The organism is Streptomyces blastmyceticus (genome assembly GCF_039521185.1).
Classification (GTDB): Bacteria; Actinomycetota; Actinomycetes; order Streptomycetales; family Streptomycetaceae; genus Streptomyces; species Streptomyces blastmyceticus.
Genome location: NZ_BAAABW010000001.1, coordinates 97,868 through 155,538 on the forward strand (window position 1 = coordinate 97,868; position 57,671 = coordinate 155,538).

At 71.0% G+C, this 57,671-nt stretch carries 53 protein-coding genes and 1 tRNA gene; 13 read left to right on the forward strand and 41 right to left on the reverse strand.

Features of this window, described 5'->3' with window-relative positions; translation table 11 throughout:
- Positions 1-207: 207 nt before the first annotated feature.
- From phsA to ABD269_RS00485, 9 genes are all read right to left on the reverse strand, one after another.
- Positions 208-2,001, reverse strand: a complete 1,794-nt coding sequence (phsA, locus tag ABD269_RS00445) for an O-aminophenol oxidase PhsA (protein WP_344114892.1) — start codon at positions 1,999-2,001, stop codon at positions 208-210.
- 151 nt (positions 2,002-2,152) lie between these two features.
- Positions 2,153-2,386, reverse strand: coding sequence for a hypothetical protein (locus tag ABD269_RS00450; protein ID WP_116211774.1), 234 nt, complete (start codon positions 2,384-2,386; stop codon positions 2,153-2,155).
- Between the two features lie 123 nt (positions 2,387-2,509).
- Positions 2,510-2,582, reverse strand: a tRNA-Ala gene (locus ABD269_RS00455).
- Positions 2,583-2,696: 114 nt separating this feature from the next.
- Positions 2,697-3,371 carry a histidine phosphatase family protein gene (locus ABD269_RS00460; RefSeq protein WP_301894484.1) on the reverse strand — a complete coding sequence of 225 codons (675 nt, stop codon included), beginning with the start codon at positions 3,369-3,371 and terminating at the stop codon, positions 2,697-2,699.
- Positions 3,368-3,808: a ribosome silencing factor gene (gene rsfS / locus ABD269_RS00465; protein WP_116211776.1), complete on the reverse strand. Its 441-nt coding sequence runs from the start codon at positions 3,806-3,808 to the stop codon at positions 3,368-3,370. Before rsfS ends, ABD269_RS00460 begins: the two co-directional genes overlap by 4 nt.
- A 124-nt stretch (positions 3,809-3,932) precedes the next feature.
- Positions 3,933-5,561, reverse strand: coding sequence for an LCP family protein (locus ABD269_RS00470; protein ID WP_301887474.1), 1,629 nt, complete (start codon positions 5,559-5,561; stop codon positions 3,933-3,935).
- Positions 5,562-5,580: 19 nt separating this feature from the next.
- Positions 5,581-6,186: a nicotinate-nucleotide adenylyltransferase gene (nadD, locus tag ABD269_RS00475; RefSeq protein ID WP_116211778.1), complete on the reverse strand. Its 606-nt coding sequence runs from the start codon at positions 6,184-6,186 to the stop codon at positions 5,581-5,583.
- A gap of 56 nt (positions 6,187-6,242) precedes the next feature.
- Entirely contained in the window at positions 6,243-6,407 is a 165-nt protein-coding gene (locus ABD269_RS00480) for a hypothetical protein (RefSeq protein WP_301887473.1), read from the reverse strand.
- 92 nt (positions 6,408-6,499) lie between these two features.
- Complete coding sequence (locus ABD269_RS00485) at positions 6,500-6,667, reverse strand: hypothetical protein (protein ID WP_162889881.1); 168 nt, start codon at positions 6,665-6,667, stop codon at positions 6,500-6,502.
- A 101-nt stretch (positions 6,668-6,768) separates the two neighbouring features.
- On the opposite strand from ABD269_RS00485, the gene ABD269_RS00490 reads away from it, so the two are divergent.
- Positions 6,769-7,932, forward strand: coding sequence for a M48 family metallopeptidase (locus ABD269_RS00490; protein WP_344114899.1), 1,164 nt, complete (start codon positions 6,769-6,771; stop codon positions 7,930-7,932).
- 378 nt (positions 7,933-8,310) lie between these two features.
- Here the strand turns inward: ABD269_RS00490 and ABD269_RS00495 are convergent, their stop codons facing one another.
- From ABD269_RS00495 to proB, 5 genes are all read right to left on the reverse strand, one after another.
- Positions 8,311-9,396 carry an SCO2583 family membrane protein gene (locus ABD269_RS00495; RefSeq protein WP_301887471.1) on the reverse strand — a complete coding sequence of 362 codons (1,086 nt, stop codon included), beginning with the start codon at positions 9,394-9,396 and terminating at the stop codon, positions 8,311-8,313.
- A 109-nt stretch (positions 9,397-9,505) separates the two neighbouring features.
- Positions 9,506-10,138, reverse strand: coding sequence for an SCO2584 family spore wall biosynthesis protein (locus ABD269_RS00500; RefSeq protein WP_301887469.1), 633 nt, complete (start codon positions 10,136-10,138; stop codon positions 9,506-9,508).
- A 50-nt stretch (positions 10,139-10,188) separates the two neighbouring features.
- Positions 10,189-11,508, reverse strand: coding sequence for a glutamate-5-semialdehyde dehydrogenase (locus ABD269_RS00505; protein ID WP_301887467.1), 1,320 nt, complete (start codon positions 11,506-11,508; stop codon positions 10,189-10,191).
- Between the two features lie 78 nt (positions 11,509-11,586).
- Entirely contained in the window at positions 11,587-12,069 is a 483-nt protein-coding gene (locus ABD269_RS00510; protein ID WP_116211783.1) for a hypothetical protein, read from the reverse strand.
- 217 nt (positions 12,070-12,286) lie between these two features.
- Positions 12,287-13,387: a glutamate 5-kinase gene (gene proB, locus ABD269_RS00515; protein WP_301894483.1), complete on the reverse strand. Its 1,101-nt coding sequence runs from the start codon at positions 13,385-13,387 to the stop codon at positions 12,287-12,289.
- A gap of 298 nt (positions 13,388-13,685) precedes the next feature.
- Here proB and ABD269_RS00520 point away from each other — a divergent pair, with 298 nt between their 5' ends.
- Positions 13,686-15,719 (forward strand): hypothetical protein, encoded by a 2,034-nt coding sequence (locus tag ABD269_RS00520; protein ID WP_344114903.1) that lies wholly within the window; start codon positions 13,686-13,688, stop codon positions 15,717-15,719.
- Positions 15,720-16,029: 310 nt separating this feature from the next.
- On the opposite strand, the gene obgE is transcribed toward ABD269_RS00520, so the two are convergent.
- From obgE to ABD269_RS00605, 17 genes are all read right to left on the reverse strand, one after another.
- On the reverse strand, positions 16,030-17,466 hold the full coding sequence (gene obgE, locus ABD269_RS00525; protein WP_301887464.1) for a GTPase ObgE: 1,437 nt from the start codon (positions 17,464-17,466) through the stop codon (positions 16,030-16,032).
- Positions 17,467-17,589: 123 nt separating this feature from the next.
- Positions 17,590-17,847, reverse strand: a complete 258-nt coding sequence (rpmA, locus tag ABD269_RS00530) for a 50S ribosomal protein L27 (RefSeq protein WP_301887463.1) — start codon at positions 17,845-17,847, stop codon at positions 17,590-17,592.
- 14 nt (positions 17,848-17,861) lie between these two features.
- On the reverse strand, positions 17,862-18,182 hold the full coding sequence (rplU, locus tag ABD269_RS00535) for a 50S ribosomal protein L21 (RefSeq protein WP_087928145.1): 321 nt from the start codon (positions 18,180-18,182) through the stop codon (positions 17,862-17,864).
- A gap of 309 nt (positions 18,183-18,491) precedes the next feature.
- Positions 18,492-22,382 carry an Rne/Rng family ribonuclease gene (locus ABD269_RS00540; protein ID WP_344114907.1) on the reverse strand — a complete coding sequence of 1,297 codons (3,891 nt, stop codon included), beginning with the start codon at positions 22,380-22,382 and terminating at the stop codon, positions 18,492-18,494.
- A gap of 222 nt (positions 22,383-22,604) precedes the next feature.
- A complete protein-coding gene (locus ABD269_RS00545; protein WP_301887461.1) occupies positions 22,605-23,387 on the reverse strand; it encodes a TIGR03936 family radical SAM-associated protein in 783 nt (260 codons plus the stop codon).
- 116 nt (positions 23,388-23,503) lie between these two features.
- Positions 23,504-23,782, reverse strand: a complete 279-nt coding sequence (locus ABD269_RS00550) for a hypothetical protein (protein WP_301887460.1) — start codon at positions 23,780-23,782, stop codon at positions 23,504-23,506.
- Between the two features lie 65 nt (positions 23,783-23,847).
- Positions 23,848-25,773 (reverse strand): TIGR03960 family B12-binding radical SAM protein, encoded by a 1,926-nt coding sequence (locus tag ABD269_RS00555; protein ID WP_344114910.1) that lies wholly within the window; start codon positions 25,771-25,773, stop codon positions 23,848-23,850.
- A gap of 102 nt (positions 25,774-25,875) precedes the next feature.
- Positions 25,876-27,414 carry a CYTH and CHAD domain-containing protein gene (locus ABD269_RS00560; RefSeq protein ID WP_344114912.1) on the reverse strand — a complete coding sequence of 513 codons (1,539 nt, stop codon included), beginning with the start codon at positions 27,412-27,414 and terminating at the stop codon, positions 25,876-25,878.
- Positions 27,415-27,497: 83 nt separating this feature from the next.
- The gene (gene rodA, locus ABD269_RS00565; RefSeq protein ID WP_301887457.1) at positions 27,498-28,697 is read right to left on the reverse strand and encodes a rod shape-determining protein RodA; all 1,200 of its coding nucleotides are present in this window, start codon (positions 28,695-28,697) and stop codon (positions 27,498-27,500) included.
- Positions 28,694-30,829, reverse strand: a complete 2,136-nt coding sequence (gene mrdA / locus ABD269_RS00570) for a penicillin-binding protein 2 (protein WP_344114914.1) — start codon at positions 30,827-30,829, stop codon at positions 28,694-28,696. Before mrdA ends, rodA begins: the two co-directional genes overlap by 4 nt.
- Before the next feature lie 52 nt (positions 30,830-30,881).
- Positions 30,882-31,523: a rod shape-determining protein MreD gene (gene mreD / locus ABD269_RS00575; RefSeq protein ID WP_301887455.1), complete on the reverse strand. Its 642-nt coding sequence runs from the start codon at positions 31,521-31,523 to the stop codon at positions 30,882-30,884.
- 4 nt (positions 31,524-31,527) lie between these two features.
- A complete protein-coding gene (gene mreC, locus ABD269_RS00580; RefSeq protein WP_344114917.1) occupies positions 31,528-32,460 on the reverse strand; it encodes a rod shape-determining protein MreC in 933 nt (310 codons plus the stop codon).
- A 191-nt stretch (positions 32,461-32,651) separates the two neighbouring features.
- Positions 32,652-33,671 (reverse strand): rod shape-determining protein, encoded by a 1,020-nt coding sequence (locus tag ABD269_RS00585; RefSeq protein ID WP_004950903.1) that lies wholly within the window; start codon positions 33,669-33,671, stop codon positions 32,652-32,654.
- 287 nt (positions 33,672-33,958) lie between these two features.
- Entirely contained in the window at positions 33,959-34,372 is a 414-nt protein-coding gene (gene ndk, locus ABD269_RS00590) for a nucleoside-diphosphate kinase (protein ID WP_116211795.1), read from the reverse strand.
- A gap of 109 nt (positions 34,373-34,481) precedes the next feature.
- Complete coding sequence (locus ABD269_RS00595) at positions 34,482-34,835, reverse strand: DUF4233 domain-containing protein (protein WP_301887450.1); 354 nt, start codon at positions 34,833-34,835, stop codon at positions 34,482-34,484.
- Position 34,836: 1 nt separating this feature from the next.
- A complete protein-coding gene (folC, locus tag ABD269_RS00600; RefSeq protein WP_344114922.1) occupies positions 34,837-36,366 on the reverse strand; it encodes a bifunctional tetrahydrofolate synthase/dihydrofolate synthase in 1,530 nt (509 codons plus the stop codon).
- Positions 36,367-36,404: 38 nt separating this feature from the next.
- A complete protein-coding gene (locus tag ABD269_RS00605) occupies positions 36,405-37,862 on the reverse strand; it encodes a peptidoglycan D,D-transpeptidase FtsI family protein (RefSeq protein ID WP_344114924.1) in 1,458 nt (485 codons plus the stop codon).
- 97 nt (positions 37,863-37,959) lie between these two features.
- On the opposite strand from ABD269_RS00605, the gene ABD269_RS00610 reads away from it, so the two are divergent.
- From ABD269_RS00610 to ABD269_RS00630, 5 genes are all read left to right on the forward strand, one after another.
- On the forward strand, positions 37,960-39,111 hold the full coding sequence (locus ABD269_RS00610; protein WP_344114926.1) for a PAS domain-containing sensor histidine kinase: 1,152 nt from the start codon (positions 37,960-37,962) through the stop codon (positions 39,109-39,111).
- Entirely contained in the window at positions 39,108-39,794 is a 687-nt protein-coding gene (locus ABD269_RS00615; RefSeq protein WP_344114928.1) for a response regulator transcription factor, read from the forward strand. Before ABD269_RS00610 ends, ABD269_RS00615 begins: the two co-directional genes overlap by 4 nt.
- 153 nt (positions 39,795-39,947) lie before the next feature.
- Positions 39,948-41,075, forward strand: coding sequence for a non-hydrolyzing UDP-N-acetylglucosamine 2-epimerase (wecB, locus tag ABD269_RS00620; RefSeq protein WP_344114930.1), 1,128 nt, complete (start codon positions 39,948-39,950; stop codon positions 41,073-41,075).
- A 58-nt stretch (positions 41,076-41,133) separates the two neighbouring features.
- Entirely contained in the window at positions 41,134-42,498 is a 1,365-nt protein-coding gene (locus ABD269_RS00625; RefSeq protein ID WP_344114932.1) for an XrtP-associated glycosyltransferase, read from the forward strand.
- A 185-nt stretch (positions 42,499-42,683) separates the two neighbouring features.
- On the forward strand, positions 42,684-43,898 hold the full coding sequence (locus ABD269_RS00630; protein ID WP_344115396.1) for a hypothetical protein: 1,215 nt from the start codon (positions 42,684-42,686) through the stop codon (positions 43,896-43,898).
- Between the two features lie 207 nt (positions 43,899-44,105).
- Here the strand turns inward: ABD269_RS00630 and ABD269_RS00635 are convergent, their stop codons facing one another.
- The gene (locus ABD269_RS00635) at positions 44,106-46,739 is read right to left on the reverse strand and encodes a valine--tRNA ligase (RefSeq protein WP_344114934.1); all 2,634 of its coding nucleotides are present in this window, start codon (positions 46,737-46,739) and stop codon (positions 44,106-44,108) included.
- 123 nt (positions 46,740-46,862) lie between these two features.
- On the opposite strand from ABD269_RS00635, the gene ABD269_RS00640 reads away from it, so the two are divergent.
- The 3 genes from ABD269_RS00640 to ABD269_RS00650 all read left to right on the forward strand — a co-directional run bounded on the left by ABD269_RS00640 (position 46,863) and on the right by ABD269_RS00650 (position 50,734).
- The gene (locus tag ABD269_RS00640; protein ID WP_344114936.1) at positions 46,863-47,861 is read left to right on the forward strand and encodes a hypothetical protein; all 999 of its coding nucleotides are present in this window, start codon (positions 46,863-46,865) and stop codon (positions 47,859-47,861) included.
- Between the two features lie 104 nt (positions 47,862-47,965).
- Positions 47,966-48,946 (forward strand): hypothetical protein, encoded by a 981-nt coding sequence (locus ABD269_RS00645; RefSeq protein ID WP_344114938.1) that lies wholly within the window; start codon positions 47,966-47,968, stop codon positions 48,944-48,946.
- Between the two features lie 927 nt (positions 48,947-49,873).
- On the forward strand, positions 49,874-50,734 hold the full coding sequence (locus tag ABD269_RS00650; RefSeq protein WP_344114940.1) for a hypothetical protein: 861 nt from the start codon (positions 49,874-49,876) through the stop codon (positions 50,732-50,734).
- A 15-nt stretch (positions 50,735-50,749) separates the two neighbouring features.
- On the opposite strand, the gene ABD269_RS00655 is transcribed toward ABD269_RS00650, so the two are convergent.
- Positions 50,750-51,070 carry a hypothetical protein gene (locus ABD269_RS00655; RefSeq protein ID WP_344114942.1) on the reverse strand — a complete coding sequence of 107 codons (321 nt, stop codon included), beginning with the start codon at positions 51,068-51,070 and terminating at the stop codon, positions 50,750-50,752.
- Between the two features lie 259 nt (positions 51,071-51,329).
- Between ABD269_RS00655 and ABD269_RS00660 the strand changes: the two genes are divergently transcribed.
- Together ABD269_RS00660 and ABD269_RS00665 are read left to right on the forward strand one after the other, a co-directional pair.
- Positions 51,330-51,596, forward strand: coding sequence for a GntR family transcriptional regulator (locus ABD269_RS00660; RefSeq protein ID WP_344114944.1), 267 nt, complete (start codon positions 51,330-51,332; stop codon positions 51,594-51,596).
- Positions 51,597-51,611: 15 nt separating this feature from the next.
- The gene (locus tag ABD269_RS00665) at positions 51,612-52,202 is read left to right on the forward strand and encodes a hypothetical protein (protein WP_344114946.1); all 591 of its coding nucleotides are present in this window, start codon (positions 51,612-51,614) and stop codon (positions 52,200-52,202) included.
- Between the two features lie 64 nt (positions 52,203-52,266).
- Here the strand turns inward: ABD269_RS00665 and ABD269_RS00670 are convergent, their stop codons facing one another.
- From ABD269_RS00670 to ABD269_RS00690, 5 genes are all read right to left on the reverse strand, one after another.
- The gene (locus ABD269_RS00670) at positions 52,267-52,617 is read right to left on the reverse strand and encodes a hypothetical protein (protein WP_344114948.1); all 351 of its coding nucleotides are present in this window, start codon (positions 52,615-52,617) and stop codon (positions 52,267-52,269) included.
- Between the two features lie 88 nt (positions 52,618-52,705).
- Complete coding sequence (locus ABD269_RS35280; protein WP_425572809.1) at positions 52,706-52,927, reverse strand: hypothetical protein; 222 nt, start codon at positions 52,925-52,927, stop codon at positions 52,706-52,708.
- 99 nt (positions 52,928-53,026) lie between these two features.
- A complete protein-coding gene (locus ABD269_RS00680) occupies positions 53,027-53,404 on the reverse strand; it encodes a hypothetical protein (RefSeq protein ID WP_344114950.1) in 378 nt (125 codons plus the stop codon).
- A gap of 209 nt (positions 53,405-53,613) precedes the next feature.
- Complete coding sequence (locus ABD269_RS00685) at positions 53,614-54,012, reverse strand: PIN domain-containing protein (protein ID WP_344114952.1); 399 nt, start codon at positions 54,010-54,012, stop codon at positions 53,614-53,616.
- On the reverse strand, positions 54,009-54,272 hold the full coding sequence (locus ABD269_RS00690; protein WP_344114954.1) for a hypothetical protein: 264 nt from the start codon (positions 54,270-54,272) through the stop codon (positions 54,009-54,011). Before ABD269_RS00690 ends, ABD269_RS00685 begins: the two co-directional genes overlap by 4 nt.
- Positions 54,273-54,348: 76 nt before the next feature.
- On the opposite strand from ABD269_RS00690, the gene ABD269_RS00695 reads away from it, so the two are divergent.
- Positions 54,349-54,681, forward strand: a complete 333-nt coding sequence (locus ABD269_RS00695; RefSeq protein ID WP_344114957.1) for a helix-turn-helix domain-containing protein — start codon at positions 54,349-54,351, stop codon at positions 54,679-54,681.
- A gap of 49 nt (positions 54,682-54,730) precedes the next feature.
- Here the strand turns inward: ABD269_RS00695 and clpX are convergent, their stop codons facing one another.
- The 3 genes from clpX to ABD269_RS00710 form a co-directional block, all read right to left on the reverse strand.
- A complete protein-coding gene (gene clpX / locus ABD269_RS00700; protein WP_301887392.1) occupies positions 54,731-56,020 on the reverse strand; it encodes an ATP-dependent Clp protease ATP-binding subunit ClpX in 1,290 nt (429 codons plus the stop codon).
- A 153-nt stretch (positions 56,021-56,173) separates the two neighbouring features.
- Positions 56,174-56,842, reverse strand: coding sequence for an ATP-dependent Clp protease proteolytic subunit (locus ABD269_RS00705; RefSeq protein WP_116211811.1), 669 nt, complete (start codon positions 56,840-56,842; stop codon positions 56,174-56,176).
- 57 nt (positions 56,843-56,899) lie between these two features.
- Positions 56,900-57,505, reverse strand: a complete 606-nt coding sequence (locus tag ABD269_RS00710; RefSeq protein ID WP_116215665.1) for an ATP-dependent Clp protease proteolytic subunit — start codon at positions 57,503-57,505, stop codon at positions 56,900-56,902.
- Positions 57,506-57,671 lie beyond the last annotated feature (166 nt).

Here is a 57,671-nt window from a genome sequence, read left to right on the forward strand (position 1 = left end):
TCCCGACCGCCTGGTGGGCGGTGACGGCGGCGGCCGGCGCGCTCTTCTGCTCGTACGCGCTGTGGCGGGTCCCCCATGTGTCACAGGCGCGGCTCGAACTCCACCAGAGCGGCGGCCAGATGCTGCTCTCGGCCGGCTATCCGGCGGCCGGGGCGGCCTTCCTGCTGCTGGCCGCCGCCAGGACACCGCGCCCCGAGCCGGCGAGGCTCAGTGACCGCCGTGATGGTCACCGCCGCCCCCGTGGTGGAACGCCATTACCTCGTCCGGCATCACCACGAAGGGGCGCATCATCCCCATGTCCTCGTGCTCCAGCAGGTGGCAGTGGTACATGAAGCGGCCCTTCGCGCCGTGGAACCGGCCGATCACATTGACCATCTGCCCGGCGGGCACCTGGATCACGTCCTTCCAGCCCGCGTCGCCGTCCGACACCGGCGCCTGCCCGGTGCGCTCCAGCGGGGCGCGGGTGCCGCCCAGGTCCTGGTCGAAGGGGCCGCCCGCGGGCGCCGGGTAGAGGTCGCGGCCGAGGACCTGAAAGTCGATCAGGTGGATGTGCATCGGGTGGGTGGGGCCGCCCAGGTTGAGGAAGCTCCACTGCTCCCAGGAGTCGTGCCCGACCATGAAGCCGAGCGCGTCGTCGAAGGCGCGGGCGCCCCTGCGGTACGTGCGCACCGTGCCGTCGGCGGCCTTGAGCTGGATCACTCCCTCGCTGGGGATCTGCACCTCGCCCGCGTCGACCTGGTGCATCTCCCACAGCGCCGGGTGGCCGTTCCCTGCGGTGCCCGGCGGGGTGATGGCGATCAGCCGGTGCCCGTGCTCGGGCGCGGTCTCGTGGGTGATGCGGCGGAACGAGGTGGAGATGACCTCCGGCAGCACGAACGACTCGCGCACCGGATCCCGCCCGACCCGGAACTGCATCACCTGCGGATAGCGCACCCCGGGCGCCGCGTTGACCAGCCGGAGGCGGCGCCCGCGCAGCCTGCCGAAGTCGACGAGGACGTCCATCCGCTCGGCGGGCGCCACGGACAGCGGGGCGTCCAGCGGCACTGGACGCGGCAGCAGCCCGCCGTCCGTGCCGATCTGCCAGGCCGCGCCGCGCACCGGCGCGCCGGTGTCCTCGTCGACCAGCCGGAACTGGAAGATCCGGGCGTTGGCGGCGTTGAGCAGCCGGAAGCGGTACCACCGCGCCTCGACGTCCAGGTGCGGCCAGATGACGCCGTTGACGAGGGTGTACGGGCCGGTGAACGCCTTGGTGACGTTCTTGCCCTGCGCGTCCTGGGCGACGATCTCGGTCTTGTGGAGCAGCCTGCCGGTGAGGCGCCCGTCGGCGTCCTGGTCGAGGTTGCGGTCCTGGACGATCAGCGGGATCTCGTGCTCACCGTGCGGCAGGCGGAGGGCGTCCTCCTCCTCGTCGCGGACGAGATACATCCCGGCGAGGCCGGTGAAGACGTTCCACCGGGTGATGTCCATGGCGTGGTCGTGGTACCACCAGGCCACCGCCCGGTGGTCGTTGGGGTATTCGGCGAGCTGGCTGTCGCCCGGAGAGACGGCGTTCTCCGTCCAGCCGTCGTTGCCGCCTCCGGTGGGGGCGCCGTGCAGGTGCGTCACCGTCCACGGCGGCAGCGCGGCCACCTCGGCGAGCGGCGCGGCACCGCTGCGGCCCGGCACGTCGCTCGGCGGCGGCGAGCCCGGCACGGGCGTGGCCTCGACGGCCGTCACGGGATAGTCGCCGCTGATGCGGTTGGTCCAGGCGACCCGCAGCCTGCGGCCCCGGCGGACCTCGACGGTCGGCCCCGGGAAGTGGCCCGCATAGGCCCACACGCGGGTGGGAGGCAGCTGCGAGTGCAGGCGGACCCAGGTGGCGGTCAGTTCGACTTCGATGCCTTCCAGGGCTTCTCTGCGGCCGGGCCGCAGCACCGGCGGCACGCGCAGGACGTCCAGGAAGGGTGTGAGCTCGGCTACGGCTTCCTGCTTGGGCGCAGGATCGATCGCTGTTTCGGTCACGTGGTGACCTCCGTTGACTTCCCCCGTGCCGCCGGCCGTCCCCGGCGGCAGCTTTCACGCCATAGGACGCGCCCGCGTACGGCGAGGGTTGCCGGAAGTGGCCTGAAAAATCGGGCGGAAGCGGGCGGAAGTATTCCGGCGGGGGTCCGCCTCAGGCGGTGGCGAAGGAGTAGAAGCGCTTCAACGTGCAGTGTTCGTCGAGCAGTCGGCCGTAGATCGGCTCGCCCTCGAGCTCACGGTAGGTCTCGATCGGGTCGCCTTTTATGATCAGCGCCCGCGCGCACTCCACGCACCAGTACTGGTAAGAGGAGTTGAGCGGCTCCATGTCGCGGACGATCGGCGTCCCGCTGCCGCACCAGTCGCACTTCCGGCTGTGTGCACCCATGGGTCAGCCGTTCCCTCCCCTTTGGTCCCGTCCGGTCCCGGCCGTCCGATTCTGCCATGGGACCCTGTCGGAACAGCAACAATCCCGCCTCTCCTTGACGGAGAGACGGGATCGTCCGGATTGTGGAGCTAAGGAGAATTGAACTCCTGACCTCCTGCATGCCATGCAGGCGCTCTACCAACTGAGCTATAGCCCCGCTGTTCTCGGCTTCCCCCGGAGGTTTCCCTCCGCGTTCCCCGCGAACAAGAAGAACTTTAGCCTGTGACCTGGCCGGATGTGAAATCGGGCCAGGGGCGGCTCCCGGACGGGGTCAGTCGTCGTCGCCGAGCACCGGCTCGGGCAGCGTCCCGGCGTTGTGCTCCAGCAGGCGCCAGCCCCGCGCGCCCTCGCCCAGCACCGACCAGCAGCAGTTGGTGAGGCCGCCGAGCGCTTCCCAGGACGACGACTCAAGGCCGAGGAGCCGGCCGATGGTCGTGCGGATGGTGCCGCCGTGGCTGACCACGACGAGCGTGCCGTTCTCCGGCAGCTCGTCCGCCCGGCCGAGGACGACCGGGGCGGCCCGGTCGGCGACCTCGGTCTCCAGCTCGCCGCCGCCGCGCCGCACGGGCTCGCCGCGCTTCCACGCCGCGTACTGCTCGCCGTAGCGCTCGATGATCTCGTCGTGCGTGAGGCCCTGCCACGCGCCCGCGTAGGTCTCGCGCAGGGCGGCGTCGTGGGCGACCGGCAGGCCGGTGACGGCCGCCAGCTCGGCGGCGGTCGCCGAGGCGCGCTTGAGGTCGGAGGCCACGATGGCGTCCGGCCGCAGCGCGGCCAGCAGCCGGGCGGCCCGGCGCGCCTGCGCGACGCCGGTACCGGTCAGCTCGATGTCCGTGGAGCCCTGGAAGCGGCGCTCCAGATTCCATGCGGTCTGGCCGTGCCGCCAGAGGACGATGCGCCGGCCCCTGGTCGCGACACCCGTGGCCGTGCCGCCCGTGCTGCCGTTCAGCTCAGCTCACCGTCCAGGTCGGCCTCACCGGCCTGCGTCTTGGCGTGCTCCTCGGCCTTGCCGCGGGTGGCGACGGCGTCGGCGGGCAGGTCGATCTCGGGGCAGTCCTTCCACAGCCGCTCGAGGGCGTAGAAGACGCGCTCCTCGCTGTGCTGCACGTGGACGACGATGTCGACGTAGTCGAGCAGCACCCAGCGGGCGTCGCGGTCGCCCTCACGGCGCACCGGCTTGGCGCCGAGCTCCTTGTTGAGCCGCTCCTCGATCTCGTCGACGATCGACTTGACCTGGCGGTCGTTGGGGGCCGAGGCCAGCAGGAAGGCGTCGGTGATCGACAGTACGTCGCTGACGTCGTAGGCGATGATGTCGTGCGCGAGCTTGTCTGCGGCCGCCTGTGCGGCGGCCTTGATGAGCTCGATGGAGCGGTCCGTGGCGGTCACAAGCCATGCTTTCGATAAAGAGGGTCAGTACGCCTCAAGGGTCTCACGACCCACCGATACCCCTCCTGGCCTTTTCCGCGGGACCGGCCGGGCCCTGCTCCCGCCGCCCGGCCGGTCCCCGCCGTCAGCTCTTGTAGTCCTTGCCCAGGACCACGGTGACGTCGGCGTTGGGCGCGCCGCCGCCCTTCTTCACGGCGCCCGCGGGCAGCCCCAGGGTCTTGGCGACCTCCTTGGCGTCGGCCTCCCGCCGGTCGTCCGCGTACGTCACCGCGGAGGCGGCCTCGGCGGTGCCCGCCGTGCCGGCGTCGACGACGGTGTAGCCGCCGTTGACGAGCGTGACCTGGGCGGTGCCGGACGCGGCCTTGCCCCCTGTGGCGTTCTTCACGCTGACCCGGGGGGTGGCGTTCTTGTCGGTGTTCTTCACCGTGCCGCCGAGGACGTCCTTGACCACCTTGCCGGTCGCCTGGTCGCCGAGCGTCCCGTCGGACTGCACGGACAGCGCCGTGGTGTCGTACGCACCCGCCTTGGCGAGCGTCGCGAGCCGGGCCAGGGAGGCGCCGAGCTGTTCGACGGACAGGGAGGGGTCCGGGATCTGCGCGAGGGACTCCACCGTCCGGGTCGCGGCGGCGGGGTCGCCGGACAGCTTCTTCAGCACCGCCTGCATGACCTGGCCGAAGCGCGCCAGCTGCTTGCCCGGGTCCTCGCCGGAGGCCCGGTACGTGGCGTAGGCCACCGCCATCTGACCGCCCAGGTTCTGCGCGGTGCCCTTGTGGACCACCGGGCTGTCGCCGGGCTTCGCGCCGGGGACGTCGGTGTCCGTGTCCAGGGCGATCCCGCCGACCAGCTCGACCAGGTTCTCCAGATACGGGGTGTCCAGCCGCCAGCTGCCCTTGATGTCGGCGCCCAGCAGGGTGTTGAGGGCATCGCGGGTCGCGCCGGTGCCGTCGTCCTGCACGGACTTGCCGAGCGTGGTGGAACCGCCGCTCCCCTTGGCGACGGCCAGCGCGTTCGGCAGCAGGACCGTCGTGCCCTTCCTGGTGGTCTCGTTGTCGACCAGCAATGCGGTGGAGCTGCCGCCGCCCTGGGTCTGCCGCAGATGGACCACGATCACATCGCGCTTCTGCGCTCCGCTTGCCGTGGTCGCGCCCTTCTTGTCACCGGAACCGGCCCACCACATGTAGCCGGCCGCGCCGCCCAGGGCGAGCACGAGCACCACGACGAGGGCGACGACGCGGTTGCGTCCCTTGCGCTTGCGCTCGTCGCGCCGCTCGGTGCGGCTCTCGCTGAACTTGAGCCAGTCGATGACGTCCTCGGAGTCCTCGTCCGGCTCCTCGATGAACGAGAACTGCTCGGTGCGGTAGTCCGGCGCGGACGCCTGCTCCGGCACCTTGGGCGACGGCTCGTGCCGCTCCTCCCGGGGCGCCTCGCCCGCCTCGTGGGCGGGGGCACCGGCCTGCCGGGGGATCCACTCCTGCTGCTGGGTCTGCTGCGCCTGCTGCGGGGGCTCGTAGAACTGGTGCGGCTCATGGAGCTGCTGGGGCTGGGCGTACGGGTCGTAGCCGCCGGCCTGACCGTCGTAGCCATAACCCTGCTGGTGCTGCACGGGCTGCTGCTGCACGGGCTGCCCGTACTGGTCGTACACCCGCTCCGGGGCGTCCGGCCGGTACACCGGCTGCCCGTAGACGTCATAGCCGTGGACCTGGGGTTGGCTGCCGTACGGGTCCTGCGCGTACGGGTCCTGTCGGTCGTTCACCGGTGCCCCTCACGTGCCTTCAGTGCCGGTACAGCTTGCGCTTGTCGATGTAGCGCACCACACCGTCGGGGACCAGGTACCAGACCGGGTCGCCCTGCGCCACGCGTGTGCGGCAGTCGGAGGAGGAGATCGCGAGCGCGGGCACCTCGACGAGCGAGACACCGCCCTCGGGCAGACCGGGGTTGGCCAGTATGTGGCCGGGTCTGGTGACACCGATGAAGTGGGCCAGCGAGAACAGTTCCTCGGTGTCCCGCCAGGTGAGGATCTGGGCCAGCGCGTCGGCGCCGGTGATGAAGAACAGGTCCGCGTCGTCGTTGAGGGCGCGCAGGTCGCGGAGGGTGTCGGTGGTGTACGTCGGACCACCGCGGTCGATGTCGATGCGGCTGACCGAGAACTGCGGGTTGGACGCGGTGGCGATCACCGTCATCAGATAGCGGTCCTCGGCCGGTGACACCGCCCGGTGGCTCTTCTGCCACGGCTGCCCGGTCGGTACGAAGACGACCTCGTCCAGGTGGAACCGCGCGGCGACCTCGCTGGCGGCGACCAGGTGGCCGTGGTGGACCGGGTCGAATGTCCCGCCCATCACGCCGAGCCGCCGCTTCACGGGCCCTGTCTGCTCTCCCATGCGCAGAGACCCTACTGGGCGCGGCGGGACGCCGGACCCGCAGGGACCGGGTGTGCTCAGCGGTCGCGGTTGAAGCGGGTCGTGATCCACAGGAGGAGCAGCAGGATCACCAGGGCCGCGCCACCGGTCATGTAGGGGCTGATGCTCGGGTGGGTGTCGGCGTGCTCGCCCTCGGAGGCGAGTGTGGCCAGGGCGGTGTGGGCTGAGGTGAAAGCGCTCATCGTCGGCAGGACCTATCCGGGACGGTAGTGGGCAGAGATTTCTGCCACATCGTATGCGGGGGGCGGGCGCGGGCTCACGCCGACTCCACAGGTCAGTCCTTCTTGTAGCCGCGGAGCAGGAACCAGGCGAGGAAGGCGATGCCGACCACACCGACGACCAGGACCGTACGGATGAGGGCTCCGGGCCCCTGGTCACCCTTGGAGACGGCGAGCAGTTCGGTGAAGCCGGGGTTCGCGGTGAACGCGTGGATGTCGGGCATGCCTCCACGGTAGCCATGCCGGAGGCAGCGCCTACTGTGGGGGGCGGCAGCCGGGCGGGTCACGGCCGCCGGGCCATGATCAGCCCATTGAGGGGGTCTTGATGAGCGACAGCAACGGCAGCGGCGAGCGCGCCACGGGGAGCGCTTCCGGCACGGGGGGCGAGGGCCACGAGCGGCTGCCCGGCCGGCAGCGGAAGCGGTTCCCCGGGATCTCCTCGCGCGCCTACGAGCATCCGGCGGACCGGTCGGCCCTGGTGGCGCTGCGCAAGCTGAGCGGCTTCGACACCGTCTTCAAGGCCCTGAGCGGGCTGCTGCCGGAGCGCAGCCTGCGGCTGCTGTTCCTCTCCGACTCGGTGCGGGTGAGCGACCAGCAGTTCCAGCACCTGCACACCATGCTGCTCGACGCCTGCTACATCCTGGACCTGCCGAAGGTCCCGCCGATGTACGTCACCCAGGACCCGCAGCCCAACGCCATGTGCATCGGCCTGGACGAGCCGATCATCGTGGTCACCACGGGCCTCGTCGAGCTGCTGGACGAGGAGGAGATGCGGGCGGTCGTCGGCCACGAGGTCGGCCACGCGCTCTCGGGCCACGCGGTCTACCGGACGATACTGCTCTTCCTCACCAACTTCGCGCTCAAGATCGCCTGGATCCCGCTGGGCAACATCGCGGTGATGGCGATCGTGACGGCGCTGCGCGAGTGGTTCCGCAAGTCGGAGCTGTCGGCGGACCGGGCGGGCCTGCTGGTGGGCCAGGACCTCCAGGCGTCGATGCGCGGCCTGATGAAGATCGCGGGCGGCAACCACCTGCACGAGATGAACGTGGACGCGTTCCTCGCGCAGGCGGAGGAGTACGAGGCGGGCGGCGACCTGCGCGACTCCGTACTGAAGATCATGAACGTGCTGCCGCGCACGCACCCCTTCACGACCGTGCGGGCGGCGGAGCTCAAGAAGTGGGCGGAGAGCCGCGACCACCAGCGGATCGTGGACGGCCACTACCCGCGGCGCTCGGAGGACAAGGACACGTCGGTGACGGACTCCTTCCGGGAGTCGGCGAGCCACTACGCGGATTCCGTGCGGGCCAGCAAGGACCCCTTGATGGGGCTGGTGCGGGATCTTGCGGGCGGGGCGAGCGATCTTGGGGGGCGGTTGCGCGACACGTTCGGCGGCCGGAGTGGTTCCGGGGAGGCCCCCGGGAAGCCTTCAGAGGGGCCCGGAGCGGCTCCGGGGGGCCAGGACCCGGAGGACGGGCCCTCGAAGCCTTAGGCGGGCGCCTGGGGCCCTCCGGGGGTCCCTTTCCCCAGCCCCGCCCCTTCCCGAAACTGGGGGCAAGCCCCCAGACCCCCGGACCACGCTTCACGCGGTGTCCTCAAACGCCGGACGGGCTGGAAAATCCAGCCCGTGGGGGCACCTCCCAGCGGTAGCTGGGGGAGTTTGAGGACCGGGGTCTGGGGCGGAGCCCCAGTTTCGGGAAGGGGCGGGGCTGGGGAAACAAGACCGTCGGGCCGCACCCGGGCACGGGTCCGGGGCGGAGCCCCGGCCTCGGCGGAGCCGAGCATCAGACGCTGCGGGAAGGGGCGGGGTGGGGAACAAGCCCGCCGCAGGCGCAGAAGCACCGGTCTGCCGGGAAGAAAACTGAGCGCCCTAGCGGTGCGGTTGGGCGCTCTGGGCCAGGGAGCCGCAGAGTGGCGTCGCGTCCTGGCCCGTCGTGTACGGGTCGGTCACCGCCGGGCCGTCCGTGCTCGCGTGCTGGCCGGCGAGCAGGGGGCGGAGGTAGGCCGCGTCGTCGGCCGAGCAGGATTCCGGGCCCGCCTGGAGATAGCTCTGCACGACGGTCAGATGGTGGTCCTGGAGGCCGTCCCGGTCGAAGCGGAAGCGCATCGTACGGCGCACGGTGAACAGCGACGCACCGTCCGCCTCGGTACCGAGGTCGGCGCCCGCCTTCGCGGGCCGCAGCGCGTAGACGAACGTGTGGTCGCCGGAGACCTCCAGCGTGCCGGGGGCCGTCTCCGCCACGGTGAAGACGCCCTGTGTGCGCACGGGCGTGCTCACCAGGGCCACCTGGGCGGGATCGAAGCGGATCACCCAGCCGGTGGCCGCGTGCCGCCCGTCGTTGGACGGGTGGTCGAAGCTGCGGTCGAACTGGTCGAGCTGTGCCGGGTCGAGCAGCACCCGCAGCGTGCGCTGCGACCCGCCGGTCAGGACGGCCGGGTCGAGCGCGGACTTCACCGTGTACTCCTTGGCGGCGGCCAGGGCGCCCATCACCTGGCTCTCGGAGAAGTGCTGCGTGCTGCGCGCCGGAGGCAGGGTGACGCCCTCCTCGCCCAGCCGGAACTGCGCGGCCGGGCTGAGGTCGAAGAGCCGGCCGGCCGGGCCGCCCGGCACGGCGTCGCGCGGGGCCAGGGGTATGACCGTGGAGCGCATCGGCTCCGCGACGGGCACCGCCGCGTCCTTGTAGGGGTGCCGCAGGCCCATGTAGACGGCCGTGCCGAAGGCCAGGGCGATCAGTATCACCAGGACGAGGACCTGTCGCGAGGTGCTGACGCGGGCCCACACATGGCGGTTGCGCACAGCGAGCGCGTGGTCACCCATCCGCTCGCGCGCGGAGAACTCCTGGAGGCGGGCAGCGCGGATGAACGATTCGTCGAAGACGACGGATCGGTACTCGTCCTCCCCACCCCCCGGGACTCCCTCGGGCGTCCCCTCAGGTGGGTCTCCAGGCCCGTCCATACCTCAAGAGTAGGTCCGTCGGGGCCTTGGTAAACGCGCTGGTACACGACAAGTTGTGAGGAAAATTCACCGTGCCGGATGCACGCATGCCAGGGCCCGCCCGACCGGCTCAGCGGCGGGGTGCCGCGGATGCCACCGGAGGCTCGGAATCGGCCGAGACCGACGGCAGCGGGCCCGGCCGGTCGACCGCCGGGGCGTCCACCCCGGTGGTCGCGGGAGGCGGGTCGGAGCTGGGCCGATTGCCGGAGGAGGCGCTGCGGTAGACGGCGGCGAAGGCGAGAGCCACCACGCCGATGCCCATCACCACGGCGAGCAGCCACGCCACCGGGCGCTGCCACCGGGCGTGCCCGCGATAGGGCCTGCGCGGCGCGCCGTAGCGCCCGTACGGGCCGTAGGCATCGTCGGGGTCCAGGTCGTGGGCGAGGGTGTACCACCCGCTGGCGCGCCCGCTGTGGTGGCCCGTGGGGCCCGCGGCGAACCCGCCCTCATAAGGCTCGTCGAAATCCGGCGCGTCGTCGTCGGCGGGCCCGCCGCCCGCCCGGGACCGGGAGGCCTCCGCCTCCGCGCGGGCCTGGGCGGCGGCGAGCATCCGCTCGACCGCGGTCGGTTCGTGGATCGCGGCGGACCGCACGAACTCCTCGTCGAAGACCACGGAGGCGAACGCGTCGTCCGCGTCTCCATGGCGGTGGCTGTCGGGCTCCTCGCCGTCCGGGAACGGCTGGCCCCCCACGTCGTCCGGCACCCGTCCAGCGTAGCCCCGGAACGGCCAATCCGCGCAGCCGGTACGGGAATTCAGCTTCCCGGGCGCGCACCGCCCCGGACGTGTCCGTCGCCCGTGACGATGTACTTGGTGGAGGTGAGCTCCGGGAGCCCCATCGGTCCGCGCGCGTGCAACTTCTGCGTGGAGATGCCGATCTCGGCACCGAAGCCGAACTGGCTGCCGTCCGTGAACCGCGTCGAGGCGTTGACCGCGACGGTCGTCGAGTCCACCAGCTGGGTGAAGCGGCGGGCCGCGGCCTGCGAGGTGGTGACGATCGCCTCGGTGTGGCCGGAGGACCACAGCCGGATGTGCCGTACGGCCGCGTCCAGGGAGTCCACCACCGCGGCGGCGATGTCGTACGACAGATACTCCGTCTCCCAGTCCTCGACCGTCGCGGGCACGACGGTCGCCGGGCCGCCCTCGGCCAGCGCCAGGACCCGCTCGCAGCCGTGGACGGTCACGCCCGCCTCCGCCAGCGCGGCGAGGGCGCGCGGCAGGAACTCCGCCGCGATGTCCTGGTGCACCAGGAGCGTCTCGGCCGCGTTGCACACACTGGGGCGCTGTGCCTTGGAGTTGACGAGGATGTCCACGGCCATGTCGATGTCGGCCTCGGCGTCCACGTACACATGGCAGTTGCCCGTGCCCGTCTCGATCACCGGGACGGTGGACTCCTCCACGACCGTACGGATCAGGGAGGCGCCGCCGCGCGGGATCAGCACGTCGACCATGCCCCGGGCGCGCATCAGCTCCCGCACGGACTCCCGGCTCTCGCCCGGGACGAGCTGCACGGCGTCCGCGGGCAGCCCGGCGCCGCCGACGGCGTCCCGCAGGACGCGCACCAGGGCGGTGTTGGAGGCGTACGCGGAGGACGAGCCGCGCAGCAGCACGGCGTTGCCGGACTTCAGGCAGAGGGCGGCGGCATCCACGGTGACGTTGGGGCGGGCCTCGTAGATGATCCCGACGACACCGAGCGGGACGCGCACCTGGCGCAGGTCGATGCCGTTGGGGAGGGTGGAGCCGCGCACCACCTCGCCGACGGGGTCGGGCAGGGCCACGACGTCCCGTACGTCCTTGGCGATGGCGCGCACCCGCTCGGGGGTGAGGGTCAGCCGGTCGATGACCGTCTCACTGGTGCCGGCGGCGCGGGCCTTCTCGACGTCCTCGGCGTTGGCCTCGACGATCTCCTTGGTGCGGACCTCCAGGGCGTCGGCGATCGCCAGCAGCGCCTCGTCCTTCACCGAGCGCGGCAATGGCGCCAGGTCGGCGGCCGCGGCGCGGGCGCGGTAGGCCGCGCGCAGCACCGGGGACTGCGGCATGGGGTCGGCGAGGGGGGAGGGGAAAACGCTGCTCATGGCCCGCAGCCTAGTCGCGCGGCGCGCCTGGGCCACCATGTATTCCGGACTGCGGACAGCGGGCGGGCACTGCGGGCCTCAGAAGGGGTGCACGCCGACCGGGGTGGCGGGCAGCGGGCCGTAGCCCTCCGCGATGCGCTGGTGGTACGTCCCCCGGTCGATGACCTCAAGGCCGACGATCTCCCACGGCGGGAGCCTGGCGGACGAGCGGTGCTCGCCCCACAGCCGCAGCGCGACGGCCGCGGCGTCGTGCAGGTCGCGCGCCTCTTCCCAGTAGCGGATCTCGGCGTGGTCGTTGGCGTAGCGGCTGGTCAGCAGGAAGGGGTGGTCGTGCGCGAGCTGTTCGAGGCCCCGGCGGACCTCCGCGAGCGGTGCCTCCGCGCCCGAGACGCTCAGGGTGATGTGCCACAGGCGCGACACCTCGCCCTCGCGCTCCGTGGCCTCCCGCTGTTCGCGCTCCGCGCTCCCCCGTGCCCCCTCCACCGCGTCCCCCGTGCCGACGCTGGTCAGTGTGCGCTCCGCCGTCCCTCGGGACATCGCCCCTGGGCGCCCTCGTCTCACCGGCGGCCTCCTGTTGATCGCTGCTCCGCGCGCATGCGGCGGAGCCGTGTCGCTGCTGCTACTCGCTGCGCCATGTGTTCGATGCCGGGGACCGCCTGCCCGTGACGGCCCCCGCAACAAAGTTGACCAGCCTCCGGGCGGCCGCGTGGCGGTTTTCCGGAAGGTCCCCATGGAAAGGCTGGACCGACCCCGCCCTCTCGCCCCTGCCTGACGTCCGTCAGCGGCGCAGCACGACCAGGTCGTCCCGGTGCACGACCTCGCGCTCGTAGCCGGGACCCAGCTCCTTGGCCAGGTCACGGGTGGAACGGCCGAGCAGCTGCGGGATCTCCGCGGCGTCGAAGGCGACGAGCCCGCGGGCCACCGCCCGGCCCTCGGAGTCCCGCAGCTCGACCGGGTCGCCCGCGCTGAATTCACCCTCGACGGCCGCGATGCCCGCGGGCAGCAGGGACGCGCTGCCCTCGATCACGGCCCGCACGGCCCCGTCGTCGAGGACGAGGGCCCCGCGCGGCGCGGAGGCGTGCGCGAGCCACAGCAGCCGGCCGGTGGAGCGGCGGCCGGTGCGGTGGAAGAAGGTGCCGGTCGGCCGCCCGGCGAGCGCGTCGGCGGCCTGGCTGGCGGAGGTGAGCACGACGGGCACCCCGGCCGCGGCCGCGATCCGGGCCGCCTCGACCTTGGTGACCATGCCGCCGGTGCCGACGCCTGCCTTGCCCGCACTGCCGATCGAGACGCCTTCGAGGTCCTTTGGACCGGCGACCTCCGCGATCCGGGAGGTGCCCGGGATGCTGGGGTCGCCGTCGTAGAGGCCGTCGACGTCCGACAGCAGGATCAGCAGGTCGGCCCGGACGAGATGGGCGACGAGGGCGGCCAGCCGGTCGTTGTCGCCGAAGCGGATCTCGTCCGTGGCCACCGTGTCGTTCTCGTTGACGACCGGGACCGCGCCCATCGCGAGCAGCTGGTCCAGCGTCCGGTAGGCGTTGCGGTAGTGCGCGCGGCGGCTGGTGTCGTCCGTGGTGAGCAGCACCTGGCCGACGCGGCGGCCGTAGCGCGCGAAGGACGCCGTGTAGCGGGCCACCAGCAGGCCCTGGCCCACACTGGCGGCCGCCTGCTGGCGGGCCAGGTCGCGCGGCCGCCCGTCGAGCCCCAGGGGCGCGAGCCCCGCGGCGATGGCGCCGGAGGAGACCAGCACTATCTCCTTCTCCGCGCCGGCCTTGGCCAGCGTGTCGACCAGCGCGTCAACCCGGTCGGCGTCCAGCCCGCCGCCCGCGGTGGTGAGTGACGAGGATCCCACCTTGACCACGATCCTGCGGGCCCCGGTCACCTCCGCCCGTGCCGCCGCCGCTGCCCCCGTACTCGCCCCTGCCCCTGTCACGTACGTACACCTCTAGTGATCGCCGGTCGTGTGTGACTGCTCCGGCACGCAAATCTACCGTCTGGGGATTGTGGTCGTTCGGCCCTGTTTTGCGGCGATTGCCATCGGCGAAGATTGCCCCTGGGCCAGCGACCGTCATACGGTCGGTGGTCGACCGTTGTCCTCCTCCCCTGGCCGACCGCCGGGAGGGGCCCCACGGTCCCCCGATGCCCAGTCCCTCCCCGCCCGCCTGCCAGGAGCCCGCCCAGTGCCTTCTGCCGGAACCGCCTCGCGCCGAGCCGTACAGCTCATGGCGCTGCTCGCGATGCTGGTGTTCTTCGCCGCCCAGCTCGTCGGGGCGCTGCTGCCCCTCGTGCCGCTCCTGATCGCCGCCTCGGCGGCGGGCCTCGCGCTCGACCTCTACCTCCAGCACCGTGACCCCGGTCTGGTCGCCGTCCTCGGCAAGATCCGCTTCGACGTCATGGTGCGGCAGCTGCTGCGCGACATGATGGTGCTGATCGGGCTGCTGCGGCTGCACGGCGACGGTTCGCTGCGCGACTACGCCCCGGTCTTCGTCGGACTGGTGCTCTTCTACGCCGCCCACCTCGCCTGCCAGGCCACCGCGCTGCTGGTCCGCCGCAGCCGCACACTGCCGTTCCTGACCCGGAACATCGACACGAGCGGCCTGCACCTGTCCGCCGCGCCGCCGCGCCTGCTGGCCCGCCAGCACGGCCGCCGGCTGCTGCGCTTCGCCGTCCCGGCCACCGCGGGCCTGCTGGTCACCGCCGCCACCGAGAAGGCCCTCTGGGGCGAGATCGGCGTCGGCGTCGCCCTCCTCCTCGCCGTCGGCGGCACCGCGCGGCTGGCCACCTGGCTGCGCCCGAAGAAGCGCATCGCGAACGACCAGCAGGCGCTGGAGTGGCTGGACCGCTGGCTCGCCGATTACAAGCCGACCGTCGGCATGTACTTCTCCGGTGGCACGAGCTCCGCCTACCAGGCGAACATGTGGCTCTCCACCCTCGCCGAGCTGGACGGCAACCCGGTCATCGTGCTCCGCGAGCGCTTCATGGTGCAGAAGATCGACGCCACCGACGTGCCGATCGTGTGCATCCCCAAGGTCGTCCACCTGATGGCCCTGGAGAAGTCCTCGCTGAAGATGATGCTGCACCCCGCGAACTCCGGTAAGACCTCGCAGGTGCTGCGCATGCCCTCCATCAAGCACGCCTTCACCAACCACGGCGAGAGCGACAAGCTCTCCAGCTGCAACCCGTACTCCAAGGCGTACGACGAGATCTGGGTCGCCGGGCCCGCCGCCCGCGAGCGCTACCAGCTCGCCGACATCGGCGTCGACGACCGCGACGTGGTCGAGGTCGGCCGCCCGCAGCTCGCGCCGATCGAGCCGTACGCCGGGGCGCCCACAGGGGCGTACACCACCGTGCTGTACGCCCCCACCTGGGAAGGCTGGGACGGCGAACCGGGCAACACCTCGGTCATGCTCGCCGGCGAGAACATCGTCCGCGAGCTGCTCGCCGACCCCAAGGTCCGGCTGCTCTACAAGCCGCACCCGATGACCGGGTCCGTCGACCCGCGCGCCGGACGCGCCAACGAGCGCATCCAGGCCATGATCCGCGAGGCCAACGAGCGCCGCGGCGGCGACCGGCCCGGCCCCGAGGCCGCTGCCGAGCTGGCGCGCCGCACGGCCGAGCTGGACCGGCTCACCACCAGCACCTTCCGGGACAGCGCCGACGAGATCGAGCGCATGATGCTCCAGGGCACGCCCGACAAGGGGCGCGCCGCGACCGTGGAGGCCGCCACGGCCGCCTGGGAGGCCGCGTACTGGGCCTCGCTGCCGGTCTGGGAGCACCAGGTCGTCACCGGCCCGCGCCCGGCCCTCTACGCCTGCTTCAACCGGTCCGACCTGCTGATCAGCGACGTCTCCAGCGTGGTCTCGGACTACCTGATCAGCGAGAAGCCGTACGCCGTCGCGAACACCAGCGGGATGGGCGAGGAGGAGTTCCGCGCGAACTTCCCGACCGTGAGCGCGGCGACGATCCTAGCGCCGGAGGCGACCGAGGTGGCCGGGCTGCTCGCCGCGGTCCGCGACCCCGCGCTCGACGGCTTCGCCGCGGCCCGCGCGGAGCTGAAGGTCCAGCTGCTGGGTCCGTCCGACCCGCCGTCGCTGGTGCGCTTCAACGCCGCGGCGCTCTCGCTCGCCGCGGAGGCCGACGCCCGGCGCGAGCGCATGGAGGCACGCGCCTCCGAGATCCCCCCGCAGCGCGCGGACGAGACGGCGTCCGTCTGACCCTGCCCTCAATCGCCGGGCGAGCTGGTTTCCCTCCAGCTCGCCCGGCGATTTTTTGTTCCCCCACCCGGTTGTGGGCAATCGTTCCGCAGGGCTGGGGGTACCTCCCAGCGGTAGCTGGGGGAGGGTGGGCACAACCGACCACCGGACCGCACCCGACCGGGGGTCCGGGGCGGAGCCCCGGTCTCGGCGGAGCCGAGCATCAGATGCTGCGGGAAGGGGCGGGGCTGGGGAACAAAAAACCCGCCCGGCAGGAAGCGCACCGCGAAGGTGCGCCCCTACCAGGCGGGCAAGTTGATGACGCGTCAGATCAGAACGGCTTGAAACCGTCGAACTCCTGCTGAGCCTCGTCCCGCTGAGCCTCCCGCTCGCGACGCCGCGTCGCAGCCGGTCGCGGCGCCTCCAGGCGGTGGTCCTCGCCACGGCGGCCGAGCATCTCGGCGCCCGCCATCATCGTCGGCTCCCAGTCGAAGACGACCGCGTTGTCCTCGGCACCGATGGCCACGCCGTCGCCCGCCCGGGCACCGGCCTTGAGCAACTGGTCCTCGACACCGAGGCGGTTGAGGCGGTCGGCCAGGTAACCGACGGCCTCGTCGTTGTTGAAGTCGGTCTGGCGCACCCAGCGCTCCGGCTTCTCGCCGCGCACGCGGTAGATGCCGTCCTCCTCGAGGGTGACCGTGAAGCCCGCGTCGTCCACGGCCTTCGGGCGGATGACGATGCGGGTCGCCTCCTCCTTCGGCTTGGCGGCGCGCGCCTCGGCGATGATGCGGGCCAGCGCGAAGGAGAGCTCCTTCAGGCCCGTACGGGCGACGGCGGACACCTCGAAGACCTGGTAGCCGCGCGCCTCCAGATCCGGGCGGATCATGTCGGCGAGATCCTGGCCGTCCGGGATGTCGATCTTGTTGAGGACGACGATGCGCGGCCGGTCGTCGAGCCCGCCGTACTGCCCCAGCTCCGCCTCGATGACGTCCAGGTCGGAGACCGGGTCGCGGTCGGACTCCAGGGTCGCGGTGTCCAGCACGTGCACGAGCACCGAGCAGCGCTCGACGTGCCGCAGGAACTCCAGGCCGAGGCCCTTGCCCTGGCTGGCGCCCGGGATCAGACCGGGGACGTCCGCGATGGTGTAGACGGTCGAGCCGGCCGTGACCACGCCCAGGTTCGGGACCAGCGTCGTGAAGGGGTAGTCCGCGATCTTCGGCTTGGCGGCGGAGAGCACCGAGATCAGCGAGGACTTGCCCGCGCTCGGGTAGCCCACCAGCGCCACGTCGGCGACGGTCTTGAGCTCCATGACGATGTCACGGGCCTCGCCGGGCTCGCCGAGCAGCGCGAAGCCGGGCGCCTTGCGGCGGGCGGAGGCCAGCGCCGCGTTGCCGAGGCCGCCACGGCCGCCCTGGCCCGCGATGAAGGTGGTGCCCTCGCCGACCAGGTCGGCGAGGACGTTGCCGTCCTTGTCCAGGACGACGGTGCCGTCCGGCACGGGCAGGACGAGGTCCTGGCCGTCCTTGCCGGAGCGGTTGTCACCGGCGCCCGGCTGGCCGTTGGTGGCCTTGCGGTGGGGGCTGTGGTGGTAGTCGAGGAGCGTGGTGACCGACTGGTCCACGACCAGGATCACGTCGCCGCCACGGCCGCCGTTGCCGCCGTCCGGGCCGCCGAGCGGCTTGAACTTCTCACGGTGCACGGAGGCGCAGCCATGGCCTCCGTTACCCGCGGCGACATGCAGCTCGACGCGGTCCACGAAGGTGGTCATTGCGGTTGCCTCCAGATACGTGCAGGGGATGTCTCTGTACTAACACGCCGAGGGCGGACCGGCTTCCCCGTCAGGAAAAGCGGCCCGCCCTCGGAAAGGTGCTGTGTCGTGCCGAAAGGCTGATTACTCAGCGATCGGGACGATGTTCACGACCTTGCGACCACGGTGGGTGCCGAACTGCACCGCACCGGCGGCCAGCGCGAACAGGGTGTCGTCGCCACCGCGACCGACGCCCGCGCCCGGGTGGAAGTGGGTGCCGCGCTGGCGGACCAGGATCTCACCGGCGTTGACGGTCTGGCCGCCGAAGCGCTTGACGCCGAGCCGCTGAGCGTTGGAGTCGCGACCGTTCCGAGTGGACGATGCGCCCTTCTTGTGTGCCATGTGTTCTCAGTCCCTTACTTCGCAGCCGTGGGGATGCCGGTGACCTTGATCGCCGTGTACTGCTGGCGGTGACCAATGCGCTTGCGGTAGCCGGTCTTGTTCTTGTACTTCAGGATGTCGATCTTGGCACCCTTGTGGTGGTCCACAATCTCGGCCTGGACCTTGATCCCGGCCAGCACCCACGGGTCGCTGGTGACGGACTCGCCGTCGACCACGAGCAGCGTGGAGAGCTCGACGGAGTCGCCCACCTTGCCGTCGGAAATCTTGTCAACCTCGACGATGTCGCCGACAGCAACCTTGTGCTGGCGACCACCGCTACGCACGATTGCGTACACGCGGATCTCACTCTCTCGCTGGTAATCGGGACCTCTGATGCCAGCCGCTCACGCAGGCGTGAAGCCCGCGCATATCCGAAAGGACGAGCGGCCTCTCCCGGAATTCACCGGGAGGGATTTGCTCAGGGGTTGGCGTACAGACGCCGAAGGACAAGGTTACGGGGCCCTGTCCTGGGGGTCAAACCGGGCCCTCCCCAAGAGTGGCCGCTCCGCGGAGCGGCCGTCCGGGTGGGACCCGAGGTCCGGATTCCCCGGGTGCGGGGCCGGCCGAATTCGGCCGGCCCCGCACCCGGGGAAAAGACTCCCGGCCTAGTCCTCGGCGGAAGCGGCGGGGGCCGTGGCGGCCTTCTTCACCGTCTTCTTCGCCGGGGCCTTCTTGGCCGCCGTCTTGGTGGCGGTCTTCTTGGCCGTGGCCTTCTTGGCGGTCGTCGTCTTCTTGGCCGCCGTCTTCTTCGTGGCGGTGGCCTTCTTCGCCGGGGCCTTCTTGGCGGCCGTCTTACGGGCCGCCTTCTTGGCCGGGGCCGGGGCCTCCTCGGCCTCAACCTCGACGTCGGCCTCGGCGACCGGCTCGGTGACGGCCTCCGGCTCCACCCGAGCCGGAGCGGGCTCCGGCTCGGCGGCCGGGGCGGCCGGCGCGGTGACGACGACCACGGCCGCCTCCTCGGCCGCGGTGGGCGAGCCCGCCGGGGCGGACGCCCTGCGGGTCACCCGGCGGCGCGGCCGGGCGGGAGCGGCCGGAGCCGCCTCCACCGGGGCCTCGGCCGGAGCGGCCTCCACGACGGTCTCGACGACCGGCTCGGCCACGGGCTCCGCGACCACCGGCTCGGCGACCGGCTCGACCGGCGCCGCGGTCTCCACGACGATCTCCGGCTCGGCGGCGGCCTTCGGCGCACCCGCCGGAGCCGTCGCCTTACGGGTCGCCCGGCGCCGCGTACGGCCACCGCGCGAACCCGCCGCGGCACGCGCCTCGGCCGGGCTGCCGAACCACTCCTCGTCACCGCCGACCGACGGCTGGAGCTCGGCCTCGGTCACCGCGACGGGCTCCAGCTCGGGCTCCTCGGAGACGGCCTCGGCCTCGGCCTGCTCGGCGGCCTCCGCCTGCACGTGATCGTGCTCGTGCTCGTGCGGCTGGCCCTTGCCCTTCTTCTTGCCGCGCTTGCCGCCACCGCCACCGCCGACGGACGTGGGCTGGTCCATGTGGACGATCACGCCACGGCCGTTGCAGTGCACGCACGGCTCGGAGAACGACTCCAGCAGGCCCTGGCCGACCCGCTTGCGGGTCATCTGCACCAGACCCAGCGAGGTCACCTCGGCGACCTGGTGCTTCGTACGGTCCCGGCCCAGGCACTCCAGCAGGCGCCGCAGCACGAGGTCGCGGTTGGCCTCCAGCACCATGTCGATGAAGTCGATCACCACGATGCCGCCGAGGTCGCGCAGCCGCAGCTGGCGCACGATCTCCTCGGCCGCCTCGAGGTTGTTCTTGGTGACCGTCTCCTCGAGGTTGCCGCCCTGACCGGTGAACTTGCCGGTGTTGACGTCGACCACGACCATCGCCTCGGTCCGGTCGATCACGAGCGAACCACCGCTCGGCAGCCAGACCTTGCGGTCCAGCGCCTTCATCAGCTGCTCGTCGATCCGGTACGTGGCGAAGACGTCGACGTCCGACGTCCACTTCTGCAGCCGGTCGGTGAGGTCCGGGGCGACGTGGGCGACGTAGCCGTGGATGGTCTCCCAGGCGCCTTCACCGCTGACGATGACCTTGGAGAAGTCCTCGTTGAAGATGTCGCGCACGACGCGGACGGTCATGTCCGGCTCGCCGTACAGCAGGGTCGGGGCGTTGCCGCTCTTCGCCCGCTGCTGGATCTCCTCCCACTGCGCCTGGAGCCGCTGCACGTCACGCGCCAGCTCCTCCTCGCTCGCGCCCTCAGCGGCCGTACGGACGATGACGCCCGCGTCCTCGGGGACGATCTTCTTGAGGATCTGCTTCAGGCGCGCGCGCTCGGTGTCGGGCAGCTTGCGGCTGATGCCGGTCATCGAGCCCTCGGGCACGTACACGAGGTAGCGGCCCGGCAGCGAGACCTGGCTGGTCAGACGGGCGCCCTTGTGGCCGATCGGGTCCTTGGTGACCTGCACGAGCACGGACTGGCCGGACTTCAGCGCGGTCTCGATCCGGCGCGGGCCGTTGCCCATGCCGAGCGCCTCGAAGTTGACCTCACCGGCGTACAGCACGGCGTTGCGGCCCTTGCCGATGTCGACGAAGGCGGCCTCCATGGACGGCAGGACGTTCTGGACCTTGCCCAGGTAGACGTTGCCGACGTAGCTGGTGGCCTGCTCCTTGTTGACGTAGTGCTCGACGAGGACGTTGTCCTCCAGCACGCCGATCTGGGTGCGCTCACCGCTCTGGCGCACGACCATCACGCGCTCGACGGCCTCACGGCGGGCCAGGAACTCGGCCTCGGTGATGATCGGCACGCGGCGGCGGCCCTGCTCGCGGCCCTCGCGGCGGCGCTGCTTCTTCGCCTCCATGCGGGTGGAGCCCTTGATGGACTGCACCTCGTCGAAGCCGGTGCCGGGCTCGCGCTCCTCGCGCTTGCGGGGCTCGCGGACCTTGACGACCGTGCGCTCCGGGTCGCCCTCGGCCGCCTCGGCCTCGGCGGCGTCGCCACTGCGGCGACGACGGCGACGGCGGCGACGGCTGCCCGCGGAACCGGCGCCCGGCTCCTCGCCGTACGCCTCCTCCTGCTCCTCCTCGGCGGCCTCGGCCTCTTCGGCCTCCGCGGCCTCTTCCTCGGCGGACTCGGCCTCCGCGTCCCCGGCCTCACCACGGCGGCGGCGACGGCCACCACGGCGGCGACGGCGCGAGGGGCGGTCCGACTCCTCCTCGTCGTGGGCGGCCTCGGCCTCTTCGGCCTCCTCGCCCTCGGTCTCCTCGGCCACGGCGGGAACGATCTCCTCCGCCACGGCCTGCTCGACCTCGGCGGGCTCGCCGCGACGGCGGCGACGGCGACGGCTGCCCGCAGCCGGCTGCGCGGCCTCGGCGGCCGGCTCGGCCTGCTCCGGCTCGGGCTCCTCCGCCGGCACGACGGCGGCAGCGGCCGCGGCGGTCTCCGGCGTCTGGAACATCGGCTCGGTGAAGACCGGCGCCTGGAAGACGGCGGACGGCGGGCGCACGGCGCGGCGACGGCCGCGCGCGGGGGCCTCGGCGGGCTCGGCCGGGACCTCGGTGGCGGCTTCCCGCGCACGGCTCTCGGCCTTGGCGGCCTCCAGCGCGGCGGCAGCGGCCTCGGCATCACCGGTGGCGACCTTGCGGCGGCCACGCGTACGGGCCGGGGCGGCCTCGGCGGCGGCCTCGGGCTCGGCCTCGGCGACACGGCGGCGCGTACGGCGGCCACGGGTCTCGGCGACGGGCGCCTCCTCCTCGGCCGGGGCGGCCTCCGCGAGCTCCTCGACGACCGGCTCTGCGGCCTGCGGGGCACCGGCGGGCGCGGTGGCCTTACGGGTGGCACGACGGCGCGCACGGGGGGCGGGGGCGGCCGGGATCTCCTCGGCGGCCTCCACCTCCTCCTCGGCCTCGGCGTCCTCGACGGGCGCGGGGGCCTCGACCACGGTCTCGACGGTCTGCGGGGCACCGGCCGGGGCGGTGGCCTTGCGGGTGGCACGGCGGCGGGGGCGCGCGGGCGGCGCGGCCTCGGCGACGGGCGCCTCGGGCTCGGCATCCTCGGCCGTCACGGGCGCCTCAGGCGCCTCGACGACCGGCTCGGCGGCCTGCGGGGCACCGGCGGGCGCGGTGGCCTTACGGGTGGCACGACGGCGCGTACGGGCCGGCTTGGCGTCCTCGACGGCCTCGATGCCGGCGTCGGCGGCCACGGCCGCGGCGGCGGCCGGGACCTCGGGGGTCTCCTCGGCGGCCGGCTCGGCCGTACGGGGGGCGCCCGCCGGAGCCGTCGCCTTGCGGGTGGCACGGCGGCGGGGGCGCGCGGGGGTGGCCGGCGCGTCTGTGGTGGCCGGGGCCTCGGCGGCGGGTGCCGGTGCGGCGGGCTGCGCCTCGGCGGCGGGGACCGTCACGGACTGCTGTACGGTCGCGTCGCCCGCCGACGGCGGGCCGGCGGGGCGGGACGCCGCACGGCGGCGGCGTCGGGGCGGCAGCGTGTCTCCAGGACCGCTGTCGGAGTGGTTGGCGGGCTCAATGGGTTCGAGCATGCGGGCGGTTCTCCCGTCACGCTCCCGGGCGCCGTGCCTTGGTCCGGCCCGGCGGTCCGCGTGATGTGCGCGGTACCACCGTCCGGGGCGCGGTCGCCGCACGGGAGCTGTCGTCTCGCTCACCGGGTCCGAAACGTCGGCACCGGCGAAAGTCTCCTGGTCAGTGCGCCTGCCGGACCCGGGTGGCTCCCTGGTGGACCGGCGGCGCGGCGACGGCCGTCCTTACACAGAACCTTCCGGCACCTGCGCGGCACCGGCGCTCTGTCCGGCGGCCGTGGTTGATGCGGCCGGGGAAGCGTCGCGGTCGGGCGCGAGCGGGTCGGTCACCGTGCCGGACTCCTCATCGAGCAGCCCCTGCGCCAGCCTGGTCACCGCAGCGGGGACCGGCGGCGCCAGGTCGGCCGTAGCGCGGAGACCGGACAGGACGTCGTCGGGTCGAACGGCAGGTGTCAAGTGCCGAACAACCAGCCGCAGTATCGCACAGGCACCGTCGCCGGGCCTATCGGCCGGAGCGTCGAGGGCCTCGAGTCGGACCACCGCGGCGCGCGTGTCGAAGGTGCGCAACCCATTTTTCGTGCGGCGCTGGACCTCGACGGTCTCCGCCGCGAGAAAGGCCGCCACGGCGCGCTCGGCGTCCGCGACCTCGACGCCGTCCAGCCGCAGCTCCCAGACGGAGGCCTCGAGCCGGTCGGCGAAGGAGGAGGTGTGCGCCTCCACCGCGTCCGTGATGTCGAGCCCGTCCGGCAGCGACTCGTCGAGCAGCTCGCGCAGCTGCTGCGGGTCGCGGGCCTCGGCGAGCTGGATCTCCAGGAACTCGGCCTCACTGCCCGTGCCGGTGGGGGCGGCGTTGGCGTACGACACCTTGGGGTGCGGGGTGAAACCGGCCGAGTACGCCATGGGCACCTCGGCGCGGCGCAGGGCCCGCTCGAAGGCGCGCTGGAAATCACGGTGGCTGGTGAACCGGAGGCGGCCGCGCTTGGTGTAGCGCAGACGAATGCGCTGCACCGCGGGTGCGGGCGGCGGGCCTTCGGGCTGTCGCTTGCCCAGTGTTCTGTCCTTCGTGAGTGCGGTCGTACTGCTACCTAGAGTACGTGCCTCGCGGGACGGCGCGTCCGGGCGGGTCAGGACTCGTCGGTGACGAAGATGTCCTTGTCGTTGAAGACCTCGACGATGAAGATCAGCAACCGCCCCATGCTCACCGAGTACTCGACGAGGATGTTCTGCGTCAGGCGGATCGTGCGGTCGTCACCGGTGGAGCTCATCGGACGCGAGAGCTCGGTGAAGGGATCGCGGGCCAGCAGCGAGATGCCCTTGTCGAACGCCGCCCGCTGCTGATCGTCCAGACGGTCACGACGGACGGCCGCCTGCTCGGTGAAGTAGATCTGGTACGTCGGCGTCACGTCGGTCTCCCCTTGCCCCGTGCGGCTACGCGGGAGGCGCCGGGCCTCCCGCGTAGGTCACGCTATTACTTGACCACCGTCAGCGGCAGCAGTTTCTTGCCCGTCGGGCCGATCTGGATGCTCGTGTCCATCTGCGGGCAGACGCCGCAGTCGAAGCACGGGGTCCAGCGGCAGTCCTCGACCTCGGTCTCGTCGAGGGCGTCCTGCCAGTCCTCCCAGAGCCAGTCCTTGTCGAGACCGGAGTCCAGGTGGTCCCAGGGCAGGACCTCCTCGTACGTGCGCTCGCGCGTCGTGTACCAGGCGACGTCGACGCCCTGCGGCGGCAGCGTCTGCTCGGCGCTCTTGATCCAGCGGTCGTACGAGAAGTGCTCGCGCCAGCCGTCGAAGCGGCCGCCGGACTCGTAGACCGCGCGGATGACGGCGCCGACGCGGCGGTCGCCGCGGGAGAGCAGGCCCTCGATGATGCCGGGCTTGCCGTCGTGGTAGCGGAAGCCGATCGAACGGCCGTACTTCTTGTCGCCGCGGATCTTGTCGCGCAGCTTCTCCAGCCGCGCGTCGGTCTCCTCGGCGGAGAGCTGCGGCGCCCACTGGAACGGCGTGTGCGGCTTGGGCACGAAGCCGCCGATGGAGACCGTGCAGCGGATGTCGTTCTGGCCGGACACCTTGCGGCCCTCGGCGATGACGTTGACCGCCATGTCGCCGATCTGGAGGACGTCCTCGTCGGTCTCCGTCGGCAGGCCGCACATGAAGTACAGCTTCACCTGGCGCCAGCCGTTGCCGTACGCGGTGGAGACCGTACGAATCAGGTCCTCCTCCGAGACCATCTTGTTGATGACCTTGCGCATGCGCTCGGAGCCGCCCTCGGGGGCGAAGGTGAGGCCCGACCGGCGGCCGTTGCGGGTGAGCTCGTTGGCGAGGTCGACGTTGAAGGCGTCCACGCGGGTCGACGGCAGGGAGAGGCCGATCTTGTCCTCTTCGTAGCGGTCGGCGAGGCCCTTGGCGATGTCACCGATCTCGGTGTGGTCCGCGGAGGACAGCGACAGCAGGCCGACCTCCTCGAAGCCGGTGGCCTTCAGACCCTTCTCCACCATCTCGCCGATGCCGGTGATGCTTCGCTCCCGCACGGGGCGCGTGATCATGCCGGCCTGGCAGAAGCGGCAGCCGCGGGTGCAGCCGCGGAAGATCTCGACGGACATGCGCTCGTGCACGGTCTCGGCGAGCGGGACGAGCGGCTGCTTGGGGTAGGGCCACTCGTCGAGGTCCATGACGGTGTGCTTGGACACGCGCCACGGCACGCCGGAGTGGTTGGGCACGACGCGGGCGATCCGGCCGTCCGGCAGATACTCCACGTCGTAGAAGCGCGGCACGTACACGCCGCCGGTCCGGGCGAGGCGCAGCAGCACCTCGTCGCGGCCGCCGGGGCGGCCCTCGGCCTTCCAGGCCCGGATGATGTCGGTGATCTCCAGCACGGCCTGCTCGCCGTCGCCGATCACCGCGCAGTCGATGAAGTCCGCGATCGGCTCGGGGTTGAAGGCCGCGTGGCCGCCGGCGAGGACGATCGGGTCGTCGAGCGTGCGGTCCTTGGACTCCAGCGGGATGCCCGCGAGGTCCAGGGCGGTGAGCATGTTGGTGTAGCCGAGCTCGGTGGAGAAGCTCAGGCCGAAGACGTCGAACGCCTTCACGGGCCGGTGGGCGTCCACGGTGAACTGCGGGACCTTGTGCTCGCGCATCAGCTGCTCGAGGTCGGGCCACACGCTGTACGTGCGCTCGGCGAGCACGCCCTCGCGCTCGTTGAGGACCTCGTAAAGGATCATGACGCCCTGGTTGGGCAGCCCGACCTCGTAGGCGTCGGGGTACATGAGCGCCCAGCGGACGTCCGTGCTTTCCCAGGGCTTGACCGTGGAGTTGAGCTCCCCGCCGACGTACTGGATCGGCTTCTGCACATGCGGGAGCAGAGCTTCGAGCTGCGGGAAGACCGATTCGGCAGACATACGAACCTTCGTGAGCTGACAGGGGTGACCCTCAAGGCTAACGCAGCCGTGGTCGCCCCTCTGCACAGTGATCTTGAAGGCGCCGGGCCGCCCGGGAGGCGGTCACGCCCCCAGCGCCTCCCGGTACCGCTTGCGCGACGCCTTCCGCCACAGCCCCGGCAGCTCCCGTTCGTCGTCGGCCGCGCGCCGCTCCTCCCGGCCGTACAGGAGTCCGAGTGTGAAGGTGCTCTCGCCCGCGGCGTGGGCCTCGGCCGCGAGCGTGCGCAGGGCGGTGCGCGCCATGACGCTGTCCTGGTGGTCGCCGAGCAGGGTCTGTACGGACTTCATGCGCCCGGCGAACCGTTTCGCCGGTTTCCCCAGCGCCGACTGCGCCGCCTCCGCGGCGTAGCGGACGCGCTTGGCGGCCTTGCGGGCGTCGTGCAGGACGGTGTCGCGCTCCGGCCCCGGCCCGGTGGTGAGGGCGTGCTCGACGCGGGCGGCGAGGCGTCCGTAGTCGCGCAGGACGGCCCCGGCCAGTACGTCGCCGGGCGGCAGGGCGGCTGCGGGGAGCAGGGGCGGGTCGGCGAGGAGGGCGTCGAGGGTGTCCAGGAGCGTGAGGTAGCGGTCGCCGTCGAGGAGCGCGGCGAGGCGCTTGCGGGCGCCCTTGCCGCGGCCCGCCGCGGCCCCGCGGAGCCGGGCGCGCACGGGTCCGAGGACGAGCGTGCCGTCCACCTCGGACAGCCGCTCGGCCAGCCGCTCGGCGAGCACTTCGCGGTCGCGGTCGACGCCGAGTTCGGCGGCGAGCCACTTCAGTTCCTCGCCGATCGGGTCGGTGGCCTTCCGGTCGAGGACCTTGCCGTATGTGCGGAAGGCGCTGCGGAGCCGCCGGGTGGCGACCCTCATCTGGTGGACGGAGTCCTCGGCCCGGCCGCGGACGGCGGGGTCGAGGGCGAGGAGGGCGTCGGTCTGTTCGCGGACGTACGCCAGGACGTGGTCACCGGCGGTGGGCCGCGCGGGCTTCCCCGGTCTCTTCCGCGTGGCCTTCGGCGGTGCGGGGTCGGTCTCCTCCAGGGCCCGGGCCAGCTTGGAGGGGGCCTTCGACTGGCGGAGCCCGGCCTTGCGCAGGCGCCGCTCCACGGTGTCGAGGAAGGCCGGATCGGCACCCTCGCCGAGCTCGACCTCGACCTCGGTCCAGCGGGCGGTGCGGCCGCCGCGGGTGAGCCGGTCGGCGGTGACCGCGTCCTCGCTCGCCTCGGCGAGGAGGACCCCGTCGTCGTCGAACAGCTGCCGGACCGTGCGGCGGGAGACGATGCGGACCAGCGGGGTGAGGTCGGCGCGGCGGATCCGGGAGCGCACGAGGTCGGTGAGGGCGCGCGGCACGGCCGGGGAGAGGGGCGCGCGGATCTCGTCGCGCACGCCGGGGGCCACGGGGAGCTTGAGGTGCCAGCCGGCGTCCGTTCCGCCGGTGCGGCGGCGCAGGGTGATGTGGGCGCCGGTCAGCCGGCGGTCCGCGGTGTCGTAGTAGACGGCGTCGAGCTTGTGCGTCCCCCGGTCGGTGACGGTCGCGACGCCTTTGACGCGGCGGAGGTCGGGCAGTCGGGCCTTGCCCGTGCTGTCGCCGGGTTCGTACTTCCGCTCGATCTCTCGCACGGTGTCCGCCATAGGGCGAATCTAACCCTTGGTCGCCCCTCTGGGCAGGGCTTGTCGGTGGCCCGGCTGGTTATGGCTGTGCGAGCGGTGGTTTTTCACGCCGACATCGGGCGCTGGACCTTGATCGACTGGAGGAGTCCGATCGCGATCCACGCCGCGAACATCGACGAGCCGCCGTAGGAGACGAAGGGCAGCGGCAGGCCCGTCACCGGCATGATCCCCAGCGTCATCCCGATGTTCTCGAACGCCTGGAAGGCGAACCAGGCGATTATCCCGGCCGCGACGATCGTCCCGTACAGCTCCGTCGTCTCGCGTGCGATCCGGCACGCGCGCCACAGCACGACACCGACGAGGAAGATGATCGCGCCCGCGCCGACGAAGCCGAGCTCCTCCCCCGCGACGGTGAAGATGAAGTCGGTCTGCTGTTCGGGCACGAACTGCCCGGTCGTCTGGGAGCCGTGGAAGAGCCCGGAGCCGGTGAGGCCGCCGGAGCCGATGGCGATGCGGGCCTGGTTGGTGTTGTAACCGACGCCGGAGGGGTCGAGCGCGGGGTTGGCGAAGGCGGCGAAGCGGTTGATCTGGTACTCGTCGAGGACGCCGAGCTGCCAGACGAGGACGCAGCCGAGGACGCCCGTGCCGAGCAGGCCGGCGATCCAGCGGTTGGAGGCGCCGGAGGCGAGCAGCACGGCGAGGACGATGACCACCAGCACCATCACGGAGCCGAGGTCGGGCATCAGCAGGATGACCAGGATCGGCAGGGCGGCGAGGCCGAGGGCCTGCACGACGGTGCGGTGGTCGGGGTGCGCCCGGTCGCCCGCGTCGACCTTGGCGGCCAGCAGCATCGCCATGCCGAGCGTGATGGTGATCTTGGTGAATTCGGACGGCTGGATGGAGAAGCCGCCGCCCAGCTGGATCCAGGAGCGGGCGCCGTTGATGGTCGCGCCCAGCGGGGTGAGCACGGCGGCGGTGAGCAGCACTGAGACGCCGTAGAGGATGGGGACGGCACCGCGCAGGGCGCGGTGGCCGACCCAGACCGCGCCGATGGCGAGGCCGAGCCCGATGCCGGTGTTGAGGATGTTGCGGAGCAGGAAGTAGTACGGGTCGCCGTGGGTGAGCTCGTGGCGGCCGCGGGTGGCGGAGTAGACGAGCAGGGTGCTGATGCCCGAGAGGGCGAGCGCGGCGAGCAGCATGACCCAGTCGAGGCGGCGGAGGACGGAGTCGCGGGCGGTGAGCGTGCCCCAGATGCCGCGCTCGGGGGTGTAACGGCGGATCCTGTAGCCGCCGGTGGCGCTCATTGCTGCTTGTCGTCCTTCCGGGCGGGCGGGGAGGGCGCGTCGATCTTCTGGGCCTCGATCGTGCCGTCCTTCTCGATCTTGGGGAGTCCGCTCTCGGGGTGCGGCAGCAGGGCCTTGCCCGGGTCGATCCTGCCCTTCTCGTCCACGCCGTAGAGCGCGTTGTAGATGTTGCGCACGGCGGGGCCGGAGGCGCCGGAGCCGGTGCCGCCCTGAGAGATCGTCATGATGACGGTGTAGTCCTGGGTGTACGTCGCGAACCACGAGGTGGTCTGCTTGCCGTAGACCTCGGCGGTGCCGGTCTTGGCGTGCATCGGGATGTCCTTCTGCGGCCAGCCCTCGAAGCGCCAGGCGGCGCTGCCGTTGGTGGCGACGCCGGCGAGCGCGCCGTCGAGCTGGTCGCGGGTCTTCTGGTCGAAGGGCAGCCGGCCGTGGGCGGTGGGCGCGATCTCCTGGACGCTCTTGCCGTCGGGGCTGACGATGGCCTTGCCGATGGTGGGGTTGTAGAGCGTGCCGCCGTTGCTGATGCCCGCGTAGATGGTGGCCATCTGGATGGGGGTGACGAGGGTGTCGCCCTGGCCGATGGAGTAGTTGACGGAGTCACCGGCGCGCATCCGCATGCCGGACTCGCAGTTCTCCTTGGCGATCTTGGCGGCGTAGTCGTCGCCGCTGTTGCCGCCCTGCTTGCACCAGGTGTCCTTGTTGGCCTCCCAGTACCGCTTCTTCCACTCGCGGTCGGGGACCCGGCCCTTGACCTCGTTGGGGAGGTCGATGCCGGTCTCCTTGCCGAGGCCGAAGTCGTGGGCGGTGCGGTAGAACCAGTCCGCGGGGTGCTTGGGGTTGTTGCCGCCGTCCTTCTGCCACTGGCGGAAGGCCAGGTCGTAGAAGACGGTGTCGCAGGAGACCTCCAGCGCCCGGCCGAGGTTGATCGGGCCGTAGCCCTTGGACTCGAAGTTCTTGAAGACCTGGTTGCCGATGCTGTACGAGCTGGAGCAGTTGTAGTTGTCGGTGAAGGCGTACCCGGCCTTGACCGCGGCGGTGGCGGAGATGACCTTGAAGATCGAGCCGGGTGCCGCCTGCCCCTGGATGGCCCGGTTGAGCAGGGGGTAGTCGGAGTCCTTGCCGGTGAGCTGCTTGTAGTCCTTGGCGGAGATGCCGCCGACCCAGGCGTTGGGGTCGTAGGTGGGGTTGGAGGCCATGGCCACGACCCGGCCGGTCCTGGACTCCATCACCACGACGGCGCCCGCGTCGGCCTTGTAGTTGACGCCGGTGTTCTTGTCGAGCTCCTTGCGGGCGTCCTTCATCGCCTGGTCCAGTTCCCGTTCCGCTATGGCCTGCACGCGGGCGTCGATGCTGGTGACGATGTTGGAGCCGGGCACGGCCTTGTCGCTCTTGGCCTTGCCGATGACGCGGCCGAGGTTGTCGACCTCGTAGCGGGTGACGCCCGCCTTGCCGCGCAGCTGGGTGTCGTACTGCCGCTCCAGACCGGAGCGGCCGACCTGGTCGGAGCGGAGCAGCGGGGCGGAGCCGGACTTGGTCTTGCTGATCTCGTCGTCGGTGACGGGGGAGAGATAGCCGAGCACCTGGGCGGTGTTGGAGCCGCCGGGCCCGGCGTAGCGGCGTACGGCCGTGGGCTCGGCGGTGACGCCGGGGAAGTCCTCGGCGCGCTCGCGGATCTGCAGGGCCTGCTGGGTGGTGGCCTCGTCGGTGATGGGGATGGGCTGGTAGGGCGAGCCGGCCCAGCAGGGCTTGGGGGTCTTGGCGTCGCACAGCCGCACCTTGGCGGCGACGTCCTCGGGCCTGAGGTTGAGGACCCCGGCGAGCCGGGCGAGGACGGCCTTGCCCCGGTCGTGCATCTTCAGCAGGTCGGTGCGGTTGGCGGAGACGACGAGGCGGGTCTCGTTGTCGGCGAGGGGCACGCCGCGGGCGTCCAGTATCGAGCCGCGGGTGGCGGGGGCGACGACCTGCTGGATGTGGTTGTCGGCGGCTTCGGCGGTGTACTGGTCGCCGTTGCGGATCTGGAGGTACCAGAGGCGCCCGCCGAGGGTGAGCAGGAGGGAGACGACGAGGATCTGGATGGTGACGAGGCGGATGGTGACGCGGGAGGTCCGCCCGGTGTCGGGAAGATTGCTCATGACGCCCCCTCAGCCGTCCGCAGATGATCCTTGCCGTTGGGTGCCGTGCCGGTCACAGCCGCCGGACCCCCTTGACGCGCCCCTGGCGCCGGACCGGCCTGCCGAAGAGGCCGCCGCGCTGGCCGCCGAGGCGGGGGAACGCGCCCTCACCGCCGCCCCCCAGCGTGGCGGGGCCCTCGCCGGCGAGCGGGTCGTTCTCGGTGCGCCGGGCGAGCGCCATGATCAGCGGCACGGTGAAGGGTGCCAGCAGCAGGTCGTAGAGCGTGGCGGTGAGGACGAGGCCGGTCAGTCCGACGTGGCGGGCGGCGGTGTCGCCGACGAGTGAGCCCACGCCCGCGTAGAGCAGGGTGGAGCCGATGGCCGCGGCGACGACGACGAGCATGGGGACGGTGGCCGAGCGGAGCCGTCCGGACTCCGGCCTGACGAGGCCGACGAGATAGCCGATCACGCACAGCACGAGGGCGTACCGCCCGGTGGCGTGGTCGGCGGGCGGCGCGAGGTCGGCGAGGAGGCCCGCGCCGAAGCCGATGAGGGCGCCGCTGGTGTGCCCGTAGACGAGCGTGAGGCCGATGACGACGAGGAGCATCAGGTCGGGGACGGCGCCGGGGAGATGGAGCCGGGCGAGGACGGTCACCTGGACGACGAGGGCGATCACCACGAGCGCCGACGAGAGCAGGATCCGGTTGATGCGCATCGGTTCAGTCCTGGGGTTTGGCGCTCGCGGAGGGGGTGGCCGTCACGGTCACCGTGGGGGTCGGCTTGGGGGCTTCCGGTTTCGGCGGCAGGACGGTGTCGCGGGGGTCGGTACGGGGCGCCTCGATGACGACGCCCACGATGTCGAGCCTGCTGAAGCCGACGAAGGGCCGGATCTGGAGGGTGCGGGTCAGGCTGCCGCCCGCGGGTTCGACGCGGGTGACCTCGCCGACGGGGACGCCGGGCACGAACGGCTTGTCCCTGCTGGAGCCGAAGGTGACGAGGCGGTCGCCCTCGTGGACGACGGCCTTGCCGTTGAGGAGCTCGACGCGCAGGGAGCGGTCGCCCTGGCCGGTGGCGAAGCCGAGTTCGCCGGACTTCTCCATGCGGGTGCCGACGGTGAACTTGGGGTCGGTCGCCAGCAGGACGGTGGCGGTGGACCGGGAGACGGTGGTGACCCGGCCGACGAGACCGTCGCCGTTGAGCACGGTCATGTCGCGCCGGATGCCGTCGTTGCTGCCCGCGTCGATGGTGACCGTCCACGAGAAGCCCTGGGCGGCTCCTATGGCGATGACCTGGGCGCCCTTGATGCCGTACTGGCCGCGGCCCGCGGTCTTGAGCATGGCGTCGAGCTCGCGGGCCCGGCCGCGGTTGCGGTCGTTGCTGCCGAGGCGCTGCTTGAGGGTGGCGTTCTCCCGCTCCAGCTGGGCGATGCGGCTGTGCCGGCCGCCGGAGTCCCGTACGGCCGCGATGGCGTTGCCGACCGGGTCCACGGCGTCGGCCACCCCCGCCTCCACCGGCCCGAAGGCCGAGGCGGCGGCGTGCCGGACACCGTCGAGCGGGGACTGCTCGCCACCGCGGATGTCCACCGTGATCAGTGCGAACGCGACGGCGACCAGCAGCACCAGTAGCAGCCGGCTCTCTCGTGTGTCCCTCACGTGCGGCGGCGTGCCCTTCTCGTCGGACCGGTCGGCTGCGGGTCCGGGCCGGTCATCGGGAGCGTTCTGCCTGTATATCAGGTTGTTTACCGGCAGCGGGTACAGCTGGGCACGACCCTCGCGCCGCCCTGTCACGGGCGGCGCAAGGGTCCGGCCGGGGCCGACGCGTCAGCCCCGGCCGGTCTGCCTGATCACCGGCGGGGCTGGGCGTCCAGCACCTGCTGGAGCGCCTCGAACTCCTCGACGCACTTGCCGGAGCCCAGGGCGACGGAGTCCAGCGGGTCCTCGGCGATGTGGATCGGCATCCCGGTCTCCCGGCGCAGCCGCTCGTCGAGGCCGCGCAGGAGAGCGCCGCCGCCCGTGAGAACGATCCCGCGGTCCATCACGTCACCCGACAGCTCGGGCGGGCACTTGTCGAGGGTGGTCTTGACCGCGTCGACGATGGAGTTGACGGGCTCCTCGATGGCCTTGCGGACCTCGGCGGCCGAGATGACCACGGTCTTGGGCAGACCGCTGACGAGGTCGCGGCCGCGGATCTCGGTGTGCTCGTCCTGTTCGAGGTCGTAGGCCGAGCCGATGGTGATCTTGATCTGTTCGGCGGTGCGCTCACCGAGGAGGAGGCTGTACTCCTTCTTGATGTGCTGGATGATCGCATTGTCCAGCTCGTCGCCCGCGACCCGGATGGACTGCGCGGTGACGATTCCGCCGAGGGAGATCACGGCGACCTCGGTGGTGCCGCCGCCGATGTCGACGACCATGTTGCCGGTGGCTTCGTGCACGGGGAGGCCGGAGCCGATCGCGGCGGCCATCGGCTCCTCGATGATGTGCACCTGACGGGCACCGGCCTGGGTGGACGCCTCGATCACGGCGCGGCGCTCGACCCCGGTGATGCCGGAGGGCACACAGACCACGACGCGCGGGCGGGCCATCCAGCGCCGTTTGTGGATCTTGAGGATGAAGTAGCGGAGCATCCGCTCCGTGATCTCGAAGTCCGCGATCACCCCGTCCTTCAGCGGACGCACCGCGACGATGTTGCCCGGGGTCCGGCCGATCATCTTCTTCGCCTCGGCACCCACCGCGAGGATGCCACCGGTGTTGGTGTTGATGGCTACGACGGACGGTTCGTTGAGGACGATGCCGCGGCCTCTGACGTACACCAGCGTGTTGGCGGTCCCGAGGTCGACAGCCATGTCACGGCCGATGAACGACATGTTGTTCCCCATGAGGATACGTCTGGCCTTCCCAGCTGGAGCGAATGCTTACTTGAGGTCGGCAGGGTGTGCGGTGCGCTGCGGGGCGCGGAGGCTTCATCGTAGTCTCGACCGGTCGTACGCGGCGCGAGGGTTCCTCCGCCATTGTCGGCGGAACGCGAGCCCGCCCCAGTAATGGTGACGTCGTGTCGGAGTGAGAGGTTCCCTCGTTCGCCGCGCATATGCCAGGGGCGGCCGAAAAGAAATCGGCCGCCCCTGATCAGAATGGGTGCGTCTCTGATGAACTATCAGGCAAGGCCCGGAAAGAAAATCTTGATTTCCCGCTGGGCGGACTCCTCGGAGTCCGAGGCGTGGATGAGGTTCTCGCGCGTGATGGTGCCGAAGTCGCCACGGATGGAGCCCGGGGCGGCCGAGATGGGGTCGGTCGGACCGGCCAGCGCGCGCACGCCCTCGATCACACGCTCCCCCTCGACCACCAGGGCCACGATCGGCCCGGAGGACATGAACTGCATCAGGGGCTCGTAGAAGTCGCGGCCGACGTGCTCGGCGTAGTGCTGCTCCAGCGTGCCCCGGTCGAGGGTGCGCAGCTCCAGCGCGCTGATCGTCCAGTTCGCCTTGCGCTCGATCCGGCCGATGATCTCGCCGACCAGGCCACGCCGCACGGCATCCGGCTTGAGGAGGACGAGGGTGCGCTGGCTCATATTTGCGGCTCCTTGCGGGCGGGACAACAGTGCGGCGAGGGTATCGCGGATCATGAGCACCCGGGACAGGGGTCCGGGGCGCAGCCCCGTGCGGGAGGCCCGCACCGGGTTACGCGGGATCGGCCGCCTCGGTCTCCTGCGCGGCGAAGCGCGCCTTCGCCTCGTCGACCTTGCCCCCGAAGTGCACCGACGCCCACCACAGCACCCCGAAGACGACGCCCAGGATGAACATCATCGGCACGACGAACCCGCTGAGGACCAGGCCGATCTGCAGCAGCCACCCCAGCTGTACGCCACCGGGCCGCCCGAGCATCCCGCACAGCAGGACGCTCAGGACCATGGCCGTGCCGCTGACGGCCCAGACCGTGCCGTCCGACAGGCCGGACGTCTGCATGGCCACCAGGCCGGCGAATCCGATGACGAAGAATTCACCGATCAGGGTGCTGGCGCACAGCATTCGCATGTCAGTCCCTCCCCAGGAGCAGCCGGGCCTCGCCGACCGTGATCACGGAGCCGGTCACCAGGACGCCCGCGCCGGAGAACTCGCCCTCTTCCTCCGCGAGGGTGATGGCCGCCTCCAGGGCGTCGTCGAGCCGGGGCTCGACCTGCACGCGCTCGGCGCCGAAGATCTCGACCGCGATCGCGGCGAGGTCGTCGGGGTCCATGGAGCGGGCGGTGGAGTTCCGGGTCACCACGACCTCGGCGAAGATCGGTTCGAAGGCTTCAAGGAGCCCCTTGACGTCCTTGTCGGCGCTGGCGCCGACCACACCGATGAGGCGGCTGAAACCGAACGCCTCGGTGACCGCCTCGGCCGCGGCGGCCGCGCCCGCGGGGTTGTGCGCGGCGTCCAGCACCACGGTGGGGCTGCGGCGCACGACCTCCAGCCGGCCCGGCGAGGTGACGGCGGCGAAGGCGCGGCGGACGGTGTCGAGGTCGAGCGTGCGGGCGTGCTGCGAGCCGATGCCGAAGAAGGCCTCGACGGCGGCGAGGGCGACCGCGGCGTTGTGCGCCTGGTGGGCGCCGTACAGCGGGAGGAAGACGTCGGGGTACTCGCCGCCGAGCCCGCGCAGCGTCAGCAGCTGGCCGCCGACGGCGACCTCGCGGGAGACGACGCCGAACTCCATGCCCTCGCGGGCGACCGTCGCGTCCGCGTCGACCGAGCGCTTGAGGAGGACCTGCGCGGCGTCGACGGGCTGCTGGGCGAGGACGACGGTGGCGTCCTGCTTGACGATCCCGGACTTCTCCCCTGCGATCTCGCCGGGGGTGGCGCCGAGCCGGTCGGTGTGGTCCAGCGAGATGGGGGTGACGACCGCGACCGTGCCGTCGATGACGTTGGTGGCGTCCCAGGTGCCGCCCATGCCGACCTCGACGACCGCCACGTCGACGGGGGCGTCCGCGAAGGCCGCGAAGGCCATGGCGGTGATCACCTCGAAGAAGGACAGCCGGTGCTCTTCGCGGTCGTCGACCATCTGCACGTACGGCTGGATGTCGCGGTAGGTCTCGATGAAGCGCTCGGCCTCGATGGGGGCGCCGTCCAGGCTGATCCGCTCGGTGACGGACTGGACGTGCGGGCTCGTGTAGCGGCCGGTGCGCAGGTCGAAGGCGCCCAGCAGGGCCTCGATCATGCGGGCGGTGCTGGTCTTGCCGTTGGTGCCGGTGATGTGGATGGCGGGGTACGCGCGCTGCGGCTGCCCGAGGATGTCCATCAGGGCCTCGACGCGGCGCAGCGAGGGGTCGAGCTTGGTCTCGGGCCAGCGCCCGGCCAGCTCGGCCTCCACCTCGCGCAGCGCCCGGTCGACCTCGGGGTCGGCGGGGCGGGCCGGGACGCCGTCGCCCTGCGGCGGGCCGCCCTGGGCGCGCAGGGTGCGGCTGCCCGCCTCGATCACGGCGAGGTCGGGGTCGCGGTCGGTCTCGGCGTCGACAATCTCGGCAAACCGGTCGTCCTCGCCGGGGCCGGTGTCGTCGTTCTCGTCGTTCAGGGGGCGCTCGGTCACGCGGTCCAGTCTACGGAGCCGCACTGACAGCGCGGCCATCAGGAGTCCTTGGCCAGCGCCGCGCGCATCATCGCCTTGGCCACGGGGGCGGCGAGTCCGTTGCCGCTGACCTCCGAGCGGTCGGCATCGCTGTCGGCGATCACGACGGCGACGGCGATCTGCTTGCCCTGACTGTTCTGGGCGTAGGAGACGAACCAGGCGTAGGGCGTGCCGCTGTTGTCGACGCCGTGCTGGGCGGTGCCCGTCTTGCCGCCGACGGTCAGGCCGTCGATCTTGGCGTTGCTGCCGGTGCCCTGTTCGACGACGGTCTGCATGGCGGACTTCAGCTGCCGTGCGGTGTCGGCGGACATCGCCTGGCCGTACTGCTTCGGGTCGCTCTTCTCCAGGACGCCGGAGGTGCCGTCGGTGACGCGGTCGACGAGGCGGGGCGTCATCAGCTTGCCGTCGTTGGCGATTGCCGAGGAGACCATGGCCATCTGGAGCGGGGTGGCCTGGTCGTTGAACTGCCCGATGCCGGACAGCGCGGTCTGCGAGGCGTTCATGTCGGTCGGGTAGAGGCTCTTGGCGGCACGTACGGGCGTGTCGATCTTGCCGTCGTTGAAGCCGAACTTCTCGGCCTGCTGGGCGACCTTCTGCGCGCCGAGCCGCTCGGCGAGGTGCCCGAAGACGTTGTTGCAGGAGTACTGGAGCGCCGTGCGGATGCTGGCGTTCTTGCAGGGGGCGCTGGTGTTCTCGTTGGGCAGGTAGGTGCGGGTGCCCGGCAGGAGGTAGGGGTCGGGGCTGTCGGTGGCCTCGTCGACGGAGGAGTAGAGGCCGTTCTCCAGGGCGGCCGCGGCGACGACGAGCTTGAAGGTGGAGCCCGGCGGATAGGTCTGGCGCAGCGCGCGGTTGAGGGTCGGCTGCCGCTTGTCCTTCTCCAGCGCCTCCCACGCCTTCTGGTCGGCGGTGGAGGATCCGGCGAAGCGCCCGGGGTCGTACGAGGGGGTGCTGGCCATGCCGAGGATCGCCCCGGTGGCGGGGTCGAGGGCGATGGCGGCCCCGGTCTTGTCGCCGAGCCCCTCGAAGGCGGCCTTCTGCACGGCCGGGTCGATGGTGGTGAGGACGTCGCCGGGGTCGGGCTGCTTGTTGGTGATGGCGTCGGAGGGACTGCGCAGCCGGTCGTCCTCGCCGGTGAGGACGGACCGGTAGAGGCTCTCCAGCTGGGTGCTGCCGTAGATCTGCGAGGAGAAGCCGGTGACCGGTGCGTAGAGCTCGCCGTCGGTGTAGGTGCGCTTGTACTTCAGGTCGCCGCTGGTGGCCGTGGAGCCGGTGAGGAGCTTGCCTCCGGCGAGGATGTTGCCGAGCGGCCGGGAGTGGGCGGCTATCGCCTGGCGCGGGTTGTGGGGGTTGTCGTCCAGGCTGCCCGCCTGGGCCGCCTGTATCCAGGTGGCCCGTACGAGCACCGCCAGGACGAGCAGCAGGGAGAAGACGGCGACGTGCCGGACGGGCTTGTTCATGGGGGGCGCGGTCCCTCTCCTTGGCATACGGTTTTCCCGAAAACTCCGTTAAGCGGAGTTAGTGTTCCCCGACTCCATGAGAGCTGGCTGAGAAAAGATGCCGTCCGAGGACCGGGACCGGCTCCAGGCGGTCCTGGAAGCGCTGCCGGCGGGCGCACTCGTCCAGGGCCCGGCGGACGAGGTGGTGGCGACCAACCGGCGCTTCGTCCGCATGTTCGACCTTGAGGGCCGGGCCGACCTCTCCCCCGGCGCTCCCCTGCGGCCGGTGGTCCCCCTCGTACGGGCCTTCTTCGCGTCCGGCTTCGCCGGCCCCGGCACCCCGGGCGAGATCCTCGCCGGGCGCCACGTGCACCGTACGGCCGAGATCCCGCTCACGGACGGGCGCACGATCCGGCGCGAGGTCGAGCCGCTGCGCCGTGCGGGCGACCACCTCGGGGCGCTGTGGACCTTCCAGGACATCACCGACCGCAAGCGGCGGGAGCACGACCTGGAGCGCGACAACCTCGCGCTCACCGAGCTCGCGCGGCAGCGCAACGCCTTCACCGCGGCCGCCTCCCACGAGCTGCGGACGCCGCTCACGTCCATCATCAGCTTCTGCGAGCTGCTGGCCGACCCCGCCGCGGGCGACGCCCTGGGCCCCGACCAGCTGGCCTTCCTCGACGCAATCCGCCGCAACGCCGACCGGATGCAGCGGGTGATCGCCGACCTGCTGCTGACCACCCGGATGCGGGCGGCCGCTCTGGAGCTGGAGTTCGACGCGGTGGACGTGCCCGGAATGCTCCAGGACGCGGTCCTGGAGCGGCTGGCCACGCCGCAGGGAGCGGCCGTCTTCACCGTCCTGGACTGCGCGCGGGGACCCGTTCTGCGAGGCGATCGGCATCGGCTCCAGCACGTCCTGGCCAATCTGCTGGAGAACGCCGCGAAATTCACCCCACCGGACGGCCGGATCACCGTCACGGCCGCCCCCCGAGGGCATTTCTGGGAGATCGAAGTAATCGATACGGGAATCGGCATCCCGCATAAATTCCGTGAGGAAATCTTCACAGGCTTTGTCCGCGCACCGAATGCCACCAGTGGCGGCTATCCCGGCACCGGTCTGGGGCTCGCCATCAGCCGCACCGTCGTCCAGCTCCACGGCGGCACCCTCACCGCGGGCGGCACCGAGGGCGAGGGCGCGGCCTTCCTGATCCGGCTGCCCGTCACCGGGCCCGGCCCCGACACGGCACCCACCGGGGAGACCCCGCCATGAGCCGCGTCCTGGTGGTCGAGGACGACCCCGACCTCGCCCTCGCCCTGCGCACCCTCCTCGGCCGCGCCGGCTACGAGGTCATCCACGCCGACAACGGCCGCGACGGGCTGCGGCTGCTCTTCGCCGAACGGCCCGCGCTGATGCTCCTCGACGTCGGCCTGCCCCAGCTCAACGGCTGGGAGGTGCTGGAGCGCACCCGGGACCTCAGCGACCTGCCCGTCCTCCTGCTCACCGCCCGCGGCGCCGAGACCGACCGGGTCCGCGGGCTGCGCGCCGGGGCCGACGATTATCTGCCCAAGCCCTTCGGCAACGACGAGCTCCTCGCCCGCGTCGAGGCCCTGCTGCGCCGGACCGCGCCCACCCGCTGGGCCGGCGACTCCTTCGACGACGGCCTGCGGCTCGTGCCGGAGCGGCGCTCCGCGGTCTGGCAGGGGCACGAGGCGCGGCTCAGCGACATCGAGTACCGGCTGCTCCAGGTGCTCGTCCGCAACCGGGGGCGGGTGCTCACCACCGACCAGCTGCTCGACCGCGTCTGGGACGACCCGGAGGGGACGGGCCGCGAGCGCGTGAAGTTCGCCGTCCTGCGGCTGCGGCGCAAGCTGCGGCAGGCGGCGGGCGACGAGGCCGCGGATCCGCTGGAAGCGGTCCGCGGCCTGGGCTACCGCTACCGCACGGGCGAGTAGCTCCCGGGGCTCCGCCCCGAACCCCGGGACCAAAGTCCCGAAAGTCGCGTTCGCGGCAATCGCAACCGTCCGACAACCAAGCCCCATCCAGACCCGCAACCAACCCCTCGCACTCTCGGAGCTGTCCTCGCCGTCAGCCCCAGGAGTCACCCCGTGTCGCACCTCCCCGCCCGTAGCGTCGCTGTCGTCCTCGGTACCCGCCCCGAGCTCGTCAAGCTCACGGACCTCGTCCGCCTGCTGGGCCCCGCGGCCCACCTGGTGCACACCGGTCAGCACTACGACGAGGAGCTGTCCGGCCGTTTCCTCACCGAGCTCGGCCTTCCCGAGCCGACCTTTCTGACCGGTATCGGCGGGCAGCCCCGCGCCGTGCAGATCTCCGCCGCGCTCGCCCAGCTCGACGAGCTGTTCACCACCGAGCCGCCGCTCGCCGTCGTCGTCCAGGGCGACACCAACGCGGCCCTCGCCGGGGCGCTCGCCGCGAACTCCCGCGGCATCCCGCTGCTGCACGTCGAGGCCGGGCTGCGCAGCCACGACCGCAACATGCCCGAGGAGCACAACCGCGTCCTCATCGACCGCATCGCCGACGTGCTGTGCGCGGCGACCGAGGACAACCGCGCCAACCTCCTCGCCGAGGGCGTCGACGACGCGCGCGTCGCCGTCACCGGCAACACCGTCGTGGAGGCCGTGCACGGCCAGCTGCCGGACGCCGCCGCCCGCGCGGAGCTCGTCGAGCGGCACGGGCTGACCGCCGACTCGTACGTCCTGGCCACCGTCCACCGGCCCGAGAACACCGACTCCGTGGCCGCCCTCCGGGCGATCTTCACCGAGCTGTCGGCGCTCGCGGAGTCCGTCCCCGTCGTCGTGCCGCTGCACCCGCGCACCCGGGCCCGGATCGCGGCCGCCGGCCTGGAGGGCCTGCTCACCGGACTGACCGTGTGCCGCCCGCTCGGCTACGGCGAGTTCCTCGCCCTGGCCCGCCACGCGGCGCTCCTGGTCTCCGACTCCGGCGGCATCCAGGAGGAGTGCACCGTGCTGGGCCGCCCGCTGGTCGTCGTCCGCCGCTCCACGGAGCGCCCGGAGGCCATGGCGGACTTCGCGGACCTGGTGGAGCCGGGCCCGCAGATCGGCGCCGCTGCCCGCCGCCGGCTCGCCGAGGGCCCGGCGGGCCTGGCCCGGCTGGCGTCGCTGCCGAGCCCGTTCGGCGACGGCAGCGCGTCCGAGCGCATCGTCGCCCTGCTCGCCGCCGTCGCGGCACCGGAACGGCTCGCCGTGGCGGCGTAACGCCGGCCCGACGCCCCCGCGACCGCCCTCCCCCCGCACCCCCCGGAGTCCCGCCCCCATGTTCGACAGCCCCCTCCTGTTCGTCTTCCCCTTCTTCCTGCTGCTCTGCTTCCTGCTCTACTGGGCCGGTGCGCGGACCTCGTACCTCCGGCGACCCGAGGTCGAGGACGGCAACGCCGCCGCGTTCGACTGGCACTTCTTCGTGCCGTGCCGGGACGAGGAGGCCGTGATCGGGACGACCGTCGACCGGCTGCGCGCGGACCACCCAAGTGCCCATGTGTGGGTCATCGACGACGACAGCGACGACCGCACCGGCGCGATCGTCGCCGAGCTCGGCGAGACGGACCGCCGCGTCCACCTCGTGCGCCGCCACCGGCCCAACGCCCGGCTGGGCAAGGGCGCCGCGCTCAACGCCGCGTACGACGAGCTGAACGAGTACCTGTCGGAGGACGTCGACCGCGAGCGCGTCGTCGTGTGCGTCATCGACGCCGACGGCCAGCTCGACCCCCGTGCCCTGGACCGCGTCAGCGGCCCCCTCGGCTTCGGCGACCCGGAGACCGGCGGCGTGCAGGTCAGCGTGCACATGCGCAACGCCGACGACCCGCGTCCGCTCCCCGACCGCGGCCGCCTGCGCAACGCCTTCGCCCGCCTGCTCGTCCGCATGCAGGACATGGAGTTCTCCGTCTCCAACGCCGGCATGCAGCTGCTGCGCGGCCGCACCGGCTCCGTGGGCCTGGGCGGCAACGGCCAGTTCACCCGGCTCGCGTCCCTGGACCGGATCGCGGCGGCCGAGCGCCGCCCCTGGCAGCGCGGCGCGCTCCTGGAGGACTACGAGCTCGGCCTGCACATGATCCTCAACGGCGACCGAATAACCCACATAGCGGACACCTGGGTCTCGCAGGAGGGCCTCCCGCACGGCCGCCGCTTCCTCACCCAGCGCACCCGCTGGGCGCAGGGCAACCTCCAGTGCGTCCGCTACGCGCCCCGCATCGTTTCCTCGCGCCACTACAGCGGCAAGGGCGTCCTGGAGACCCTCTACACCTTCCTCCAGCCGGTCGCGCACCTGGTGACACTCGCCCTCTGCGCGGTCATGTTCGTCCTCCTCGGGCTGACCGTGGCCGACGAGGGCGCGGGCGAGGCGTTCGGCGGCATGCTGTCCCTGTGGCCGCTGGTCGTCGGCCTGGCCGTCGTCTCCGTGCTGCCGTTCGTGCTGTGGGGCCCGGTCTACCGCCGGGACCGCGCACCGGGCCGCTCGCTGCTCGTCTCCCTGCTGTGGGGGCTGGCCCTGTGGCTGTACGCGTACCACCTCTTCCCGGCGTCCGCCCGCGGCTTCGTCCGGATGCTGCGCGGCCGCAACGGCTGGGCGAAGACGCGGCGCAACGCGGAGGTCGTCACCTCCGGCCCGATCGCCGTGGAGAGCTGACCTCGGCCTCCGACAGTTGGCGCCCGCCCGCTGAACAAACCATGATTTGGGCCACACTTGAGCCCCACGGGGCAACCTCCTGACCCCTTCCACCATCTGACCGCCGGGGAAATCATTGCCCGGAGCGGTTCCGGGTGGCGGAAGAGGTCAGGAGCGTTGTGCGGACACCGCAACTCAGCAATCGGATGCACTTGTTGCTGCTCACGGCGTGGACCGTGCTGTGGTTCGCCCTGGTGGAGCCGAGCGGCGGCTTCTCCTGGCACTATCTGCGCACCGGCGGCGAGCTCATCTACGACGGGAGCAACGGGACGGGCGGGCTGAACCTCTACGCCCACCACCCCGAGCTCCAGATGGGCCCCATCAGCTTCCTGGTGGCGGGCCTGTTCAACCCCTTCTCCGAGCACACCGGCCAGTTCCTCGCGGCGGCGTTCATGTCCGCCCTGGGACTGGTCATCGTGGTGCTCGCGGGCCGCAGCGCCGCCACCCACTTCCTGGGCACCGGCACCAACCACCAGCGCCTGCGCCGGCGCGTGCTCATCGCGGGCGCGGCGTTCATCCCCATGTGGATCGAGGTGGCGGTCCGCTTCGGGCACCTGGACGACGTGCTCGCGCTGTTCTTCACCGCGCTGGCCGTCTGGTTCCTGACCCGCTGCAACGCCGCCGCCGTCGGCATCTGCCTCGCCCTCGCCCTGGACTCCAAGCCGACCGCGCTGGCGTTCCTGCCGCTGATCCTCGCCCTGCCCAGGGACCGCTGGATGCGCGCGGTGCTGTGGTGCGTGGGCCTGGTGGCCGTCGCCTGGCTGCCGTTCTTCCTCATGGACCCGCACTCCTTCGCCGCCGCGAAGTTCACGATCCCCAACAACCCGGCGTCCGCGCTGCGCTGGCTCGGCGGAAACACCCCCGAGACCCCCAACTGGGCCCGGCCCGCCCAGGCCGCGCTCGGCCTCACGCTCGGCGCGGTCGCCGTGTGGCGCGGCCGCTGGGCGGGGGTCGTGCTGCTGGGTGCGAACGCCCGCATCCTCCTCGACCCCAGCGTCTACACCTACTACACGGCGTCCGTGCTGCTCGGCACCCTGCTGTGGGACGTGTGCGGGCAGCGGCGCCTGGTGCCGTGGTGGAGCTGGATCGCGCTGATCGTGCTCTACGGCAGCGTCTTCGTCGTCCACGACGACTCGGCGCGCGGCCTGATCCGGCTGCTCTTCGTGGCCGTGTCGACGGTGTACGTGCTGTTCTGGCCGCAGCGCAACCGCAGAAGCCACCGGCCCCTCAACCGGGTGGAGGAAGAGCCCGTGGAGGGCCCCTGGGGCCCCATGTGGGACCCCGGCCGGACCAAGCCGTGGACGCGCTACACCCCCGCGGAAGCGGGACCGTCCGGGCACTCCCCGGGCCACCCCCGCTGATACGCGAAAGCCGCCGCTGCCGGTACGGAACCGGCAGCGGCGGCTTTGTTTCGCTCGGGGGCCTCAGCCCTGCGGCAGGGCCGCCAGCTGGGTCGTGATCCTGCTGATGTCCTCGTCGGCCGGCTCACCTCCGCTCACGCGGAGCGATTCGGCCCCGTCTGCCAGCGGAGCACAGTCCTCTGCCAGACGGGGCCGATTTCTCCAGCCTCAGCCCTGCGGGAGCGCGGCAAGCTGTGCCGAAAGCCGCTCGATGTCAGCCTCTGCTGCGGCAAGCCGCGCCTTGATCTTCTCCACGACGGGCTCAGGAGCCTTGGCCAGGAACGCCTCGTTGTTCAGCTTGGCGTTGGCCTGGGCCTTCTCCTTCTCCGCCGCCGCCATGTCCTTCGTCAGGCGCTTGCGCTCCGCCTCGAAGTCGATGACCCCGGACAGGTCCAGCGCGACCGTGGCGCCCGCGACCGGCAGCGTCGCGGTGGCCTGGAAGCCGTCCTCGGCGGGCTGGAGGCGCAGCAGCTGACGGATCGCGGCCTCGTGCGCCGCCAGGGCGGTGCCGGTCAGGTCGAGCTTCGCCGGGACCCGCTGGCCGGGCTGGAGGCCCTGGTCGGAGCGGAAGCGGCGGACCTCGGTGATGACCTGCTGGAGGTTCTCGATCTCCTGCTCGGCGCCCGCGTCGCGGAAGCCGCTGTCGGCCGGCCAGTCGGCGATGACGACCGACTCCTTGCCGGTGAGCGTCGTCCACAGCGTCTCGGTGACGAACGGGACGACCGGGTGCAGCAGTCGCAGCGTGACGTCGAGGACCTCACCGAGGACGCGGGCCGAGACCTTGGCCTGCTCGCCGCCGCCCATGAAGGTGGTCTTGGACAGCTCGACGTACCAGTCGAAGACCTCGTCCCACGCGAAGTGGAAGAGGGCGTCCGACAGCTTGGCGAACTGGTAGTCGTCGTAGTACGCGTCGACTTCGGCGACTGTGGCGTTGAGGCGGGAGAGGATCCAGCGGTCGGTGGCCGACATCTGCTCGACGGGCGGCAGGTCGCCCTCGACCGTCGCGCCGTTCATCATCGCGAAGCGGGTGGCGTTCCAGATCTTGTTCGCGAAGTTCCGCGAGCCCTGGACCCAGTCCTCGCCGATCGGCACGTCGACACCGGGGTTGGCGCCCCGGGCGAGGGTGAAGCGGACGGCGTCGGAGCCGTACTTGTCCATCCAGTCCAGCGGGTTGACCGCGTTGCCGAAGGACTTCGACATCTTCTTGCCGAACTGGTCGCGGACCATGCCGTGCAGGGCGATGGTGTGGAACGGCGGGGTGCCGTCCATCGCGTACATCCCGAACATCATCATCCGGACGACCCAGAAGAAGAGGATGTCGTAGCCGGTGACGAGGACGGAGTTCGGGTAGAACTTCGCGACGCTGTCGGTCCGCTCGGGCCAGCCGAGCGTGGAGAAGGGCCACAGGCCGGAGGAGAACCAGGTGTCCAGGACGTCGGTCTCCTGGTGCCAGCCCTCGCCGGTGGGCGCCTCGTCGTCCGGTCCGACGCAGACCATCTCGCCGTTCGGCCCGTACCAGACGGGGATGCGGTGGCCCCACCACAGCTGGCGCGAGATGCACCAGTCGTGGAGGTTGTCGACCCAGCCGAAGTAGCGGGACTCCATCTCCTTGGGGTGGATGGCGACGTCGCCGTCGCGGACGGCCTTGCTGGCGGACTCGGCCAGCGGGCCGACCTTGACCCACCACTGCATGGACAGCCGCGGCTCGATGGTGGTCTTGCAGCGCGAGCAGTGCCCGACGGAGTGCTCGTACGGACGCTTCTCGGCGACGATGCGGCCCTCGGCGCGCAGGGCGCCGACGATGGCGCTGCGGGCCTCCAGGCGGTCCAGGCCCTCGAACGGGCCGGGCACGGTGATGACCGCGCGCTCGTCCATGACGGTGAGCATCGGCAGGTCGTGGCGGCGGCCGATCTCGAAGTCGTTCGGGTCGTGCGCCGGGGTCACCTTGACGGCGCCCGTGCCGAACTCCGGGTCCACGTGCTCGTCGGCGACGACCGGGATCCGGCGGCCGGTCAGCGGCAGCTCGATCTCCGTGCCGACCAGGTGCCTGTAGCGCTCGTCCTCGGGGTGGACGGCCACGGCGGTGTCACCGAGCATCGTCTCGGCGCGGGTCGTGGCGACGACGATCTCCGAGTCCCCGGAGCCGTAGCGGATCGAGACGAGCTCGCCGTCGTCGTTCTGGTACTCGACCTCGATGTCGGAGATCGCGGTGAGGCAGCGCGGGCACCAGTTGATGATGCGCTCGGCGCGGTAGATCAGCTCGTCGTCGTAGAGCTTCTTGAAGATCGTCTGGACGGCCTTGGAAAGGCCCTCGTCCATGGTGAAGCGCTCGCGGGACCAGGCCACACCGTCACCCAGGCGGCGCATCTGGCCGGAGATCTGCCCGCCGGACTCGGCCTTCCACTGCCAGACGCGCTCGACGAACGCCTCCCGGCCGAGGTCGTGGCGGGACTTGCCCTCCTTGGCGAGCTCGCGCTCGACGACGTTCTGCGTGGCGATGCCGGCGTGGTCCATGCCGGGCTGCCACAGCACCTCGTAGCCCTGCATCCGCTTGCGGCGGGTGAGGGCGTCGATCAGCGTGTGCTCGAAGGCGTGGCCCAGGTGGAGGGAGCCCGTGACGTTCGGCGGCGGGATGACGATCGTGTACGGCTCTTTGTCGCTCTTCGCGTCCGCCTCGAAGTAGCCCCGCTCCACCCAGCGCTCGTACAGCGGCCCCTCTACGTCGGCCGGCGCGTACTGGGTCGGCAGTTCGGGGTTGCTGTCGTTCGGCCCGCTGTCGGGGCGCTGAGTGTTCTCGGTCACGGGAGGAGTCTACGGGGGCGTGTGCGGGGGTTACGAATCCATTCCGGGCCCCGGGACGGGGCCCGGCGGCACCGTCGGAAAGGATGGCGTGGAACTGATCTTCCGCGACACGCAGAGGCGACGATGAGCGAGCACCAGCCGGGCCCGTACGGGATGCCGCCGCAGCAACCGTACGGGATGCCGCCGCAGCAACCGAACCCCTACAGCCAGGGCGGCTCCCCCGGCTTCCCGCCACCCCCGCCGGCCGCACCGCCCGCCGCGCCGTACGGTGCCCCGCCGCAGCCCGGCCCGTACGGCGCGCCGCAGCAGCAGCCGGGCGGCTGGGGGCCGCCCGGCCAGTACCCGCCGCCGGTACCGCCGCAGAGCGGCGGGGGCAAGGGCAAGGCGATCGGCATCGCCGTCGCGGCGCTCGTCGTGGTCGGGGCGATCGTGGGCGGCGTCGTCCTCTTCACCGGGAACGACAAGAGCGGCGGCGACAGCGCCAAGGCCGGGGCCGACGCCTCGCCCGGCACCCCGGAGAACAGCGTCTCGCCCAGCGCCACCGCGATCGCGCGGGCGCGCTACAAACTCACCGCGCCCGACACGCTCGCGGACGACTACAAGAAGGACACGAGCGACCTCGGTTCCGGCTTCGACTCCAAGGCCCTCGACGAGCTCAAGGGCTTCGGCATGGCCGACCCGCAGGGTGCCAACGGCAACTACAAGTCCGGTACGGACAAGCGCGCGCAGAAGATGCTGCGCTTCTCCGGCGCTTGGGGCGCCTCGGTGCGCAGCCCCGAGGCGCTGGTGGACGGCCTGTTCAAGAGCGCGACGGACGGGGCCGCGAAGGAGACCGACCCCAACGAGAAGATCGAATTCGAGGACAGCCCACGCCGGATGAAACCGGACGGGCTCGGCGACGACACCGTGCTGAAGTGCCAGATGACCAAGCAGAGCCTCGGCCCGACGACCGGCAAGACCCTCAGGATGCCGCTGTGCATCTGGGCCGACAGCAGCACCGTCGGCACGGTGTTCGCCCTGGACACCTCGCTGATCGTGCAGGGCCAGGACCTCAGCCTCGACTCGGCCGCCGGCAGGGTCGCGACGTTCCGCGAGCGCGTACGGGTGCCGGTGCGGAGCTGACGGGGCGACTGTTCCAGAACTGTTGCCGCCCCGAGGTAAGGCCCGCGTAAGTCGTCGGGGAGGATGGCGGGCCTGTCACGAGCCACGGATCGAATCGAGTCACGATGAGCTACAACCAGCCGGGCCCCTACGGCGCTCCCCAGCAGCCCCAGCAGCCGGGGCCGTACGGTCCCGGCGGAGCCGCGGGCCAGCCCGGTTACGGTTACCCGCAGCAGCCCCCCGCCTCGCCGTACGGCCAGCCCCCACAGCCAGACCCGTACGGCCAGCAGCCACCGGCCCCGCCGTACGGCGCCCCGCAGCAGGGCGGTTGGGGCCAGCCGCAGCCGGGCCCGTACGGCCAGCAGCCTCAGCCCGGCACGCCGGGCCAGTACCCGCAGCCGGTGCCGCCGCAGGGCGGGGGCAAGGGCAAGGCCATCGGCATCACGATCGGCGCGCTGGTCGTGGTGGGCGCGATCGTGGGCGGAGTCCTCTTCTTCAAGAGCGGCGGGGGCGGGAGCGGCGGAAAGGTGGCGCCTTACACGATCGTGCTGCCGGATTCGTTGCTGGACGGGAAGTACAACAAGCAGCAGAACGTGCCTGACATCACCCCGAAGCTCACCGAAGGCGACAAGGCCAAGGCGCTGGGCATCACCAATGGCACGGAGGTCGCGGCGGCCTACAAGAACGCCGAGCAGCAGGGTCTGAGCGTGCGTGGCGTTTACGGCGAGGTGGCTGACCCACAGAAGGCGGTCGACGCGGTGTTCGCCCAGATGGACGAGAACTCGAAAAAGCTCGGGCCAGGCACCAACATCGAGACCATCGCACCCGTCACCGAGTTCCACCCGAGCGGTTTCGACGGCGCAGTAATGAAGTGCAGGACGGTGAAGGTCAACGTGACCATGGGGTCCATCAGCTCCACCGCCGAGGGTTCGACGTGCGTTTGGGGCGACTCCAGCGCGATCGGACTCGTCACGCACTCGGTCACCAAGACCTCCGGCGGCATCACCGGTGGCGCCACCACCACCGCGACCGGCAACGCGATGTCGGCAAAGGACCTGTCCGAGGCGACGGCTAAGGTACGCACCGAAGTACGCAAGGGCAAATAGCACTAATAACCTAAAGACCTAAATACGCGACACCCGGCCACGGTTGAATACCCGGGGCGCCGCCGCCAATCCCCGATCAGGTCGACCGACGGCGCCTACACATAACGCTGCTCCGGGACACCCTCTCCAGTAGGCCAGCACAATCGACGAGGGGACAAACAGTCCGAATGCCCCAGCCAGCGACTTCACCCCTAGTGAGCGTTGGCCAACGTTTGGTAGCTTGATCAACATCGTCGCCAACCACGCGACGCACAGGCATCAAACGTGAAGCGAGGGCAAATGCGCAAGATAGTTCAGCGAGCAGCTGTAGCAGCAGGCATGATCATGGCTGCAGGCACACTTCAGCTGGCCACAAGCACCTCGGCGGAAGCCACGCCCGCCCAGTGCGACTCCTATCTGCAGGCCAAGGGATACAACGTGGGGCCCAAGGTAAATGCCGCGTGTTCCATGGCCAACGGCGGCGGATTCTGGGACACGGACATAGAATCCTGCAAGTTTAATTTGATAGGCCTGGGCGTTCGCCCCGAGCACGCAAAGTTTGCCTGCGAATACTAAACTGTCTCACGGTCGCCCAGACCACCAGCGCATACGACTGTCAGCCTCGCCCCAGCCGGGCAGCGAGCCACACGCAGCCAGTCGTTGCCACAGGCGGTGAGAGGGGCTTTCCTGGAAGGGAGCGCCCCGCTCACCGCACTCGGGTAGACCTTGTCACCCGTACCAGATGCGCCGACGACGTGATGTTCGCGAAGGAGCTGGCCAACACCACGGCCAGGATTCGCGACGAGATGCACAAGAACAAATAGCTTTCGAGCCCATCGATCGCGTATGGGATCCTGAGCGCTCCGCCGGCGTGGCCCGCGAGGGCCCGCCAGGGGGTTCCCGTCAGAGCGCGCCCGGCCGTCGCGCCGCATTCCTGAGGGGGAACCAGTGAGCCACGCCCAGCCCGGCCCGTACGGCGGACCGCAGCCGCCCCAGCCGCCGAATCCTTACGGCCACCAGCAGGGCTACGGCTATCCGCAGCAGGCGCCGCACGGCCGGCCCGGTCCGTACACGCAGCCGCAGCCGAGCCCCTACGGGCAGCAGCCGTACCCCGGAATGCCCGGCCCGTACCCGCCGCCGATACCCCCGCAGCGCGGCGGCGGCAAGGGCAAGGCCATCGGCATCACGGTCGCCGCGCTCGTCGTGGTCGGGGCGATCGTCGGCGGCATCACCGTGCTGATGAAGAGCAGCGGGAGTTCCTCCGTCGCGGACGACGGCAAGCGCTACAAGCTGACAGCACCGGACAAGGTCCTCACCGAGTACGACAAGGACCCTGAGTTCCATGATCAGGATGTCTTCAACACCCCGGGGGCACGTCGCGATCTCCGCATCATGGGCGTGAAGAACCCGGAGTCCAATGCCTCGGCATACAGGACCGAGAACATCCCCGAGCGGAAGATGATGCGGATCATCGGCATCTGGGGCGACATCAAGAAACCCGAGAACTTCGTGGACGCCATGTTCAAGAGCCTGGCGAGGTCCGCGACGGCCACCAAGGTGGAAGGCACCCCGCAGACCGTCACGCCGCCCGGCTTCGACGGCGCGATGAAGTGCCAGTACACGCACCCCAACGACGGCAGTGGCACCACTGTCCTCCCCCTGTGCATCTGGGCGGACCACAGCACGGCCGGCGTGGTCTACGTGGGCGATATGAAGCGCTCCGGCTCGGGCATCAAGATCCCGTTCGACGAGGCCGCCGGGATCGCGGCCAAGCTGCGCGCGGAGATCCGCGTCGAGATCAAGAAATGACCACCCGGACCGAGGTCATCTCCCCCACCTGCCCGCCGAGTTGGACGCCTGCACCTTCGCACTGAGCAACTCGGTATCGGTGGCGGCCCGGACGGCTTCGCGGTGCGCCTCCCATTCCCTGCCGGACGCGACGGGCCGAAGCCGTACCCAGTCCCCGTCCCACTCCACGACCTGCCCGACCTTCCGCTCCAGCTTGTCCACGACGAACGCGCCGATGCCAGGCACCGCTTCACGCTCCTCCGCACAGCAGTCGCACGAGCGCAGGCGCGAGCTGGGCTTGATGTCGATCCCGTGGGCGGTGGCCCACATGTAGACGCCGCAGGCAGGCTCTTGCACGATCGGCTCCGCCGGTGCCACGACGGGCGCGGCGGTAGGTGGTGCGACGGGGGCGGATGTCCGCGCTACCCGCACCTTGGCGAACCACCGAGAGATAAAGTGACGCATGTCGACGCTCCTTATCAAGGTTCAGCGTTGGCCACACCCCCGGGGCCGGTTGCAGCGGCCGCCGGGGTCTTCTGTGTTCCAAGGAACATACTAGGCGTACTAGGTACCTGACGGATCGACTGTGACACGATAGTGTGCGTAGCGTGGTCATGTGATCGAATTTGTTCCGGACATCCCGCGCTGGCGCCAGGTGGCCGAGGTCATCCGGCAACGCATCAAGGACGGCACCTACCCGCCCCGCTCGCGCGTGCCGTCCGTGGTCAAGCTCGTGGAAGAGTTCGGCATCGCCACCGCGACGAGCCAGAAAGTATTCAACGCGCTGCGCGCCGAAGGCCTGATCTATACCGAGCCGGGACTGGGCTCGTTCGTCTCGAAGCAGCTGCCACCCGAGACAACAGAGCTCGCGGAAAAGTCCTGACGCTGCCAGGGGACAATGACCAGGGCCCGGGCCATCACCTCCGCCGCCGTCGCGCTCGGTGTCGCGGCGGCGGCCACAGCTGCCGTCGTCCTGCTGGGCGGCGGCTCCTCCCCCACGACGACCCTGATCACCCCGCCGACGCTGGCCGGCGGCGCGTACCGCCTCACCGCCGGCACCGCGGAGCTGGAGAAGCAGGGCATCAGCATCCAGTCCGGACTGCCGAAGGGGGCGGTCTCCGTGCTGGCCCGCTACACCCGTGCGGACGACCCGGCGGCGACGCTGTCCCTGTCGGGGGCGTACGGCCGGACCGGCGACCCGGCCACGGTCCTGGACGGCATGCTCAACGGCTTCGAATCCGGCCCCGGCTCCCCCGAAGTGACCACGCCCCGCCGCGACTTCACCCCCACCGGCGGCCCGCCCCTGTCCTGCGAGGTCGTACGCCTCGACGCCCGCGTCTACGCCCCGGCGTGCGCGTGGGCGGAGAAGACGGACGCGGCTTTGCTGATCTCCTTCGACCCGAAGCGGACGACGCCGGGGACGGTGAATCTATCGGCCTTCGCCGGATTCACGGCGGACGCCTACCGATCCGTACGTAAACCCGGCTGAACTGGCGGAGTTGACGTCCGCCCATGACGCGCTCGAGGGTCGCACTCCCAGGTCCACTCATGGGTCACGCCAGAACCTCGGCACGGGCCTCGTCGACGAGAGTGCCGATCTCGGTGATCACAGCTCGCACCGTCTCGGGCTCCAAGCACGCATCGACCACGGCTTCCAACTCGTGGAAGCGGGCCGCCCGTACGGGGTCGCGCTCCATGGCCACGACGATGCCCCAGTACTCGGTGAACGATCGCAGCGGAACAGTGCTGTCCAGCTTCTGTGCCTGAGTGGCCGCGTGAACCAAGTGCTCGTTCAGTTCATCGAGCCGAGTGGGAACGAGCCAGGCGACGGCAGCCCGCAGACTTTCCGGAGTCAGTGGCGGCATGGGCATCGCACCGGCAGAAGACACAGGCTGAGCGCTCATGTCCCCATACTTCCACCGGCAGCACTCCCGCAGGACTAAGACAAAGGGCGCCCGGCACGATCACCGGGCGCCCCCTACATCCACAAGCTCACGCGCTCTTCTCGTGCCGTTCGTCCTTGCCTACGATCCGCAGTTCGCGCGGGACCAGGGTCGGGTTGACGTTGGAGTGGACGACGTCCTCGGTTACGACTCCCTGCCGCGCGATTGCTCTGACCAGCGGCACACCGTTGGCGAGAACCTGGCCGAGGCCCTGTGGCGGCAGCCCGCCGCCCCGGGGATATCGAGCGGGATCACTGAGAGCCCAACACACGCACGCCGCCTCCTGGAGGTCCGCCCATGGGCGGGGCCGGGCCTGCGGATCGACCACGCCGCCGGGGCCATGGGGCGGCTCCGGCGGCGAAGGGCGGGGTCAGCAGTCGTCGCTGCCGCCCCGCCAGTCCAGATTGTCGCCGGACATCCAGCCGGTGTCGTTGGTGCCCGCGACGCGGCCGTAGACCCAGAGGTGGTTGTACACGTTATAGGTGTGGCACCAGATCCAGATCTCGGTCCCGTAGGAGACGCTCCGCCAGGTGTCGCACGCCGCGTACGGCCCGGCCTTGAGGTTGTACGTGCCCTTCATGAAACCCCAGGAACTGCCAGGAGTGTGATGGGTGATGCTGTGGTCGCAGTCGACCGAAATCTTTGTGGAGTCGACCGGGTCGGCCGCGTTCGCCGTGGAAGCCCCGACGAACGCACCGCTCACCGACAGCACGACCACGGCCAGAGAGGCCAGTTGACGTCTGAGCACGATCTGTCTCCTTCCCTCGGCCTCGGCGAAGCGCCGTAGGGCCGGCGGACCAAAGGAACGCAGTGCTCTCCTTGCTGCCCGGCAGCCAAGCAGCATGATGTTGGAGTGTCAACTCCCCTGCGGGACGCAGGATTTACGCGTCGACCTTGGGGCAAGTAGCCGCCGGTCGGCCGCCCTCTCACCGATCGGCGGTCCGCAAGCGAAGTGCCTTACTGGTCAGGATGAACCGCCTGGACGCCGGTGCCCTCGTACAGGTCGGGTTTCAGGGTGAGCAGAAAACGACCGGTGACGAAGCGGGCCGAGGGCCGCGCCATGTGGACCGCGTGGGCTGCGGACCAGTCATGCCCGGCGCGTACCAGTTCCGCAGCCGTACGGGCGGCATCGCTGTCGAAGGGCTCAGTAGTGATGAATCGCAGACCCGTGATGTGCGACAGAACGCCCGGCCTTCCGGCGTCGGCGACCGCCAATGCCAGCACGGGGGCATAGAGAGTGCCGAGTCCGCCGGAGGCCTGGACGTAGAAGGCCAGCATGGCTTCATTGGCCAGGTCCTTGGGATCGTGCAAGGCTCCGGCGGTGGTGTGGTCGAGGACGACCGCGATGGGGCTCACGCGGCTTTCGGACCTTGATCGGCCAAGCGCTCCAGCAGCGTACGGGCCCGCTCCTCGGCCTCGGGGCTGACGGTGACTCCCAGAGCCTGCTCAAGCTCCCGACGAGCCTGGGCCGCTCGCTCCTCCAGCTCGGACCGGGTCGGCTCGTTCCGGGCAAGGTCTTCGACCAGGCCACGGATGGTGGTGTCGTGCTCAGCCGCTAGGACAGCCAGGCGGTCCCGCGCGCTCACACTCACTTTAATGCTCGTGTCATCTGCCATACTCCGACTCTACCTCCGGTAGAGCACCCTTCGCAGGCCCTTGAAGAATGCGCGACATCATGACGGGAGACCTCTGGTGAACCATGCGCGCTGGAAGCTCACCCGCGAGCGGAAGCTCGCCCAAGGCGGTACAGAGTCGCCGGAGGTCGAGGCCATCCGTACGGAGATCCGCATGGCCTTCGACCTCGGACAAGCTATCCACGGCCGGCGCACCGAACTCGGCATCTCCCAGACCGAACTCGCCAGGCGGGCGCACATGACTCAGCCGCAAGTTTCCGGGCTCGAACTCGGAGGAACCGTGCCGACGCTCCCTCTGCTCGCGCGGCTCGCGAAGGCTCTCGACGCATCGCTGAACATCGCTCTGGACGGAGACACGACTTCCGTCACCTTCACACCGCACGCCGCATGAGAAGAGGCGCCCGGCCAACAAGCCGGGCGCCCCCTAAAAGCGTCGAGCGCTACGCGCTCTTCTCGTGCCGTTCGTCCTTGCCGACGATGCGCGGTTCGCGCGGGACCAGGGTCGGGTTGACGTTGGAGTGGACGACGTCCTCGGTGATGACGACGCGGGCGACGTCCTTGCGGGACGGGACCTCGTACATCACGGACATCAGGACCTCTTCCATGATGGCGCGCAGGCCGCGCGCGCCGGTGCCGCGCAGGATCGCCTGGTCGGCGATCGCCTCCAGGGCGGGGCGGTCGAACTCCAGCTCCACGCCGTCGAGTTCAAACAGCCGTTGGTACTGCTTCACCAAGGCGTTGCGCGGCTCGACGAGGATCTGGAGGAGCGCCTCGCGGTCGAGGTTGTGGACGCTGGTGATCACGGGGAGGCGGCCGATGAATTCGGGGATCATGCCGAACTTCACCAGGTCCTCGGGCATGACCTCCTGGAACTGGTCGCTCGCCTCGATCTCGCGCTTGGAGCGGATGGTCGCCCCGAAGCCGATCCCCTTGGCGCCCGCGCGCGACTCGATGATCTTCTCCAGGCCGGAGAAGGCGCCGCCGACGATGAAGAGGACGTTCGTCGTGTCGATCTGGATGAATTCCTGGTGCGGGTGCTTGCGGCCGCCCTGCGGGGGGACCGAGGCCGTGGTGCCTTCCAGGATCTTCAGCAGGGCCTGCTGGACGCCCTCGCCCGACACATCCCGTGTGATCGACGGATTTTCGCTCTTTCGGGCGACCTTGTCGATCTCATCGATGTAGATGATGCCGGTCTCGGCCTTCTTGACGTCGTAGTCAGCGGCCTGGATCAGCTTCAGCAGGATGTTCTCGACGTCCTCGCCGACATAGCCGGCCTCCGTCAGCGCCGTGGCGTCGGCGATCGCGAAGGGGACGTTCAGCATGCGGGCGAGCGTCTGCGCGAGGAGGGTCTTGCCCGAACCCGTGGGGCCGAGCAGCAGGATGTTGGACTTGGCGAGCTCGATGCCGTCGTCGCGGTTGTGGCCGGCGTTCTCCCCGGCCTGCACGCGCTTGTAGTGGTTGTAGACGGCGACGGAGAGGGCCTTCTTGGCCGCCTCCTGGCCCACCACATAGCCCTCGAGGAACTCATAGATCTCACGGGGCTTGGGGAGCTCCTCCCACCGCACCTCGGAGGTCTCCGCCAGCTCTTCCTCGATGATCTCGTTGCAGAGGTCGATGCACTCGTCGCAGATGTACACACCAGGCCCCGCGATGAGCTTCTTCACCTGCTTCTGGCTCTTCCCGCAGAACGAGCACTTGAGCAGATCGCCGCCGTCACCGATGCGTGCCACGAGGTGCTTCCCCTTCGCCTGGGATCCGCCTTGCTCTGCGAACCCGGGTGCTTGCCTATCGACGGTACCTTGCCGGGCCCCCCGAGCGGGCCCCCCTTGGCCCTACTCGGTCCAAGGGGGTTGCCGGCGGCACGGTGGCCGGACCGAAAACGGTCAGGCCGAAACGGACGTCTTGCGCGTCGAGACGATCTGGTCCACCAGACCGTACGCGAGCAGCTCGTCGGCGGTGAGGATCTTGTCCCGCTCGATGTCCTCGCGGATCTTCTCGATCGGCGTGGTGGAGTGCTTGGCCAGCATGTCCTCGAGCTGGGCGCGCATCCGGAGGATCTCGTTGGCGGCGATCTCCAGGTCGGAGACCTGACCGCGGCCGGTCTCGCTGTACGGCTGGTGGATCAGGACGCGGGCGTTCGGCAGCGCCATGCGCTTGCCCGGCGTGCCGGCGGCGAGCAGCACGGCGGCGGCGGAGGCCGCCTGGCCCATGCAGACCGTCTGGATGTCCGGCTTCACGAACTGCATCGTGTCGTAGATCGCGGTCAGCGCGGTGAAGGAGCCGCCCGGCGAGTTGATGTAGATCGAGATGTCGCGGTCCGGGTCCATCGACTCCAGGCACAGCAGCTGCGCCATGACGTCGTTGGCCGAGGCGTCGTCGATCTGGACGCCGAGGAAGATCACCCGCTCCTCGAAGAGCTTCGCGTACGGGTCGTACTCGCGCACGCCCTGCGAGGTGCGCTCGACGAAGCGCGGGACGATGTAACGGGAGTCGGCCTGGGGGCCGGTGTAGAGGCCGCTGCCGGCGTTGTTGTTCATCTGCGTGTTCACCATCCTGGTGGCGTTCTGTGGGCCGGGGGGTTCGCTGCTGCGGGTGTGCGCCGGGAGCCGTCAGGCCCCGGTGCCGCCCCCGCCCGGAACGCCTGCGGCGGTCTTCATGACCTCGTCGATGAGGCCGTACTCCTTGGCCTCCTCGGCGGAGAACCAGCGGTCGCGGTCGGAGTCGTGGGTGACCTGCTCGACGGTCTGGCCGGTGTGGAGCGAGGTGAGCTCCGCCATCCGCTTCTTGGTGTACAGCAGCCGCTCGGCGTGGATCTTGATGTCCGTGGCGGAACCCGCCAGGCCCGCGGAGGGCTGGTGGATCAGGATCTCGGCGTTCGGCAGCGCGAAGCGCTTGCCGGGGGTGCCGGCGCTCAGCAGGAACTGACCCATGGAGGCGGCGAGGCCCATGGCGATGGTGACCACGTCGTTCTTGATGTACTGCATGGTGTCGTAGATCGCCATGCCGGCCGTGATCGAGCCGCCGGGGCTGTTGATGTAGAGGTAGATGTCCTTGTCCGGGTCCGCGGCAAGGAGGAGCAGCTGCGCCGTGATCTTGTTGGCGATGTCGTCGTCGACCGGCTGGCCGAGGAAGATGATTCGTTCCCCGAGCAGTCGGTTGTAGACCTGGTCGCCAAGGCCACCGAAGCTCGGCTCGCCGGCGGCGGCGGAAGGCATCAGATTCGTCACGTATCCACCTGCTCGTTGTTCGACGGCCCCGCGAGCCGTCTCAGCGTCTTCTTAAGGGGTGAGGTCGGGCGCGCCATCCGGGCTTCCGCGTCGCGCTTCCGGGACTCCCCTGCCCCCGTATCTACGGACCCTAACGCGCTGGTAGGCGGGTGCC

Coding starts and splice junctions, on each gene's coding strand:
- ABD269_RS00450 (WP_116211774.1), bottom strand. CDS start 2,386: ATGGGTGCACACAGCCGGAAGTGCGACTGGTGCGGCAGCGGGACGCCG.
- nadD (WP_116211778.1), bottom strand. CDS start 6,186: ATGGGAGAGCAGACAGGGCCCGTGAAGCGGCGGCTCGGCGTGATGGGC.
- ABD269_RS00480 (WP_301887473.1), bottom strand. CDS start 6,407: ATGAGCGCTTTCACCTCAGCCCACACCGCCCTGGCCACACTCGCCTCC.
- ABD269_RS00485 (WP_162889881.1), bottom strand. CDS start 6,667: ATGCCCGACATCCACGCGTTCACCGCGAACCCCGGCTTCACCGAACTG.
- ABD269_RS00490 (WP_344114899.1), top strand. CDS start 6,769: ATGAGCGACAGCAACGGCAGCGGCGAGCGCGCCACGGGGAGCGCTTCC.
- ABD269_RS00495 (WP_301887471.1), bottom strand. CDS start 9,396: ATGGACGGGCCTGGAGACCCACCTGAGGGGACGCCCGAGGGAGTCCCG.
- ABD269_RS00505 (WP_301887467.1), bottom strand. CDS start 11,508: ATGAGCAGCGTTTTCCCCTCCCCCCTCGCCGACCCCATGCCGCAGTCC.
- obgE (WP_301887464.1), bottom strand. CDS start 17,466: ATGACCACCTTCGTGGACCGCGTCGAGCTGCATGTCGCCGCGGGTAAC.
- rpmA (WP_301887463.1), bottom strand. CDS start 17,847: ATGGCACACAAGAAGGGCGCATCGTCCACTCGGAACGGTCGCGACTCC.
- ABD269_RS00540 (WP_344114907.1), bottom strand. CDS start 22,382: ATGCTCGAACCCATTGAGCCCGCCAACCACTCCGACAGCGGTCCTGGA.
- ABD269_RS00555 (WP_344114910.1), bottom strand. CDS start 25,773: ATGTCTGCCGAATCGGTCTTCCCGCAGCTCGAAGCTCTGCTCCCGCAT.
- ABD269_RS00560 (WP_344114912.1), bottom strand. CDS start 27,414: ATGGCGGACACCGTGCGAGAGATCGAGCGGAAGTACGAACCCGGCGAC.
- rodA (WP_301887457.1), bottom strand. CDS start 28,697: ATGAGCGCCACCGGCGGCTACAGGATCCGCCGTTACACCCCCGAGCGC.
- mrdA (WP_344114914.1), bottom strand. CDS start 30,829: ATGAGCAATCTTCCCGACACCGGGCGGACCTCCCGCGTCACCATCCGC.
- mreD (WP_301887455.1), bottom strand. CDS start 31,523: ATGCGCATCAACCGGATCCTGCTCTCGTCGGCGCTCGTGGTGATCGCC.
- ABD269_RS00585 (WP_004950903.1), bottom strand. CDS start 33,671: ATGTCGTTCATCGGCCGTGACATGGCTGTCGACCTCGGGACCGCCAAC.
- ndk (WP_116211795.1), bottom strand. CDS start 34,372: ATGAGCCAGCGCACCCTCGTCCTCCTCAAGCCGGATGCCGTGCGGCGT.
- ABD269_RS00595 (WP_301887450.1), bottom strand. CDS start 34,835: ATGCGAATGCTGTGCGCCAGCACCCTGATCGGTGAATTCTTCGTCATC.
- ABD269_RS00605 (WP_344114924.1), bottom strand. CDS start 37,862: ATGAACAAGCCCGTCCGGCACGTCGCCGTCTTCTCCCTGCTGCTCGTC.
- ABD269_RS00610 (WP_344114926.1), top strand. CDS start 37,960: ATGCCGTCCGAGGACCGGGACCGGCTCCAGGCGGTCCTGGAAGCGCTG.
- ABD269_RS00615 (WP_344114928.1), top strand. CDS start 39,108: ATGAGCCGCGTCCTGGTGGTCGAGGACGACCCCGACCTCGCCCTCGCC.
- ABD269_RS00625 (WP_344114932.1), top strand. CDS start 41,134: ATGTTCGACAGCCCCCTCCTGTTCGTCTTCCCCTTCTTCCTGCTGCTC.
- ABD269_RS00630 (WP_344115396.1), top strand. CDS start 42,684: ATGCACTTGTTGCTGCTCACGGCGTGGACCGTGCTGTGGTTCGCCCTG.
- ABD269_RS00640 (WP_344114936.1), top strand. CDS start 46,863: ATGAGCGAGCACCAGCCGGGCCCGTACGGGATGCCGCCGCAGCAACCG.
- ABD269_RS00645 (WP_344114938.1), top strand. CDS start 47,966: ATGAGCTACAACCAGCCGGGCCCCTACGGCGCTCCCCAGCAGCCCCAG.
- ABD269_RS00665 (WP_344114946.1), top strand. CDS start 51,612: ATGACCAGGGCCCGGGCCATCACCTCCGCCGCCGTCGCGCTCGGTGTC.
- ABD269_RS00670 (WP_344114948.1), bottom strand. CDS start 52,617: ATGAGCGCTCAGCCTGTGTCTTCTGCCGGTGCGATGCCCATGCCGCCA.
- ABD269_RS00690 (WP_344114954.1), bottom strand. CDS start 54,272: ATGGCAGATGACACGAGCATTAAAGTGAGTGTGAGCGCGCGGGACCGC.
- ABD269_RS00705 (WP_116211811.1), bottom strand. CDS start 56,842: ATGGTGAACACGCAGATGAACAACAACGCCGGCAGCGGCCTCTACACC.
- ABD269_RS00710 (WP_116215665.1), bottom strand. CDS start 57,505: ATGCCTTCCGCCGCCGCCGGCGAGCCGAGCTTCGGTGGCCTTGGCGAC.